The organism is Agrobacterium sp. BT-220-3, from assembly GCF_025910175.1.
GTDB classification, from domain to species: Bacteria; Pseudomonadota; Alphaproteobacteria; order Rhizobiales; family Rhizobiaceae; genus Agrobacterium; species Agrobacterium oryzihabitans.
The window spans coordinates 57672-115342 of record NZ_JAPAIX010000012.1 but is presented as its reverse complement, the minus strand read 5'-3'; the positions used below and the strand labels follow the sequence as shown (position 1 = coordinate 115342).

Sequence of the window (57671 nt, the reverse complement as noted above, 5' to 3'; positions counted from 1 at the left end):
TTGCCTTCGGCGGAGAGACCACCACGGATCGCCGGCAGAATGTCATCCACGTCGTATTTGTCGCCAAGCTTTTCGAGCGGCAGCAGCCAGCCCTGCTTGGCCCAGATCGGCACTTCATAGTTGCCGATGGTCATGATGTCGTATTGGCCGCCATTGGTGGCGATATCGGTCGTCACACGCTCGCGCAGGACGTTTTCTTCAAGCGTGACCCATTCGACCTTGATGTCAGGGTTCTTTGCCGTGAAGTCGGAGGTCAGCCCCTGCATGCGGATCATGTCCCCGTTGTTCACGGTGGCGATGGTCAGCGTTTCAGCGGAAGCAAGGGTCGAAAAGGCGAGGGCCGAGCATGCGCCCAGCAAAATGGTCTTCAGTGTCATATCTTCCTCCCAGAAGAAAAATGATGAGCATTCGCTTTGCTCTGGGGCATTTACTCACCCGGAGACAAAAAAAGTCAAGCGACATCCTGTGCTGCGACGCACATGGAAAAATCAAGCCATTGATTTTATGTGATTAATTTTTGCTCAATGCGTGAGCAAAAATTCACTTGTCGCTTCGTCGGTAATGAGACCGTTCAACAGACCGCCTCTCAGTGCCGCCAGAATCGAGGCATTCTTGCGTGCGCCCTGCGCCATGCCGATGACCGTGCAGGTCTCCCGCGACGGGATGGGAACGGAAGCGACGCGCTCATTGACGGAATGCTCGAGAATGCGGCCATTGGCATCATACATCCAGCCGCAGATCTCACCGACGGCACCGCTTGCCATCAAGGCCTTCATTTCATCGACACCGAGAAAACCATCAACGCAGAGCGGCGCGTTTTCACCGAGTTCGCCGACACCGACGAAGGTGACGTTAGCAGCAGCGCCGAGCGCCAGCGTGGAGCGCACCATGGATTGGTCGTGCAACAGTTCCCGCTCTTCCGCCGAAGAGCAGAGAACCGGCAGCGGCATAGGGAAATGCCGCGCCTTGATGGCGTCGGCCATGCTGAAGATGACGTTATAATAGGCGGCCGATCCATCCGGCCCGATATTGCCCGTCAGTGAGACGATGCGGTGCTGCGGGCACTCCATTGGCGGCAACTGGTCCACTGCGGCTTTCAGCGTACGGCCGGTGCCGATGGCGAGCACGATGGGATCGGCGTTTTTCAGCCAGCGCTCGATCTCCGCTGCCCCGGCCTCGGCAATGCCGACAGTGGAGGAGACGCCGGCCGGATCGCTCGGCACCACCTCGATATATCTAAGGTCGAATTTTTCCTTGAGGCGTTCGGCCTTTTCGAGACAGGCGGCGATGGGATGATCGAGCCGGACCTTGATCAGCCGCTCGGCGACGGCGAGCGACACCAGCCGCTGCGCCGACTGCCGGGAAATGCCCATGGCGGCGGCGATTTCATCCTGCGTGCGGCCGGCGACATAATAAAGCCAGCCGGCACGGGCCGCATCGTCCAGCCGTCCATGTGCGTCGTTTCGTCTGGCCATGCCGCTGCCCTCTAGGAATTATGCTTGCGCATTTGCTGGCATTTTTTTGCGTCGGCTGTCAAACGACGGATGGGCGGAATGACGATACGGCGCGAAAATCGGCGGGTGAGGAACGGTGACTGACGGCTTATACGTCCGTGTCGCTATTTTTCCGTCATTCCGGCCTTGAGCCGGAATCCAGCCACGGCGCGTCTGCGCCGTGAGAAGAGCCTTTTGCGATCAAAGACTTGATCGCGCTGGACCCCGGATCAAGTCCGGGGTGACGGTGCGGGATTCATCGACCCCACCGACCAATCAAGCCGCTTCCTGCACCAGATGCCCCGCCGAAACCTCGCGGTAATGCCGCTGCGGCGGAATATAATCCACCGGCCGGATCGGGCTTTTGATCTCGTCCGTCGCCATGTTGCGCCGGATTTGCCGCCGCGCCGGATCCGGCACCGGAACGGCAGACATGAGCTTCCTCGTATAGGGATGCTGCGGATTGTCGAAAACCGCCGCGCGAGGCCCGATTTCGACGATCTCGCCGAGATACATCACCGCGACACGATGGCTGACGCGCTCCACCACTGCCATATCGTGCGAGATGAACAGGAAGGCGAGGTTGAGACTTTGCTGCAGGTCGAGCAACAGGTTGCAGACCTGCGCCTTGATGGACACATCGAGCGCAGACACTGCTTCATCGGCGACGATGACCTTGGGGTCGAGCATCAGCGAGCGGGCAATGGCGATACGCTGACGCTGGCCGCCGGAAAACTCATGCGGGAAACGCCGCATCATATCCGGGCTCAAGCCCACTTTTTCCATCAGATCCGCGGCCTTTTCACGCGCCTGCGGCTTCGTTCCCAGCCGGTGCTCGATGAACGGCTCCATGATCGCCGTACCAATGCTCATGCGCGGATCGAGCGAGGCGAAGGGGTCCTGGAAAATCATCTGCACGCTGCGGCGCATGGTGCGCAGCGTCGTCTTGTCGAGCTTCAGCACCTCGTAGCCATCGAGCGTCACATTGCCCGAGGTAGGCTCGATCAGCCGGGTGATCGACCGCCCCGTCGTGGATTTGCCACAACCGGATTCGCCGACCAGCGACAGCGTCTCGCCCTCGGCCAGATCGAAGGAGACCTTTTCCACCGCATGCACGGCGCCGGATTTGCGGCCGAAAAGGCCGGAACGGATATCGAAACGCGTGGTCAGGTCCTTCACGGAGAGAATGGGCGTGCGCGAACCGGAGACAGTGTCCTTCACATCCATCACCGGCATGCTCTCGCCGGTCTTGATATCGATGATCGGGAAACGGGCGGGCAGCACACGCTCTTTCATTGAACCGAGCTTCGGCACCGCCGACAGCAGGGCGCGCGTATAGGGATGGTTCCCGCGATGGAAGATATCGTCAGTGGTGCCGGTTTCCACCACATCGCCGCGGAACATGACGATGGTGCGATCGGACACTTCCGCCACCACGCCCATATCATGGGTGATGAACAGGACCGACATGCCCTCCTCTTCCTGCAATTGCTTGATAAGGTCGAGGATCTGGCCCTGAATGGTCACGTCGAGCGCCGTCGTCGGCTCGTCGGCGATCAGGAGCTTCGGTCTGGAGGCCAGCGCCATGGCAATCATCACGCGCTGGCGCATGCCGCCGGAAAACTGGTGCGGATAATCGTCGAAACGGTTCTTCGCATTGGGAATGCGGACCTTTTCCAGGAGGCGGATGACCTCTGCCTTCGCAGCGGATGAGGAAATATCCTGATGTACCGTCAGCGCCTCGGCGATCTGCTTGCCGATCGGGAAGATCGGGTTGAGGCTGGTCATCGGCTCCTGGAAGATCATCGAAATGTCCTTGCCGCGAACCTTGCGCATCTCCTCTTCCGGAAGAGCAAGCAGATTGCGCCCGCCAAGCATGACCTTGCCCTCGATGCGGCTGGTTTTCTTATCCAGAAGCCGCATGATCGACAGCGACGTCACGCTTTTGCCAGAGCCGCTTTCCCCGACGATCGCCACCGTCTCACGCGGCGCGATCTCGAAACTCATATTGCGGACCACGGATTTCCAGCCGCCATCGACGCGGAAGGATGTGGTCAGATTTTCAACCGAAAGAACCGGGCTTACCGAACCGCCGGTCTGTTCCATGGACGTTGCCGCCAAAAGCATGCCGATCTCCTGAAAAGCGAAAGGCGGCCATGAAGGCCGCCGGATGTCTTACGCAGCAAGCGCGGTTTCGGCCATCGAGACCCAGTAGCTGATGCCATAGGGCAAGGCGTCGTCGTTGAAGTCATAGGCAGCATTGTGAAGTCCGGCGGTATCGCCGTTGCCGATGAAGATGAAGGCGCCGGGGCGCGATTCCAGCATGTAGGAGAAATCCTCCGCGCCCATATGCGGGTTGGGATTGGTGTTGACGGCATTTGCACCGGCAACGCCCACCGCCACGCCGGTCGCGAATTCGGTCTCGTCATTATGGTTGAAAGTGACGGGATAACCGCGATCATATTTCACCTCGGCGGTCGCGCCATGCGCCATGGCGGTGGCGGTCGCCACTTCCTTCAGGCGCTTTTCGGCGAAATCACGGGTTTCCGGCAGCAGGGTGCGTACCGTGCCCGTCAGCGTCACCGAACCGGGAATGACATTGCCCGCGGTGCCGCCATGGGTGGTGGCGACGGTGACGACCAGCGATTTCAACGGGTCCGTCTCACGCGAGACGATGGATTGCAGGGCGATGATGATATAGGCCGAGGTCAGCACCGGATCGATGGAAAGATGCGGCGCGGCCGCATGGCTGCCCTTGCCGGTAATCGTGATCTCGAACGCATCCGCCGCCGCCATGGTCGAGCCCTTGCGGATGGCGAAATTGCCGACGGGAATGCCCGGCTCATTATGCATGCCATAGACCTGAGAAATGCCGAATTTCTCCATCATTCCGTCGTTCAGCATGGCAAGAGCCCCTGCCCCGCCTTCTTCGGCCGGCTGGAAGATGACCGCGACGGACCCTTTGAAATTGCGGGTCTCGGCGAGATATTGCGCTGCACCCAGAAGCATCGCCGTGTGCCCGTCATGGCCGCAGGAATGGGCTTTGCCCGGCACCTTGGAAGCCCATGGTTTGCCGCTGGTTTCAAGGATTGGCAAAGCGTCCATGTCGGAGCGGAAACCGATGGTCGGGCCGTCCCCGTGCCGCCCCTTGATGATGCCCACCACGCCGGTCTTGCCAATGCCGGTTTCGACGATGTCGCAGCCGAAGGCTTTGAGTTTCTCGGCCACGAATTTCGATGTTTCGAAGACATCGTAAAGCAGCTCCGGCGTCTCGTGCAGATGGCGCCTCCAGCCGGCAACTTCTTCCTGCATCTCGGCCACACGGTTCAATATCGGCATTCCCATTTTTCCTTTTTTTGTTCCCCGCCGGGTTGTCGGGAGCCATATTGCGTTTGGAATTTCTGCTTTTGCAAGTATGAATTTTGCTCCATGAGCGAAAAATAGGCCCAAAGTCGAATGGCACAAATTTTGTTCATCAATAAAAGTTTGGGGCTTGCTTTTCAAAAAAACTGACAATAGCATCATTGGGAATGGAGGATTATTCCTCAGCAAAGTCAAATACTTAGAACAAAAGACCTTGCTTATGGCGACAGGAAAAGCGTCAAACATTCAAATAGATAAAATCCAAAAAGGGGAAAACCACAATGAAGAAGCGCAGCGTTCTCTTTGCCAGCACGGTGGCGGCCATGGCTCTCGCAGGCTCTGCCGCCCATGCCGAGCGTGGCAGTGACGGCGAACTGAAAATCCTGTTCTGGCAGGCTGTATCGACACTCAATCCCTATCTTTCCGGTGGCACCAAGGAAATCTACAGCTCGTCCATGGTAATCGAGCCGCTGGCGCGCTACGACGAAAAGGGCGAGCTGGTGCCGATGCTGGTGAGCGAAATCCCGACGGTCGACAATGGCGGCGTCGCGAAGGATCTGCTCAGCATGACGTGGAAGTTGAAGCGCGACGTCAAATGGTCCGACGGCACGCCGCTTACCGCCGACGACGTCATCTTCACCTGGAAATATTGCACCGCACCGGATGGCGGCTGCGCGCAGGCGGCGCAATATGAAGGCGTGAAAAACGTCGAGGCCATCGACGCCCATACCGTCAAGGTCAGCTTCGCCGAACCGAAGCCCTACCCCTATTCCGCATTTGTCGGCGCGCAATCGCCGGTCATCCAGAAGAAGCAGTTTGAAAAATGCATCGGCGCTGCCGCACCCGGCTGCACATCCGCCAATTTCGGCCCCATCGGCACCGGCCCCTTCGTGGTCAAGGATTTCAAGCCGAACGACGTCATCAGCTACGTCGCCAACCCCAATTATCGTGATCCGGCCAAGCCGGCTTTCGCCACGGTGACCCTGAAGGGCGGCGGTGACGCGGCTTCCGCTGCGCGCGCCGTGCTGGAAACCGGTGAATTCGACTACGCCTGGAACATGCAGGTGGAGCCGGAAATTCTGGCTACCATGGTGGCCGCCGGCAAGGGCAAGCTGGAAACCGCCTTCGGCACGCAGGTCGAACGTATCAATCTCAACTGGTACAACGCCGATCCGTCGCTCGGCGACAAGCGCTCCACCAAGGAGGGCGGTCCTCATCCGGCCCTTTCAGACCCGGCCGTGCGCCGCGCACTCTCGCTCGCCATCGATCGCGATATCATCGATGAGACAGGTTATGGCGAGGCGGGCAAGCCGACCTGCAACATCGTGCCGGCCCCGGAGGCTGTCGCTTCGACGAAAAACGACAGCTGGTGCCTGAAGCAGGATGTGGAAGGTGCAAACAAGCTGCTTGATGATGCAGGCTGGGTGAAGGGCGCCGATGGCATCCGTGCCAAGAACGGCGTGAAACTGTCGTTCCTCTACCAGACCTCCACCAACTCCGTTCGCCAGGCGGCGCAGGAACTGGTGAAGGACATGTGGTCGCAGATTGGCGTCGCCTCCGAGCTGCGCAATGTCAGCGCCTCCGTCTTCTTCGGCGGCGACCCGGCAAGCCCGGATACCTTCCAGAAATTTTATGCCGACGTTGAAATGTACACCAACAATTTCGACGGCACCGACCCGGAAAAATATCTGGCTGAATGGCTGTGCGACAAGATCCCCGCCCCCGCAAACGGCTGGCAGGGCCAGAATATTCCGCGTTATTGCAACCCGGAATTCGACAAGCTGGTGGGCGTCCTCTCCAAGACGACAGATTTCGCCAAGCGTGGGGAAATCGCCAAGCAGCTGAACGACATGCTGACGGAAGAAGGCGCGCATATTCCGCTGATCCACCGTGGTAACGTTTCTTCGCATTCGCTGACGCTGGAAGGCGTTCGCATGAATGCCTGGGATTCGGAACTCTGGAACGTCGCGGACTGGTCCCGCAAGAAGTAACACGCAGATGCGCCGGCCTCTTCGAACGTGGAGGCCGGCCTTGCCCCTGGACCATGATCTGAAGACACATTTGCAGCGCCTTGGCGAAGAGGCTCCCGGTTTTCGCCATACCGCGCTCAAGGGTCTGGAGACTTCCCGATGTTTACATTTACGCTCCGGCGGCTTGCCTTTGCCGTACCGACGTTGCTCGTCATCAGCTTCGTCATCTTCGCCCTGCTCGATCTTGCGCCGAACGATCCGACCGGCGACCTGCCGCTCACCATTCCGCCCGAAGTGCGCGAGCAGATCCGCGCCTCGCTTGGCCTCGACCAGCCTTTCTTCATCCGTTACCTGATGTGGCTGCAGCAATTCTTCATCAACGAGCCGCTGAACCTTATTGAAAAACTCACCGGCTGGCAGATCGGCGATGGCAATCGCATGCGTGTGCTGTCCTGGGCAACGCGCAGCCCGGTGGTTGATCTCGTCATCCAGCGCATGCCGCAAACGCTCTGGGTGGTCGGCCTCGCCTATCTTTTCGGCGCGCTTCTGGCGATCCCGATCGGCGTCATTTCCGCCTACAAGCAATATTCGATCTTCGACCAGATCGGCACCTTCGTCTCGATGGTCGGTTATTCGGTTCCCACCTTCTTCACCGGCGTGCTGCTGGTCGTCATCTTCAGCTCGTATCTGCAATGGTTCCCTTCCGTCTATGACACCAACTTGCAGGTGACGGACTGGGGAAGCTTCGTGGCGCAGATCAAGCAGATGTTCCTGCCGGTTCTGGTGCTGACGCTCTACAATGTCTCGCAGATCAGCCGCTTCGTGCGCGCCTCGATGCTGGACAATCTGCATCAGGACTATGTGCGCACCGCACGTGCAAAGGGCGTGAAGGAAAAATCCGTTCTGCTCGTTCACGTGCTGCGCAACAGCCTCATCCCGGTCGTCACCGTCATCGCACTCGGCGTGCCGACGATCTTTTCAGGCGCCATCATTACCGAGCAGATCTTCCGCGTGAACGGGCTTGGCCAGTTGCTGATCACTGCCGTTCAGGGCGCGGATATTCCGCTGGTGCAGACACTGACCTTCATTTTCGCGGTGCTTATCGTGCTCTTCAACCTGATTGCCGACGTTCTGTACGGCATTCTCGACCCGAGGATCCGCTATGACTGACGCCACCATCGCAGCGCCGGCCGTCGCCGCCACGCCCGTGCAATCAGCACTTGCCGATATCTGGAAACAGTTTCGCGCCCACAAGGGCGGCGTGGCGGGCCTGTTCGTTTTCATCTTCATTCTGCTTGCGGTCTTTGTCGGCCCCTATATCCACACCGTCGCGCCAAACGCCATCAATGTGAGGGAGCGCAACCAGTGGCCGTCGCTGGCGCATCCCTTCGGCACCGACAATCTGGGCAAGGACATGCTGGCGCAGGTTCTGGCCGGCGGGCGCATCTCGCTTGCCGTCGGCATCACCGCCATGCTGCTGGCGCTGTTTCTCGGCACGCTGGTGGGGGTACTGTCTGGTTATTTCCGAAGGCTTGACGGGCCGCTGATGCGGCTCACTGACCTGTTCCTCGCCCTGCCGCTGCTGCCGCTGCTGCTCGTCATCCTGATGCTGTTTCGCGATACGCTGCGCGCGGCCTTCGGGCCGGAAACCGGCATCTTCATCCTCATCGTCTTCGTGATTGGGATAACCAGCTGGATGCATACGGCCCGTATCGTGCGCGGCGATGTGCTGACGATCAAAAGCCAGGAATTTATCATGGCGGCGAAATCGAGCGGCATGCGCGAATACCGCATCATCCTCAGGCATATATTGCCGAATGTGCTGAGTTCGATCATGGTCTCGGCCACGCTCGGCATTGCATCAGCCATCATCACGGAATCGGCGCTGTCCTTCCTCGGCCTCGGATTTCCGTCGGACTTTCCGACCTGGGGACGGCTGCTGTTCGACGGCGCCAACTTCCTGCAGCTGACGCCTTCGCGCGTCCTGTGGCCGGGACTGGCAATCTCACTGACGGTTCTGAGCGTCAACTATATCGGCGATGCCGTGCGCGATGCGCTGGATCCAAGGGCGCTGAAGAGCTGAGCACGCCCTCCCTCATCTCTGTGCCTGTCACAGAGATCCAGCCAGCCCAAGTCCTTGGGCTGAAAAGACTCCTCCCGTCGCGCAGACGCGCGTCGGCTGGATTCCTGTGACAAGCACAGGAATGAGGTGGCGGGGATGCATCGGCACGTAAAAACCGGCACGCACTGCTAGTGGTAATTCACCTTCTCCGCATCGAGGATGCTGTCGGCGTCCAGCGCGGCAATCGGAACGTCGCTGCGCGCCGGAATATCGCCGGAAAGCTGCAAGGCCAGATAGCGTCCGCAGCAGACCCGCAAAAAAGAGGTGAAGTTGCCGAGATCGTGCCCGGCATCGATCGATTCATTATAAAGCTTGGCGATGAGCTGCACGCTGTTCATGCCATCGCGGCGTGCAATCTCGTCCAGCGTGGTCCAGAAGAAGTTTTCAAGCCGCACACTCGTGACCATGCCGTCGATCCGCAAAGACCGGGTGTGGCTTTCCCAAAGTGCCGGGTCCGCCTTGATGAAAAGCTTGCACATGGTTTCCTCCCTCACCACGCTCCAAAAGATAGACGGGAAACAGGGCCGGTAAAAGCCCCGTTCCGCGCAGCTTATTTGCCAAGCACCGCCATGAACTGCGAAAGCCATGCCGGATGGGCGGGCCATGCGGGCGCCGTCACCAGCTTGCCGTCGGTCACCGCCGCGTCGATGGCGATATCGGCATAGGTGCCGCCCGCCAGTTCCACCTCGGGGCGGCAGGCCGGATAGGCCGAGCAGGTGCGGCCTTTGAGGACACCCGCAGCCGCCAGCAATTGCGCACCATGGCAGACGGCCGCCACCGGCTTGTCGGCCTCGAAAAAGTGCTTCACGGCGGCCAGCACATCCGCATTGAGCCGCAGATATTCCGGCGCGCGGCCGCCCGGAATGACCAGCGCATCGTAATCCGCAACCTTGATATCGGCAAAGGTGGCGTTGAGCGCGAAATTATGGCCGCGTTTTTCCGAATAGGTCTGGTCGCCCTCGAAATCATGGATGGCCGTTGCGATGGTCTGGCCCGCCTTCTTGCCGGGGCAGACGGCGTGCACCGTGTGACCGACAGCAGCCAAGGTCTGGAACGGTACCATGGTCTCATAATCCTCGGCGAAATCGCCGGTGATCATCAAAATCTTCTTCGGCATGTCTGCTCCTCCCGTTTTTTGAATGCCATGGGCACCGTAGCAGGGCGGGTGGAGATGCGGGTATTATGGCTATACTACACGGCCGATAAAGGCGGGGTCAGCGCGCTCGCGGCGGCTGCGGCCAGCGTCTCACACCGCCGCCCCAATCCTCGAAGACCTTGGAGAGCTTGAGCACGAACAAATCCTCATAACGCGGGCCGACGATCTGCAATCCGATGGGCATTCCGGATTTCGAGAAGCCGCAATTGATCGAGGATGCCGGCTGTTCCGACATGTTCCACGGGACGGTGAAGGCGATATGCTCGAAAGGCCGCTCGGGATCATTGGTGGGCGAGGCCCAGTCAGCCGGATAGGAGACGATGGGATTGACGGGTGAAATCACCGCATCAACCGACTGCATCAACCGCCCGCAACTCCTACGCATTTCCATGGTCTGATTGAAACCGAAAACGGCGCGCGCGCCGGAGACATCAGCGCCCTTTTCCGCCCATTCGTGAATATAGGGAAGGATCGCGGCACGTCGATCCGCGCTCAGCGCCACCATATCGCCCCAGAATTTCGCCCGCCAGAAATCGTCCAGCCCATCAAGCATTTCTCGCGTCAGCACCGGCTCGACGGGGATGACGATGGCGCCCGCCTCTTCGAACAGTTTGGCGGCGGAGAGCACGGCATCGCGCACCTCCTCGTCCAAAGGCAGGCCGCAGCCGGCATCCAGCATCAGACCTATCTTCAGGCCCTTCACATTAATGTCGAGGTCCATCCAGTTGATATCGTTGGGCGGCAGCGCGGTGCCATCACGCCAGTCCGGGCGAGAAAGTGTGGCCATCGCATAGGCGGCATCGACAACCGTGCGGGTCATCGGCCCGGCGCAGCGGCCGGTATAATAGGGATCGACGGGTATGCGGCCCTGGCTGGGCTTGAAGCCGAACAGGCCCGTCCATCCGGCCGGCAGGCGCACCGAGCCGCCAATATCCGTGCCGATATGCAGCGTGCCGTAACCCGCAGCACCGGCAGAGGCCGCACCGGCGCTGGAGCCGCCGGGGTTCTGTGTCGGGTCCCACGGGTTGCGGCTGAGCTTGTGGAAACTGGAAAGGCCTGACGATAACATGCCGTAATCCGGGCAGGTGGTCTTGGCGTAAAGGATCGCGCCGTCCTCGCGGCAGCGGGCGGCAACCGGCGCGTCTTCCAGAGCCGGCACCAGTTCCACCGCTTTGGTGCCGAGCGGAACCGGCTGGCCTTTGGTGGCGATCAGTTCCTTCAGCGAGACCGGAATCCCATCGAGCGCCCCGAGCGTTTCCCCTTTTTGCCAGCGCTCCGTCGAGGCCAGCGCCTGTTTGCGGGCATCCTCGGGATCATAGGCGTAAAGCGCGTTCACCGTGGGCTCGAATGCGTCGATGCGGGCCTCTACCGCCTGCCAATATTCCGATGGCGATAGCTTCTTTTGCCGGTAAAGCGCCAGCATTTCGAGCGTGTTGAGGTCTATGAGATCGGTCATCAGCGTCGTCTCGTCAGAAAAACAGATAATAGGGCGATATCGGCTAGAAGCGATCAGCTGGTATCGCGCGGGTCCAGCAGGTCGCGCAGGCCATCGCCGAGAAGATTGAGGCCGAAGACGGCAAGCGCAATCGCAAGGCCGGGCATGATGGCGAGCCATGGCGCTGTCCCAAGATAGGTCTGCGCATCGGCAAGCATCCGACCCCAGGTGGCGGCAGGCGGCGGCATGCCGAGACCGAGGAAGGAAAGCCCCGCTTCAGTAAGGATGGCAAGACCGAGCTGGATCGTCACCTGCACGATGATCTGGTTGGAAATATTCGGCAGGATATGAAACAGCGTGATCTTGGCGCGGTTCTGGCCGATGCTGGTGGCGGCGGTGACATATTCCCGCGACCATATCTGCAACGCCGCCCCCAGCGTCAGCCGGGCAAAGACCGGCACCATGAAGGTGGCGATGGCGATGATGGCGGTAAAACGACCAGTGCCGATGAAAGCGCCGAGCATCATGGCCGACAGGATCGGCGGCAGGGCGAAAATGATATCGCAGATGCGCATCACCACGGTTTCGGTGAAACCCCGCAGGGCCGCGACCGATACGCCGACGGCGGTGCCTATGAGAGCGCCGATGGCAACGGCGGCGATGGAGGTGGAAAGCGAGTTCCACGCCCCGGCCATCAGCATGGAGAGAACATCCCGGCCGAAATGATCCGTGCCAAGACCGCCATAGGCAAAGGGCGATTTCAGTTTCTGGGCGATCTGCATCTTGGTCGGCGAAACCGGCGTCCAGACCAGCGAGAGCAGCGCAACCGCGACAAGAAAGGTGGTGACGGCGATACCGACAACGAAAGCGGGGCGGCGGCGGATCAGTCGCATCATCGCGCACCTGCCCGCAGTCTCGGATCGATGAAGAGATAGGCGATATCGACCAGAAAATTCATGACGATGACCAGCGCCGAGAAGAACAGCACGACGGACTGCATGACGACGATATCCCGCTGGGTCAGCGCCTGATAGGCAAGGCGCCCGAGGCCCGGCAGATTGAAGACATTTTCCACCAGGACGGCCCCGGCGATGAGAAAGGTGAATTGCAGGCCGATCATGGTGACCACAGGGATCATCGCGTTCGGCACCGCATGCCGCCACAGCGCCACCCGCTCGCTCAGGCCCTTGGCGCGGGCGGTGCGCACAAAATCCTCGTTCATCACCTCCAGCACCGCCGAGCGGCAGACGCGGGTGAGAACACCCGCCTGCGACAGCGCAAGGGCAATGGCCGGAAGCATCAGCGCGATAAGCCCCGCCGAAAAACTCGGCTGCCAGCCGGGAAACCCGCCTGATGGCATCCAGCCGAGCGTCGTGGAAAAGATGATGATGAGCAGCAGCCCGACCCAGAAACCGGGCACGGCAATGCCGACATGGGAAAACAGCCCGGCTGCGAAATCCACCGGCCCGTTGCGGCTTCTCGCCGCCGCAACGCCGAGCGGAATGGCTATGGCCACCGAAAGGCAGACGGCCAGCAGCGCAAGCGGCAGGGTGACGGCAAGCCGCTCGACAATCAACCCCGCCACCGGCACGCCATAGGTATAGGATTGCCCGAGATCGCCATGAAACACGCCAGCGAGCCAGTGGAGATAACGCAATGGCAGCGGCTGATCTAGGCCCATCTGCTTCTGCAGCGCCGCGAGCGTATCGGGGCTCGCCGAGGTTCCAAGCATGATGGCCGCCGGATCGCCCGGCAGCAGGCCCATGACGACATAGATGATGAGGGAAACGGCAAACAGCGTGATGACGAGGCTTAAAAGACGCCGGATGAGGACGGCTAACATCTGGCATTCTTTCCTTGCTTTGTTTTGCAGTCGGATATCGTGGAGAGATTTGTTGTCATCCCCGCACACTCTTCCCTCATCCCCGTGCCTGTCACAGGGATCCAGCCGACGCGCGTCCGCGCGGCGGAGAGACTCCTTTTAGCCCAAGGACTTGGGCTGGCTGGATTCCTGTGACAAGCACAGGAATGAGGTGGATGGGGAAACTGCGCCCGACCCCTCACAACAAACCCTATTCTTCCCAGTGCACATCCGTCAGCACGTTCGAAGGAATGGGCTCGTTTTCCCACAGCCCCTTCACCTTCCTGTCCCACACACCAAGCTTTGGCATGACGAAAAGGTAAAGGGCCGGCACGTCGTCGGCGAGGATTTTCTGGGCCTCGCCATAGAGCTTTTCCTGCTCGGCCACATCCGCCGTCTTTTCGACGTTACCGACGATCTCGTTGAAGGCCGGGTTCTTGTAATTGAAGTAGTAGGGATCGCGCGCGTAGATATCGATATCCATCGGCTCGGCATGGGCAACGATGGTCATGTCGTAGTCAGCGCCCTTCAAGACATCCGCCACCCATTTCGCCGGAAATTCGGTGGTCTCGATGGTCATCGTGACGCCGATTTCGGCAAACATCGCCTGCAGGATCTGCGAGGTGCGCTGGGCATAGGCCATCTGCGGCGCCTTGATGGTGAAGCTGAACCCATCAGGATATCCCGCCTCGGCAAGCAGCGCCTTCGACTTGTCAATATCGAAGGGATGAACGCCTGTCGTGTCAATATAACCGCGATCGTTCGGGGTGTAGTGGCTGCCGATGGCCGTACCATAACCCGACCACGCGCCTTCGATCACCGTGCCGCGATCCACCGCCATCATCAGCGCCTGGCGCACGCGCTTGTCGTCGAAAGGCTTGCGGGCACTGTTCATGCCGGCCACGACCTTGAGTTCCGTATTGCCGACGAAGGTTCCAAGGCGCGCATCGCCGTCGAAGGACGTCATCAGTTCCGGCGCGCCGAATTCCGGGAAGGCATCGATGTCACCGGATTTCAGCGCGGCGGCCTGCGCCTGCGGATCGGAGACGAAACGGAACGTCGCCTTGTCAAGCTTTACCGCCACGGCCTTGTCCCAATAGGCCGCGTTCTTTTCCAATTCCACCTTGTCGCCCTTGGCCCAGCTCGCAAATTTGAACGGGCCTGTCCCGACCGGCGTGGTGCGGTTGTTTTCCGCGCTCTTCGGCGCGACCATGACGGAGGCTGGCCAGCCCAGCCAGTAGATCAGGCTGCCGGCCGGCTGCTTCAGTTTCAGCACCAGCGTCGCGGCATCGGGTGTCTCGATGCTGTCGATGGCGGCGAAGAAGCGTTTCTGCGGATTGACGGAGCTTTCGCCACGCGCCCGATCCAGCGAAAATTTCGCAACGGAGGAGTCGAAGGCCTCGCCGTCATGGAAGGTGACGTCCTGGCGCAGCTTGAATGTGTATGTCTTGCCATCGGGTGAAATTTCCCAGCGTTCCGCCAGCTGCGGCTTGACCTTGCCGTCTCCGTCGATGGTGACCAGACCTTCGAAGACGTTCTGCCAGGTGACCTGGCCGATGGCGACGGGGGCGGCGATGGTCGGATCGAGACCGGCCGGCTCGACGGCCATGCCAAGCGTCAGCGCGGTTTTCGGCGCGGCCTCGGCAACCGTTGCCGAAAGCGGCAGCCAGAGCGCCGTGCCCAATGTGAGGCCCAGCGCGGTACGGCGCGAAAGCGTTGCCGCCTGCGAAAGATAAGTGCGTGGCATCATTGTCCCCTGTCTGGCGGCCGGGGCATTTTTGCCCTCGGAAAGACCGCCCGTTGCAAAAAGAGTGTCATGTTGCAGGCGCACACACAATCTCGATTTTTGTGTGCTCCGTGTAGCTGAAATGGCTACACGGAAATGCGGATGGAAATCAACCTTCCGGGCGGAAAGACCAAACCATCCCGCTTACCCCGCCGTCGCCTCACGCATGAAGCGCTCGATAAAATCGGCAAGCTTGGATGCCGCGAAGGACAATTGCCTGTCGGGCGCAACGCAGAGATCGATCTGGGTGTGAATGCCCTTCTTGCCGGCAAGGGGAACGGCAACCATCTGGCCGCTGCGGATTTCACGCGCCACCGAAAGCGCCGGCAGCAACGTGGCGGCGGCGTGGCCCAGCACCAGCTCCTTCAGCATTTCCAGCGAGCTGGTGATGAAGACGGGATCAAGCTCGACGTCCGCATCCGCAAACAGCGTATCGAAGGCCTGACGTGCGGCAAAACTCTTGTCCGGCAGGGCGAGCGGCAGGCTGGCCAGTTCCTTCAGCGAAACTTCCGCCTGCGCGGCGAGCGCATGGCCGGCGGGAAAGATCGCGTCATAGCTGATGCGGGTGCGCGAGCGCACTTTCACACCGGATACCTTCGGGGCAAACAGGCTGACGACCAGATCCGCCTCCGCCGCGCCCAGCGCCTCCATCGCCTGGCGGGCGCTGGTGATATGCACCTCAAACCGCAGTTTCGGATATTTGAGGCTGAATTGCGCCAGCACCGGCGCCAGAAGGTTGGCCACCGTCGCGCCATTAGCGTAGACCGTGACCCGGCCGCGCTGAAGCCCCTTCAGATCGTCGATCAGCTGGTGCACATGGTCGAGTTCCCGCAACGTCTTGCCGGCGCGGGCGGCAAGCAGTTCCCCCGCAGCCGTCAACTTCACGCCCCGGCTGGAACGCTCAACCAGCGGCGAGCCGAAATAATATTCGAGGTTCTCGATCTGCCGGCTCACCGCCGTCGGTGCGAGATTCAGATTTTCCGCCGCGGCGCGCATGGAATTGGTGCGGACCAGTTCGTCGAAATACATCAATGCGCGCAATTGCATAGTCTGAATACCTTGTTTTGGCCGACACCGTCCGTCATGCCGGGCTTGACCCGGCATCCAGCGCCATCAAGTCTCTGACCGCGCAGACGCGCGGTCGCTGGATTCCGGCTCAAGGCCGGAATGACGGAAGATGTCATTTGGCCCAACTATAGCGGCAGCTCAAACGCGCTTGAAGCCCTCGCTCGCCACCAGCAGCTGCCTCGTATAATCCGCGCTGAATTCGCGGCTTTCCAGCGCCTCCGCCTCCAGCATTTCCACCACCTTGCCGCTTTTCATCACCGCCAGACGATCGCACATATGGCTGATAACGCCGAGGTCGTGGCTGACCATGACGAAGGTGAGATTGCGATCCTTGCGGGCCTGTTCCAGCAGGTTGAGAATTTCCGCCTGAATGGAGGCGTCGAGGGCCGAGGTCGGCTCATCCAGCAGCAGGATTTTCGGCTCGACGATCAGCGCACGCGCAATGGCGATGCGCTGGCGCTGGCCGCCGGAAAGCTGGTGCGAATAGCGGAAACGGAATCCGGTGCCGAGGCCCACCTCGTCCAATGCCCGGGCAATGCGCTGCTCGCGATTATCCAGACCGTGGATGACCAGCGGTTCGAGCAGCAGCGCATCCACCGTCTGGCGGGGGTGCAGGGAACCGTAAGGGTCCTGAAACACCATCTGCACATCGCGGTAGAAGCTCTTGTCGCGGTGCTTGCCCGAATAGGAGCGACCGGCCACCATCAACGAGCCTTCATCGAAATGGTTGAGGCCGGCAATGGCGCGCAGCAGTGTCGATTTGCCGGAACCGGACTCACCGACGATGCCGAAGGATTCACCCTCGTCCACATCGATGCTGACGCTGTCGAGCGCGATATAGCCGTCGAAATCGACCACCATGTCTCTGGTGGAAAGAACCGTGCTCATGCGCGCCACTCCGCCTTGCGTTCCAGAACCGGCAACGGATGCCGGTGGCCGCCGATTTCCGGCAGGCAGTTCAGGAGGCCCTGCGTATAGGGATGCTTCGCCTCCTTCAGATTGGCAGAGGACAGTTCCTCAACGACCTTGCCCGCATACATGACCAGAACGCGGTCGCAGAAGGACGAGACCAGCCGCAGATCGTGGCTGACGAAAATCAGCCCCATGCCGCGATCGCGCACCAGCTTGTCGAGAATGTCGAGCACTTCGAGCTGAACGGTCACATCGAGCGCCGAAGTCGGCTCGTCGGCGATCAGCAGTTCCGGGCCGCAGACCAGCATCATGGCAATCATGACACGCTGGCCCATGCCGCCTGAAACCTCGTGCGGGTAAAGATCAAAGACGCGCTCGGGATCGCGGATCTGCACCGCTTCCAGCATGGCGAGCGTGCGCTGGCGCGCCTCGCTGGAGCCGATATTTTCATGGGTGCGCAGGGTTTCCATGATCTGGCGGCCGATCGGCATGACCGGGTTCAGCGAATATTTCGGGTCCTGCAGGATCATGGCCATGCGCTTGCCGCGCATGAGCCGCCTTTCCTTCGCCGAAGCTTTGAGAAGATCGATATCGCCGAAGCGCAGGGCATCGGCCTCGATGCGCGCACTTTTCGGGGTCAGCCCCATGATGGCGCGGCCGGTCTGCGATTTGCCGGAGCCGGATTCGCCAACAATGCCGAGGCGTTCGCGTCCCAGCGTGAAGGAGACGCCACGCACTGCCTCCACCAGCCCGGTGCGGGTGGGAAAGGAAACGCGCAGGTTCTCGACAGTCAGAAGCGGCGCGCTCATTGGTTCGCCTCCTTGGGGTCCAGCGCATCGCGCAGGCCATCGCCCAGAAGGTTGAAACCGAGGCTGACGATCAGGATCGCGATACCCGGCATGGCGGCAACCCACCATTGATCGAGAATGAACCGCCGACCGGAGGCGATCATCGCGCCCCATTCCGGCAGCGGCGGCTGCGCGCCAAGGCCGAGGAAGCCGAGACCGGCGGCAGTGAGGATGATGCCCGCCATGTCGAGCGTGACACGCACGATGAGCGACGACATGCAAAGCGGCATGACGTGTTTCAGGACGATACGGAAGGGCGAGGCCCCCATGAGTTTCACCGCCGCGATGAAATCGGAATTGCGGAAGGTCATGGTTTCAGCGCGTGCGATGCGCGCATAGGGCGGCCAAGATGTCACGGCGATGGCGAGAACGGCGTTTTCAATGCCCGGCCCAAGTGCGGCCACCAGCGCCAGCGCCAGAACCAGCTTCGGAAAGGCAAGGAAGATATCGGTGATACGCATCAGAACGGCATCCACCCAGCCGCCGGCATAACCCGAGACGGTGCCGACGATGAGCCCGATGGGTGCCGCGATGATGGCCACCAGCAGCACGACAAAGAGGGTCAACCGCGAGCCATGAATGAGACGCGAGAGAATATCACGCCCCTGATCATCCGTGCCGAGCAGGTAACCTTCCGTCCCCGGAGGCAGAAGCCGGGCATTGCGCAGATCACCCTGCACCGGATTGTGCGGTGCCAGCACATTGGCAAACAGCGCAACGAACAGCAGCGCAACGATGATGCCGAGGCCCAGCAGCGCCAGCCGGTTTTCCGAAAAGCGCCGCCAGATGACATAGGCACGGCCAAGGCGCGCCTGCCTGCGCGAGGCCGGCCGGTCGGAGAGCAGCCATTCGCGGCTGTAAGGTTTCAGTGTATCGGTCGAAATCGTCATCGGCTGCGCGTCCTTGGATCGAGCGTCCGGTAAAGCAGATCGGAAAAGAGATTGATGCCGACAAAGATGGCGCCAATCACGATCGTGCCGCCAAGAACTGCATTCATATCCGCATTCTGCAGGGAATTGGTGATGTAGAGGCCGAGCCCCGGCCAGGCGAAGATGGTTTCGGTCAGCACCGAACCTTCGAGCAGACCGGCATAGGACAGCGCAATCACCGTTACCAGCGGCACGGCGGCGTTGCGCAGCGCGTGGAACCAGATGATGCGGGTTTCCGAAAGCCCCTTGGCGCGGGCCGCGACGATATATTCCTGGCTAAGTTCGTTCAGCATGAAGGAACGTGTCATGCGGCTGATATAGGCCAGCGAAAAATAACCGAGCAGAGAGGCTGGCAGGATGATGTGGCGGAACAGGTCCCACAACACGTCCCATTGCCGTTGCCAGATCGCGTCGATCAGGAAAAAGCCCGTGACCGGCGTGAAGGTGAATTCATAGACGATATCCATGCGGCCGGGATAGGCGACCCATTGCAGCCGGGCGTAAAACACCAGCAGCGCCAGAAGGCCGAGCCAGAAGATCGGCACGGAATAACCGATGAGGCCGATGACGCGCACGACCTGGTCGGCAAAACTGCCGCGCTTGACGGCGGCAAGCACACCGAGCGGTATGCCGAAAACGGCGCCGATGATGGTGCCGATCGTGGCAAGTTCGATCGTCGCCGGGAACACCCGCTTGATATCCTCCATCACCGGATTGGTGGTGAGGACGGAGATGCCGAAATCGCCCGAAAGCGCCTGCTTCAGATAAAGAAAGAACTGCTGCCAGAGCGGCAGGTTGAGGCCGAGCTGCTCACGCACCCGCTCGACCACATGGGCAGGCGCGCGGTCGCCGACGATCGCCAATGCGGGATCGATCGGCACCACACGGCCAATGAAAAATGTGACCGCCATCAACCCCAGAAAGGTGGTGATGACGGTGACGGCGAAGCCGAGAACGGCCTTCACACGGGCGTTGGCACGGCGTTTGCCCTGCCTCGCCCGGCTGTTCGTTTCAACGATGCTCAAGAGACCGATCCTTCCGGATCATTCCTTGGAGATCGTATAGACGTAGTTGGTGTCGAAGCTCGGTCCGAGCTTCAGGCCCTTGAGCTTGGCGGAATATCCCGCCACTTCCGTCTGCTGGAAGATGATGACGAAGGGACCCTTCGCCAGAACTTCCTTTTGCAGGTTCTCATAGATGGCGGCGCGCTTGGCGCTGTCCTTCTCCAGCAGAGCCGACTGGGTTTCCTTGGTCAGATCAGGAACGTCCCAGGCATTGCGCCATGCGAGCGTCTTGTTCTTGCCCTCATCGGAATTGTCGTAGTTGATGGTGAAGGTTTCCGCATTCGAGTTCGGATCGAAATAGTCCGAGCCCCACTGGCCAATGTAGATATCATGGGTGCGGGCGCGGTACTTGGTCAGCGTCTGCTTGCCGTCGCCCGGAATGATTTCCAGCTTGATGCCGGCCTGCGCCAGCGTCTGCTGCACGCTTTCGGCAATACCGGTTACCGGCTGCGTATTGCGCACATCCATGGACACGGTGAAGCCGTCCTTCAGGCCGGCCTTGGCCAGAAGTTCCTTCGCCTTGGCGACGTCGAGCTTGTAGGGGTTCTCGTTGAGCGCGCCGAGCTGGCCCTTCGGCAGGAAGGTCTGGTGGACTTCGCCGATGCCCTTGATGATCGTATCACCGATCGCGTCATAATCGACGAGATATTTGAACGCCTCGATGACCTCGGGCTTCTTCAGGTTCTCGTTCTTCTGGTTGAGGCTGAAATAATAGACGGTGCCCTTCGGCGCGGAGGTGACGGCAAGGCCTTCCTTCTCGGAAACCGCTTCCATGTCGCCGGGCTCGAGGTTGCGGGCCACATCGATATCGCCGTTTTCAAGCGCCAGGCGCTGGCCCGAGCTTTCCTTCATGTGACGATAGACGACGCGCTTCAGCTTCGGCTTCTCGCCGTAATAATTCGGGTTGGCCTCGAGGATGACCGCTTCATTCGCCTTCCAACCGAGGATCTTGTAAGGGCCGGAACCGGCATAACCGGTCTTCAGGAATTCATTGCCGAAATCCGTGTCATATTTGTAATCGGCGCTCGGGGTAACGGACTTCGCCTTTTCGGTGATCAGCTTCTTGTCGACCACCGAAGCGACAGTTGCGGTGAGCACGTTCAGCACGAAGCTCGGCGCATAGGGCTTGTCGACCGTCAGTACGAAGGTGTTCGCATCCGCAGCCTTGGCCTTTTCGTTGACATTGTCGCCCTTGAGGCCGAACTGCGTCAGCAGGAATGCCGGCGACTTGTCGAGCTTGACGGCGCGTTCAAACGAGAATGCCACATCGTCAGCCGTGACCGGATTGCCGGAGGCGAATTTCAGACCGGATTTCAGCTTGAACGTATAGGTCAGGCCATCCTCGGAGGTCGTCCAGCTTTCGGCGAGATCGCCGATCACCTTGGAGGTGTCGTTGAGATCGATGGAAACCAGCTTGCTGTAGGTGTTGCCGGTGACTTCAGCTGCGGACAGCTCGAATGCCTCGCCCGGATCGAGCGTGATGATGTCGTCGATGGCGAAACCTTCGACCAGGGTGTCGGCCGGCGTCGCGGCAAAAGCGTGCGGCGCAGACAGCATCATCAGCGACAAAGCGGCGCTGGTGCTGAGGATACGCATGGACTTGTTGAGCGATTTGATCATAGGATCTCCCCTTTTGTTATAAGATTGATTTCGTTCGCTTTTATGTGCTCTCAGGCGGCCTCATGCCAGGCCTGGGATAAGACGCGCAGCCAGTTTTCCCGGCATATTTTAGCAAGTTCTCCGTCACCGTAGCCCGCCGATTTCAGCGCCGCAACCAGATTGTGATTGCCGCTCGCATCCGCAACGCCGACGGGTACCGTCGCACCATCGAAATCCGAACCGAGCGCCACGCAGTCGATACCCATGCGCTCCACCATGTAGTCGATGTGGCGCACCATGTCGGAAAGCGGGGTGTCGGCAATGTCGCGCGCATCCGCCCGCAGCATGGTCACGGCATAGTTGAGGCCGACCAGTCCGCCGCTCTCTTTGATGGCATCCATCTGCCGGTCGGTGAGATTGCGGGCGACGGGGGTGAGCGCATGCGCGTTGGAATGGCTGGCGATCAAAGGCTGGTTCGTGGTCTTCGCCACATCCCAGAAGCCCTTTTCGGTGATATGCGCAAGATCGATGAGAATACCGAGCCGGTTGCATTCCTTCACCAGCGCAAAACCGGCATCGGTGAGGCCGGGCGCGGTATCGGGCGACATCGGATAGGAGAAGGGAACCCCGTGGCCGAAAATATTGTGCCGGCTCCAGACCGGACCAAGCGAGCGCAGACCGGCAGCGTAAAAAACCTCGAGCGCATCGAGATCGGCTCCGATCGCCTCGCAGCCTTCCATGTGCAGCACGGCCGCGAAGATATCCTCGGCAAAGGCCTTGCGGATATCGGCTGTCGAGCGGCATAGCCGCCAGGCCCCGGCGCGATCGAGTCTGAGCGCGATCGCAGCTTTTTCCATGGCGATATCAAGCGAAGGCTGGCGTTCGAGCGGCGCCGCGAGCGGTGTATTATAGTGACCCTGCGCGTCCGGCTCCTGCAGGATGAGATCGCCGGAGGGGATGTAGATGGCGCAGATGCCGCCGCCAAGACCGCCTGCCCGTGCACGCGGACCATCGATGTGGCCTTCGCGTGTGCCATTCCTGAATTCCGCAACCGGATCGGCGCCGGCCTTGCTGTTGCGCCACAACCGAAGCAGCACATCATTATGACCGTCGAACACTGCATGCATTTGAAGAAATTCCAGTAAGCGGCAAAAACAAAGGGGGCGGGCAGACGCCGGAATGACACCGCGCGAAAGCAAACCGGCGCATTTTTTGCCGGCCGCTATAATCTGTCAAAGACGATCTTAGGACGATCTCTCGCGGCTCCGCAAGACGCAAATTAGGCAACGATGAAATTATCACCACTTGCCTTTTGCCGGGAATTGCGCAACGTCAAGCTCGCCAGCCGCCTTCCGCCTTTGTCAGCAGCGGCGTGGCGAAAACACCCCTCACACGCTCCGGCCATTCCGGCCCGAAAGCAGCGATTTTTTGCCGCCAGCGATCCGATTGCAACATGGCTGCGCCGATCACCACCGGCCGGATGCCGGACGAGGCGAGAAGCGAAAGACCTGAAATGATGGAACTGCCGCTCGATATCACATCATCCACCAGCGCCACCCGCCTGCCCTCGATAAGCGGCAACATGCGCGGATCGATATAAAGCCGCTTTTCCTGCTTGGTGGTGATGGAGGACATCGGTACCGACAGTTCCTCCAGATACCAGAATTTGCGCGAAGTGCCGAGCGGCACGTACCGGGAATGGCCGAGATGGCGGGCGACGGCGGCGGCGAGCGTCAGCCCGAGCGTCGGCAGGCCGATGACCACATCGGGCTTGAGGGGGAGAAGCTTCTGGGCAAGATCGGCGGCCAGCGCCTCCAGCACCTCAAAAGAGGCCTGATTGACGATGAGCGAGGCCAGCGCATGCTCACCATCCGCCAGAGGTCGGATCGGCAGGCAGATCTGTCGCCCGTCATCCAGTTCCGCCGGAAAGAAAGCGGAATGCGGACCTGCCGTTTCAAATGTGCGGCGCGCGCGGATATCCTGCCAGAACTCATGCGGAGCAGCAGGGGATAGGGCGGCAGGCGATGCGGATTGCGGCATCGTTCTTTTCCTTTCAGGAGCGGGGTGGCGAAAGGCACTCGCATTGTTCGGCCACGCGAGCCCGGTTCTTCACATCAGGCATTTCAACAACCGCAAGCATGCGGCGGGTTCTTTTCATTGGCTTTTTCAGCTAGAACAAAACAAAGCAACAGGCATTCGGACAAGCTCACCTATGGCGTGGGTTTTTCCCATATTCAAGGACAAGCTGCCCATGAGACTGCTGGACCGCATCGGCGAGGACCTGCCATTCCTGACGGAGCTTCGTCACGACCTCCACGCCCACCCGGAACTGGGCTTTGAAGAGGAGAGAACGAGCGCCATCGTCGCCGACCTTCTCGAAAGGGCGGGACTGAAGGTGCATCGCGGTCTTGGCGGCACCGGCGTGGTCGGCACTTTGCAGGTGGGCAACGGCACTCGCAGCATCGGTCTCCGCGCCGACATGGATGCACTCGCCATGCCGGAAGTTCCAGATCGGCCGTATAAATCGAAGTTCCCCGGCAAGATGCATGCCTGCGGCCATGACGGCCACACCGCCATGCTGCTGGGTGCCGCGCGTTATCTCGCCAGAACCCGCGATTTTTCCGGCACCGTGCATTTCATCTTCCAGCCGGCCGAGGAAGGCCGCGGCGGCGCGAAAAAAATGGTGGAGGACGGGCTTTTCGAGTTGTTCCCCTGCGATGCGGTCTATGGACTGCACAATATGCCGGGGCTGGGCATTGACGAGATGGCCGTGGTGGAAGGCCCGCAGCTCGCCTCGTCCGATAGCTGGCGCGTCACCTTCAGGGGCATCGGCACCCACGGCGCCAAGCCGCATCTCGGCCGCGATCCGGTAACGGCGGCGGGCACCTTCCTCTCTTCGCTGCAAAGCATCGTCGGCCGCGTCGTCGATCCGCTGCAACCTGCCGTGGTCAGCGCCTGCTCGGTGCAGGCGGGTGACCCGAAGGCGCTCAACGTCATTCCCGATCTGGTCGAAATCGGCGGCACGGCGCGCGCCTATGCGCCGGATGTGCGCAGCCAGCTTGAAACGGAAATCGGCAGGCTCGCCAAGGGTACGGCCGCGATGTTCGGCATCGAGGCAAACTATGAATTTATTCGCCGCATTCCACCCGTCATCAACGATGCCGATGCGACGAAACGGGCGCTCCGGGCCGCCAAGACCGTCTTCGGCAACAAGGCCCGCACCGCCTTCCCGCCCTCGACCGCCGGCGACGATTTCGCCTTCTTCGCCGGCGAAGCCCCCGGCTGCTACGTCTGGCTCGGCAACGGCCCGGCGGTGGATGGCGCGCTGCACCACAACACCTCCTATGACTTCAACGACGCGGCAATCGTTCCCGGCGTCGCCTTCTGGGCAACGTTGGTGGAGCAGGAACTGGCGGCAGAATAAGGCGGCAACCCGCATTGCGCATTCCCAAAACTGAAAAGCCGGGCAACACCAATGGTGCTGCCCGGCTTTCTCTCTCAGATGTCCCGGCGGTTCAGCCAATACAGCGCGATCAGAACGATGCAGGCCATGATCGATGAATAGGCGACCACCGGCCATGCCGTATCACCCGGCAGGACGACGACCGCCAGGGTGCCCACTATTCCCACACACAGACTTTGAATGCAGAAGTAGAAGGCGACGGCCGTGCCCGCCATATGCCCGAACTCTTCCAGCGCGCCATTGGCGGTGACCGAGACCGTAAAAACGATACCGACCGCCATGACCCACATCGGCACGATGAATGTCAGGAGTGACGGGACCGCCCCGATTTCACCTGCGGTGAACAGAAGCGCGCCCACCAGCAACAGGGCCATGCCCCTGACGAGGCTGCCCTGCACACCCCATCTGGCGACGAAGAACTTCGCAAAACGGGTGGTAACGATCATAGCGATCGCCACCGTTGCAAAAGCCAGGCTGAACTCCACCTCGGACAGACCTGCCCTGCCGATCATGACGCGCGGAGCGGTGGAGAAGAATACGAAAAACGTCCCCATGGCAGCGCTGAACCCAAGCGTATAGGTCCAGAAGCGGCCACTGCCCAACATGCGCAAGGGCGATGGGCGCGACATCCCTGCCGTCACCGGCCGGGTTTCACTCCAGTTCATCAACGCGGCAACCGTGGCGATGAGAGCGGCCGCCCCGAGAGTGACGAAGATGGCACGCCAGCCGTATCCTTCGGCGATGACCGCCCCGACAATCGGGCCGAAGGCCGGGACAAATGCGAGAATGGAGCTGAACGTTCCGTATATCGTCGTTGCTTCCGGGCGGTCCGCATAGACATCGCGAACGGTGGCGAAAGTGGCAACCAATGCCGCCGCCGCACCCGCCGCCTGCAGGAGCCGGAAAACAATGAAGGCACTCGCAGTCATCACGGCCGCGAGGCTGAACGAGGCCGCGACAAACAGCACGGCGCCGCCGAGCAAAACCGGTCGGCGGCCAATACGGTCCGAGATGGGGCCGAACACGATTTGGCCAAGGCCGAGCATCACCATGTAAACGGTGAGCGTCAGCTGGATGACGACCGGCGTCGTGCCGAGAGCTTCCGGCATGATGGGGACGACCGGCAGGTAAATATCCATGGCCAGCGAGGCGAGAATATCAAAGGGAGCCATGAGCAGCATTGCTGCAAACAGCGATCTCCCCCAAACGGGAGTTTGAATAGACATGAGAATTGATCCGCTCAAATGAGGACATTTGGCGGCGTCTGCCCGATGGAACAGAGATTGCTCGACAGAACGCCGCAACAACGAAATATCGTCGTTGCGGCTTACTTATCTGCTGACTTCGAGGCACCCATGTTCAACATTCCTATAAAGCGACGGGTAAACAGGGGTTGGATTTAGCAATATACCGGCTTTTTGGCAACGCTTGGCCCCCGGCCTACCCCACCGTCGCAATCACCGGGCTCTCCATCACCCTTCCCGTCAACACATCGGCAATACCCATATCCGTCTGGTGCGGGCCAATGTTGCAGGCGAGCGTGGCGCCGAAACAGGCCTTGAAGACCAGATAGGGCGGCTGCCATTCGACGACATCGCCGACGGCGGCGCGCAATGCCTCGAAAGCCTTTGCGACGTCCTCAAGCGGCGCATCGGAAACGAGGCCGGAGAGCGGCAGGGGTAGAAGTGCCGTCACCTTGCCCTCAGAGGCGACAGCCATGCCGCCGCCTGCCGTTATCACCGCATTGGCGGCCAGTGCCATGTCCTCGGCATTGCCGCCGAAGACGGTGAGGTTGTGGCTGTCATGCGAGACGGTGGTGGCGAAGGCGCCGTTCCAGCTTCCCCAGCCGGTGAGGAAGCCGGTTTTTGTGACAGGCTCGGCCTTGCCGTGGCGATGGGTGACGGAAATCATCGTGGTGCCCTCTGGCGGCACAACGAAACCATCCCTCACCTCGGCCTCCACCTCACCCCATTGCGTGAAACGCGGGCGGTCGATGGTGGCGAGGCGGACCTTCGAGCCTTCGGAGGCAACCCGGAAATCATCGGCCTTGCGCTGCGGCAGCTTCATCGAGCCTTCGAGCGTTGTCGCATCGCAGGCCGGAACCTCGACGCGCATACGCCCGCCTTCCGCGACTGCTTTGCCGCCGGCGAGCACATGGCGTGCCGAAAAGCCGCTCAAATCCTCGAAGACGACAATATCGGCACGGCGACCGGCGGCGATGAGGCCGAGATCGGAACGGCCGAGCCGTTGCGCGGCATTGAGAGTGGCGGCGCGTAGCGCCCATTCAGGCCTCAGCCCATAACCGACAAGGCGGCGCACCACATCATCCAGCCCGCCACCCCGCAACAGATCATCCGGGAAAACATCGTCGGTGCAGAGCGTCACCGTCTGCGGCAGATGGCCGAGCGCGTTCAGCGCTTCCACGAATTCCGGCAGCAGATGATCGTGCGAACCACGCAGCTCGATGGTCAGCCCCGCCCGAAGCTTTGCCATCAGGTCTTCAGCCGAGACCAGCTCGTGATCGGAAGAAACGCCCGCTGCCATGAAGGCGTTGAGATCGGCATCCTTCAGGCCGCGCGCATGGCCACAGAGCAGCTTTTCCGAGACCAACCCGGCCTGCACGATGCCGCTCATGCGCGGATCGCGCTCGATGACGCCGCGCATGTTCATGATTTCGGCAACGCCGCCAACCTGCGGCCATGACAGGATATCGGCGAGAATGGCAGCATCGAAATCCGCGCCACTGCATTCCAGCCCCGGTGCTGACGGCACTGAGGACGGCGCAAGCAAAATGGCGCGCAGCGGCAGGTTTTCTATTGCTTTCGCCGCCCAGCGCACCCCTTCCACACCATGCACATTGCCGAATTCATGCGGGTCCCAGACGACGGTGGTGACGCCACGCGCGACGACCGTCGCCGCATAGGCAGCCGGTGTAACCATCGAGCTTTCGATATGCATATGCGTGTCGATCAGGCCCGGCGAGACATAGGCACTGGTCGCATCGATGATTTGCGCAGCGTCGCTGCGGCTTGCCGGTTCGTGAACACTGGCGATCAGCCGGCCGACGATGCCGATATCGGCGGCACGAAGCTCGCCCGTCACCACATCCACCAGCGTTCCGCCGGTAATGAGAACATCAAAAGGCGCATCGCCGCGCGCAGCTGCAACCGCGCGGGTGCGCAGCACATCGTCGTTGAGATCGGTTGGCTCGCGCATCGGGATTTGCGCACTCATAGGGCGGCCTCCCGGCGCAACGCCTCGAGAACCGCAGCCTTTGCGGCTTCGGCATTCACCGTCTCGGCGAAATGCGCGTTGAAACCCGTCACCTTCTCGGCCCGTGCCTCAACCACCGTTCGTCCGCGCGTCAGCGAGGCGTGAAGTTCGACATCGATCCGCGCATGGCGCCATCCAAGAAGCTCGGAGGTGAAAGCGACAGCGGCGACGGGATCATAAAGCGCCATGGCGGGTCTGCCGCGCCTTGTTGCGATGCCGATGAAACCTTCCAGCAGATCGGCAATCAGACCAGCGTTTTTACCACCGGCATAGCGGATCGGCAGCACATCGGCCGACGAGGCGGTAACCTTGCGGCAGGCGTCCAGATCAACCATGCGCAGCGGCAGGCCGTGGGAAAGCACGATGGCCAGCGCTTCCGGATCGGCAAAGGCGTTGAATTCGGCAGATGCCGTATGGTTGCCGCTGGTCACGCCGCCGCCCATCCAGGTGAGGTCGGAAATTCTGGCCGCAAGATCAGGCCGGGCAAGGCAAAGGGCGGCGATGTTGGTGAGCGGGCCGAGCGCGAGGATGCGCTTCTCGCCTGCCCCCTCAAGCCAGCCGCACAGGGCGGCAAAAGCATCGCTTTTCGGCAGAGCCGCCGCATCCGGCAGGCTTTGACCGACAGTCGGAATGCCGTTATCGCCGAGGATAGACTGGGCAGTTTCGAGCGCACCGAGCACCGGCATCTCACGGCCCTGATGGATCGGCATCGACCAGCCGAAGGCGGCAGCGGCACCCGCCGCATTGCGGCAGACCGCCTGAAGTGTCGCGTTGCCGAAGACCAGCGAAATGCCGTCAATGGCAAGGCCTGCCGATTGCACCACCATGATGGCGGCGATATCGTCAAAGCCCATATCGGTATCGATCCATACCCCCATGATCAGCCAAACACCTTCAGGCTTGCCGCCTTTTCGACCGGCAGGTCGAAGGCGAGCGTATCACCGATCGTGTGGACGGTCAGCGCGGCATCGGTTTCCGCCTTTATGGCGCCAAGCGGCGTATCGAGCAGATATTCACGCGTATTTCCGGCAAAGGATGTGCCGCGCACGGTTCCCTGGAAAGGACCTGAACCGAGGGTGACCATGCGCGGCCGCCAGGCCAGTCCAGATGCTGAAGGGACTGGTCCGGTAAGCGGTGTTGTGCCGTTTGCGGTTTTCAGCGCCCCGCCTTCCAGCGCGAAGATATTTTCGAAGCCGACGAAGTCAGCCACGAAGGACGAAACCGGCGCATTGTAGATGTCTTCCGGCGTACCGATCTGCTCGATCTTGCCGCCCTTCATGACGACAATGCGATCAGCGAGCGCCAAGGCCTCGATCTGGTCATGGGTGACGAAGATCATCGTCACGCCGGTTTCCTTCTGCACGCGCTGCAATTCTGTGCGCATTTCGAGCCGGAGGCGCGCATCGAGATTGGAGAGCGGCTCGTCGAGCAGCAGCACCTTCGGCTCCATAACCATGGAGCGCGCCAGCGCCACGCGCTGCTGCTGGCCGCCGGAAAGCTCTGCCGGCTTGCGCGATGCGAAGTTCGACAACCCCACGGACTTCAGACCGGAGGCGACCTTGTCGTCCAGCGCCTTGCCGTTCATGCCCTTGAGCTTCAGGCCGAAGGCGACGTTTTCATAGACCGTCAGATGCGGGAAGAGCGCATAGGACTGGAACACCAGACCCACGGCACGCTTGTTGGCGGCAACGCGGGTGATATCGGCCCCATCGAGATCGATACGTCCGCCCGCCACCGGCATCAGCCCGGCAATGGCGCGCATCGTCGTGGTCTTGCCGCAGCCGGAAGGCCCCAGCAGCGCGAGAAGTTCGCCCTTGCGGATATCGAGATCGAGATCCTTGACGGCAATGCTGTTGCCATAGGCGAGCGAGACTTTTTGGAGCGAAAGATAATTTGCGTCAGACATAACGGGAGAACCCCAGAAAACGTTCGGCCATGAAAACGATGCCGATGGAAAGGAAGGCGAGCAGCGAGGAGAGTGCGGCGACAGACGGATCGAAGACGATTTCCATGTAACCCAGCATGTCGATGGGCAGCGTGCGAACGCCCGGGCCCGACAGGAACAGCGAGACCGGCACCTGGTTGAAGCTCGTCACGAAACCGAGAATGAAGGCAGAGAGAATGCCGCCGCGAATATTCGGCAGCACCACGCGGAAAAACGCGCCGACCCGCGACGAGCCGAGCAGCACCGCCGCCTCCTCGATGTCCGAGCGCAGATTGTTGAGGCTGGCCGATACCACCCGCACCGCATAGGGCAGGATGAGCGCTGTGTGGGCGAGGAACAGGGCAAGCGTGATGCCGATGCCGAAGGGCACGACGAAATAACGCAGCAGCGCCAGACCCACGATGATGCCGGGCACGATGATCGGCGCGGAAACGATGGTGCGCACCGTCTCGGCAAAAGGCAGCTTGTAGCGCGACATGGCGTAGGAGGCGGGAATGCCGAGAATGAGCGCTGCAAAGGTGCCGCCAATGGCGAGGAACATCGACATCGCAAAACTTTCCCGGAAGCTCTCAACCGTAAAGACCTTGGCGATCCATTTCAGCGAAAAGCCCTGCGGCGGGAAGGCAAGCGTATCGCCGGCCGAAAACGAAGCGGCAACGATGATGAGGAACGGCCCGATGAGGAAACCGACGACAAGCAGGAGCGTGAGCGGAATGAAGAGCTGCCGGGTCATTTCTTGTTCCTTGCGGTGGCGATGCGCTTCAGCAGGATATTGGCGGCAAAGCTCATGACGATCAGGATGAAGGCGATGACGCTGGCGGCGACGAAATTGTTGGAAACAGTCACCTGCTGGTAAAGCAGGGTTTCCAGCATCAGCACCTTGGAGCCGCCAAGAATGGCGGGCGTGATATAGGCCGTCAGCGAACCGGTGAAGACCAGCGTGCCGCCGACAACCAGCCCTTCCTTGGTGAGCGGCAGGATGACCTTCCAGAACACCTGCAACCAGTTTGCGCCGAGAACGCGCGCGGCGGCGATGGTATCCTTCGGCATATTCTCCAGCGCGCTGATAAGGGAGATGATCATCAGCGGTAGAAACAATTGCAGGAGACCGATGAAGACGGCCGTTTCGGAAAACAGGATGCGGATCGGCGCGTCACTCAGCCCGACCGCCTGCAGCGCCTGGTTGACGATGCCGGTTCTGCCGAGAATGACGATCCAGGCATAGGTGCGGGCAACCGGCGAAATCATCAGCGGCAGCACGACCAGATTGACCACATGGCCTTTTGCCCCCGGCGAAAGGTTGACGATGGCGAAAGCCGCCGCATAACCCACCACCGCCGAGACGATGGTGACAAGCGCGCCAAGCTTCAGGGTGCGCAGGAAAACCGTTTGGTTCAGCGGATCGGAAAAGAAATCGGCGTAAGCGGACAATGTCCAGCCATCGGCGCTGTGGAAGCCCTCCGACAGAAGCATGAAGACCGGCACAAGAAAGACCGCCGCCGCAAAAATAGCGGCGGGCAAGGCAAGCGCCAGCGCTTCGGCCCGGTTCTGAAACATGGGTTTATTCCCTGAACGGCCACGCGGCCGGTTACGGTTGAAGCCGGCGTGCCGGCTTGCGGTGTGAAAAGGTTGGAAAAGCGGTCAGGGGACGACCAAACCGCTTTTCCTGAAACGGGGCGAGCCCTTGCGGACGCTGAAAATCACCCCGTTCCTGACTGAAACTGTCCCGGCTTATTGCCCGACCTTGGAGTTCCACTCGGACAGCCACTTGTCGCGGTTATCCAGCGTCACGTCGGAAGGGATGAGCTGCAGGCTTTTTGCGGTTTCGTCGCCATAGGTGATGTTGTTCGCCACCTCGTCGGAAACCTTGACTTCCCTGTTGGTCGGGCTGTCCACCAGCTTTTCGGCCAGCGCCTTCTGAACGTCGGTCGAGAGCCAGAAATCCATGAACTGCAGTGCCAGATCTTCGTTCTTCGTGCCCTTCGGCACCACGAGCACATTCATGCCGCCGGTCTGGCCTTCCTTGGGCGTTGCCCAGGCGAGCGGCAGGTCAAGCTTGGTGAAAGGCGCCCAGGAGAAGCGGCCGATCGGGGCGGCCCAGATTTCTTCCTGCTGCATCAACTGCACCAGCTGCGAGGACTTGACGTAGAAAGTGACGATATCATCCTTCTTTTCGCCCACGGCCTCGATGGCGCCGGAAAGATCCGGCGTATCCTTGCCGATAGCCTTGCCGAGCATGTAAAGTGCCGGCGGGCCCTGATTGGTGGTGACGTTCGGGAAGGCGACGTGGTCGACGATACCGTCCTTGAGGAGATCGGCCCAGCTATCGACCTTCATCTTGTCGGTGCGGTAAACGATTGAGGTGGCGTAGAAATTGACGCCGACGCTCATGCCGTCGCCATTCGGGTCCTTGGCGATGTCATAGAGCTTGCCGATATTCGGCACCTTGGAAGCGTCGATCTTCTGGATCAGGTCCTTGCGGGTGGCGGAAAGCGCATCCGCCATGGAAACGATGGCGAGATCGACCACCGGATTGGCCTTGTTGGCCTCCATCTTGGCCAGACGCTCGACACTGTTGCCGGTTTCGACAACCAGCTTGCAGCCGCATTGCTTTTCGAACGGCGTATAGACCAGTTCCTTGAATTCGTCCTGCGCGAAGGCATAGACCGAGATCGTCAGCGTCTTGTCCTGCGCCTGCGCGGCACCCATCGTCAGCATCAGGGCGGCGCCCGATGCAAGAATGATTTTTTTCATGGTGTGAGTTCTCCTGCTGTCGTGTTTTTGGCTTCAATCGCATCATGCTTTTTTCTGCCGGTGGAGCCGCGCATGATCAGCGCCATCGGTATGTTCGATATTTCGGCCTTCACCTCGGCGGCGATGCCGTTTTCTAAACCGGCTTCGCCATCGATTGCGCGCAGCAGCGCCTCGACCGCCAGATCGGCGATGCGGCCCATATCCATGCGCATCGTCGTCAGCGGCGGCGTCACGACGGCCGAAAAAATCAGATCGTCGAAGCCCGTTACACTGGCCTCTTCCGGCACCTCGATACCCTCGCGCTGCAATTCGGTAAGCGCGCGCAGCGCATGCAGGTCCGATACGCAGGCGAAGGCGGTAAAACCATCCGCAACCCGGTCGGCGAGGCCAAGACGGCAACCCGCGCCATCAGCCTTTTCAATGGCATCTATCCATAGCGTCTGCGTGGTGCAGGCCTTGCCGAGCCCATCGCGAATGCCGCCAAGGCGGTCGTTCTGCACGTTGGAATCGCGGTTCTTGCCCACCAGCACCACCCTGTCGTGGCCAAGCCCCGCCAGATATTCGCCGACCTGCCTGCCACCATCCCAATGGTCGGCGGCAACCGTGTTTCCGGGTGTCGATGGACTGTCGATTACCGCCACCGGACAGTCGACATCGGCGATGCGCGTGCCCCGGCGGGGAACGACCACCATGCCATCCACCCCGCGCTCGATCAGCCGGTTGATCGCGTCCGTCTGCATGGCGATCTCACCGCGCGAGTCGGCGATCAGCACACCGTAACCGGCATTGACGGCCGCCTTTTCGATGGCCTGTGCGATCTGCGGGAAAAGAGGATTGGCAATATCGGGCAGAACCAGCCCCAGAACGCCACTTTTGCCGGTGCGAAGCGCCCTGCCCGCCGAACTCGGCACATAACCAAGCTCGGTTGCGGTCTTGCGGATGCGCTCCACCAGCTCCGGCGAAACCCGACCCTTGCCCGACAGCGCATTGGACACGGTTGCAACCGACACGCCGAGTGCCGCTGCTATCGCGCTCAGATTGGTGGCAGGCCGTGAAGACGCCATAATGGTCCGAAAGGGCTGATTAAACGTTTAATCACGATAGTCGAGCAAAACCGCCCTGTCGAGTCCGGACCGGGGCAAAACCGGGCGAAAACCGAGGCATAAAGTCTAAATGCCCGAAAAAAGTGCTATTATTTTTTTAGAGTTGTGGATTGCTGGCGGCACGATAGGCCTCTACCTGCCGCACCAGCCAGTCGCGAAACAGCACGACCGGAACGTGGTTGGCGCGCGAAAGCGGCGCCACGGCATAATAGGAGCTGGGGCTTTTGGCCTGATGATCGAAGGCTTTCACCAGCTGCCGCGATTTCAGCTCATTATCGATCAGGAAAAGCGGCATCAGCGCCACGCCCAGTCCGGCGATGCAGGCCTGCGCCACGCTGGAAAACTGCTCGAAGCGCATGCCCTGCGGCAGGGCAAGCGACAGGCCGAGGCTTTCGAACCAGTGGCTCCATGCGCCCGGCCGCGAAGCCATGTGCAGAAGCGGAAGCGCTGCAATATGTTCACCCTTTTCGATGGGATGCGCCTTCAGAAACTCGGGACTGCACACCGGGGCGACCATTTCATGCATCAGAAAGGTGCTTTCCGCCCCCGGCCAGTCCGCCTGACCGATATGGATCGCCATATCCAGCTGCTCGCGCTCGAAGTCGAATTGCCCGATGCGGGTGGCGAAATTGATGGTGATTTCCGGATGGCTGGAAACGAAATCGGGAATGCGCGGCAGAAGCCAGCGGGTGCCGAATGTCGGCAGCATGGCAAGGTTCAGCGTATTGCCATGCGTTTTGGTCATGATCTGGAGGGACGCGGAGCGTATCTCGCCAAGGGCTGCGGCAATCGATTTCGCGTAGGCGCGGCCCTCGGTCGTCAGCACCACCCCGCGTGCGCCGCGCTCGAACAGGCGCACGCCAAGCTGTTCTTCCAGTGACATAACCTGCCGGCTGATCGCCCCCTGCGTTAATGCAAGCTCGTCCGCTGCGGCGGAAAAGCTGCCGAGCCGGGCAACGGAATCGAAGGCGGCGAGCGCACTGGTGGAGGGCAGAAGTTTGCGGCTGAGAGACGTCATGAGCCATTACTATATGTAATGCAAAAATGAGTAAACATGGCTTGTGCCGGCTGGCTCGAATACCAATAATCCGGCCAGCAAATCCGGAGGCATCACGTGAGCGAACACGCAGCATTCAATTGGCAGGACCCTTTTCTGCTCGAAGACCAACTGACCGACGACGAGCGGATGATCCGCGACGCCGCCGCCGCCTTCGGCAAATCGGAACTTCTGCCGCGTGTCTCCGAGGCCTATCTTTCCGAGACCACCGAGCCTGAACTGTTCCGCCTGATGGGCCGCACCGGCCTGCTCGGCGTCACCCTGCCGGAAGAATATGGCGCAGCCAATGCAAGTTACGTGGCCTATGGTCTCGTCGCCCGCGAAGTGGAACGGATCGACAGCGGCTACCGCTCGATGATGAGCGTGCAGTCCTCGCTCGTCATCCACCCGATCTTCGCCTATGGCTCGGACGAGCAGAAGAAGAAATATCTGCCCGGCCTCGTCTCCGGTGAACTGATCGGCTGTTTCGGCCTGACCGAGCCGGATGCCGGTTCCGACCCCGGCGGCATGAAGACCCGCGCTGAAAAGATCGCGGGCGGATATCGCCTGCGCGGCTCGAAGATGTGGATTTCCAACGCGCCAATCGCCGACGTCTTCGTCGTCTGGGCGAAATCGGAAGCCCATGACAACCAGATCCGCGGTTTCGTGCTGGAAAAGGGCATGAAGGGACTTTCGGCCCCCAAGATCGGCGGCAAGCTGTCGCTGCGCGCCTCGATTACGGGCGAGATCGTTCTGGACGGCGTGGAAGTGGGCGAAGACGCGCTGCTGCCCAATGTCTCCGGCCTGAAAGGCCCGTTCGGCTGCCTCAACCGCGCCCGTTACGGCATTTCCTGGGGGGTCATGGGTGCGGCGGAAGATTGCTGGTTCCGCGCCCGGCAATATGGTCTCGACCGCAAGCAGTTCGGCAAGCCGCTGGCCGGCATGCAGCTTTACCAAAAGAAGCTCGCCGACATGCAGACCGAGATCGCTCTCGGTCTCCAGGCATCGCTACGCGTCGGCCGGCTGATGGACGAGCATAAAATGGCGCCGGAAATGATCTCCATCATCAAGCGCAACAATTGCGGCAAGGCGCTGGACATCGCCCGCCAGGCCCGTGACATGCACGGCGGCAACGGCATCCAGATCGAATATCACGTCATGCGCCACGCCCAGAACCTCGAAACGGTCAACACCTATGAGGGCACGCACGACGTCCACGCGCTGATCCTCGGCCGGGCGCAGACGGGCATTCAGGCGTTTTTCTGAGGCTTTCTCGGCGTCGCGGAGTTAGGTTTTACAGTGGCCTGAAACCTCTCCTTCGTCATGCTCGGGCCTGTCCCGAGCATCTGCAACCGATTGATCTAACGCTACGTGGTTGGATCCTCGGGACAAGCCCGAGGATGACGGCGCGTGTGGAGGATTCTGCATCAAAAAAGGCCTTCGAAGATCACTTCGAAGGCCTTTTTGCTTTTCAACTCAGGTGACGGCTCAGAACGTGCCGCGAACACCGATGCCGAACATGCGCGGTTCGGTCATGCTGGCCTCAATGCCGCCAATGCCGCGGTTTTCCTTCATGAGCGTCGGTGCGCGCTCGTCGAAGACGTTCTTGACGTAGGCGTAGAACTCAAGCTCCTCCTGGAACTTGTAGCTCGCCCGCACATCCGCAATCGTATAGGGGTCGATCGCATAAACGGCCTTGTTATCCGTGTCGGAATAATAACCGTCGAGATGACGGACCTGGCCCGAGACGGTGAACTTGTCCGTCACATCCCAGCTTGCGCCGATGGTGAAGCTGTAACCCGGCGATTTGGCGAATTCCTTGCCGACATAGGCAGCGTTGCTGGAAATCTCGTCGATTTTCGTCTTCAGCAGACCGGCACTGGCCTTCAGTGTCAGATTGTCGAGAACCTGATAATCCACGCCGATTTCCAGACCATAGGCATGGGCTTCCTCGGCATTGACGGTGTAGGATTCGCTGATGCCCGTGGAAACAACGACCGGAACGTTAAACTGGGCATTGTTCATGTCCATGTAGAACAGGTTGCCATTCAACGTCAGCGTATCGTCCAGCAGGTTGGCACGCGTGAACAGCTCGTAGTTCCAGATGGTTTCCTTGTCGAAGGTCCGCCATTTGCTGGTCGTCAGGTCGAATGCGACACCGCCGGGATTGTAACCGCGGCTGATCAGGCCGCCGACTGTCCAGTCGTCATTGATGGCGTAGGCGAGCGAGGCCTTTGGCAGGATTTCCGAGAAGGTTTCGTCATAATTGACCGAGCTTCTGGAGGTCGCGCTCAATGTGCGATAACCGCTGCGCTGAATCTGGTCCTGCTGGTAGCGCAGGCCGCCCGTCAGGGTCCATTGGTCGGTCAGGCGATAGCTCAACTCGCTGAAAAGACCGAGATTGTCCTTGGTATCGTCAAATCTGGACGTCCCGCGCAGATAAAGGACTTCGTCAGCCTGTGAGTGGGCGTAATAAATACCCGCAACGCCGCTCAGCACATCTTCCTGATCGCCGAAGGTCACGCGCGTTTCGTGGGAGGTGTTCTTGAGATCGACATCCGCATCGCCGTTATTGGCAATGCCAACCCGGCGCTTGGCGATGGAAGAGGAAAACTGCGTCTGGTTGAACAGTTTCACGCCGTTTTCGAAATCATAATTGACGTCCAGAATCCCTGTATTGGTATACTGGCTGAAGCTCGGCATCGTCGTGGTAATGTGGTTGAGATCCTCGAAGGGGCGCGACGCCGCCTCCTGGCTTGGCCGGTTCGAGGCGTTGTAGGAATAGGTCAGCTTGGTCGAAAGGCCGGGAATTTCAGCCGGTTCCCACAGAAGCTTGAAGCGCCCATTGAACTCCTTGAAGTTCTGGTCCGTGCCGTCATGGGCAAAAGCCGAGCTGATGTAATCGATGAAGGTGTCGCGGCCGGAGTAGTCGATGGCCATACGAGCCGCCAGCTCATCTTCGATCAGAGGACCGGAAAGTGCGAATGAACCCCGCTTCTGGTGATAGTTGCCGATTTCAGCCTGATAGGATGCCTCCGGCGTAAAGGTCGGGTCCTTTGTATTGACGAGGATCGCACCGGCAATGGCGTTGGCGCCCTGCGAGGTGGTCTGCGGGCCGCGGAAGACCTCGATGCTGTCGACATCCCAGATGGAGGAGGCGCCATAGATGAATTCATTGTAGCCGAGATAGTGGCCGTCGACATTGATCGTAGCGCGCGGCACCGTGCCGGTGAAGAAGGCGATAGAGCCCGTGTTCGGTCCCTGCGTATCCTGTCCGCGAATGATGGGGGCGCTGACATTGTCAGTATAGACGATGTTCGGAATATCCTTGATCGCTTCCGATACGGTCGGGTCGCCGGTCTTTTCCTTTTTGATTTTTTCACTGGAAATGACCGAGACGGATGACGCCGTGTTCTTCATGTCGCGCGCGACTTTTTCACCGGTCACCACAATCGGCTTGAGAACGGTCGTTCCCGAGGCCTCAGCCTGCTGATCCTGACCGAAAACCGGCGTCACAAACAAAGCCGCCAGCGTCAACACGCTGACCCCGCTCATCAAACGGCCGCTAGAACGAAACCCCATCACACACCCCTAAATAAACATGAGTATTAAAGTCATATTCAAGTAACGGAAGCGTTATACGTTTCGCAATAGAGAATGCGTTCTGTATTGCGGACACACAGGGTTCCGCAACGGCATGTGCCATATTTACAACAAAGTTTATCGAGTTTCCTTTGTCGCCTCCTTCCGCACCGCAAGGGGAAGACGTTGAAACGGCTCAGAAATCGATTCCGATTTCCGCTCCGATGCGCTAGGCATGGTCACGCGACAAGGGGGAACGGGCTTGAACGCCATGGATGACGAGCTGGGCAATCTGCCGGAAAACGAGGGAGAGAAGCGCTCTGCACTCATTCAGTCGGTGTCGATTGCTGCGCGTTTTCTCGATCTTCTGGCAAAATCGGACAGGGCGCTTGCACTCGGCGAACTCGCCAAACGCGCCGGCACCGGCCGCTCCACCGCCCATCGTTACCTGCAAAGCCTCGTGCGGGAAGGACTGGTGGCACAGGACCCTGCAACCGGCAGCTACGACCTCGGCCCAACCGCACTCGCGATAGGCATCAGTGCGCTCAGGCGAATCAATCCGGTCGAGACCGCCGGTCGCCAGATGAAAACGCTTGCCTCGCAGATCGGCGCCAGTTGCGGCGTGGCGATCTGGACCGATCGCGGCCCGACCGTGGTGCAGTGGCACAGGAGCGCCAGCTTCTCCATCAGCACCGTAGCGCTAGGGGATGTTCTGCCGCTAGATAACAGCGCCTGCGGGCTGGTTTTCCAGGCTTATCTGCCGGCTGACAGGATAGCGGCGGTGCGCAAGTTGCAGCCGGCCGCCTTTCGCGGCTCCCGCCCGGACGCCAAAGTCCTGCACACCATTCGCGAAACGGGCGGCGCGGAACTCAACGAACACCTGTTTTCCGCCCTGACCGGCAAGGCCGGCCCGGTTTTCGACGCGCAGGGCGAAATCTGTTGCGTCGTCACCACCGTGTCTTTCCTCGCGACCGCCGAGACCGAGGGGCATTTTCCGCAGCTTCTCAAAGCGGCCAGAAAGGCAACGGCAGAATCCGGCGGATCGTAAACCTACCCGGCCAGATGTTCCGCGAAGGTGCGGCCGGAATAGGCCGTGCGGAAAAGCCCGGCATCACCAAGCCTCGGAAGCAGCCGCTCCAGCACCAGCCGCATCGACGCAACGGAACCGCCTGGCACCGCGACAAAGCCGTCGATAGCACCGGCCTTTGCCCATTCGCGGATATTTTCGAAAGCATCATCAACCGTGCCGATGATCTGCCAGTGGCCAGATCCCATCACCTCCGGACGCCGCAACAACTCCGCAACGCTCAGCGTCTCCCGTTCGATCAGCCGCAGCAGCAGGCTGGCATGGGTGCGGCTTCTGGGTGTCTCGGGCGGTAGCTGCAAATCCGATGCGGTGACGATCCGCGTGAGCGGCCAGTCGGAGAGATCAAGGCCCGTCAAATTATGAATGGAGGCAAAGATGCGGGCGCGATTGGCCCGTGCATGGGTCTCGGCAAAGAGTTCCTGCGCCTCGTTTTTCGTGTCTGCGAGATAGAGGCTGAGACCCGGCATCAGCTTCACCACATCCGGTGAGCGACCATGCCGCTCCGCTCTTTGTTGCAAATCCGCCCGCAACTCGATTGCCGCCTGCATATCCGGCGTCGAGGCAAAGACCGCGTCCGCAACGGAAGCCGCAAAATCGCGCCCCTCGGGAGAAGCACCCGCCTGCACCAGCGGAATGCGGCTGGCATGGGCCGGCAGGTTGAGCGGGCCTTTGACGCTGAAGTGCCTGCCCGCATGGGCGACCGGCTGCACCAGCGATGAATCGGCAAAACGCCCGCTCTCCTTGTCCAGCTTCAGCGCCTCGTTCGGAAAGCTTGCCCAGAGCTGCTGCACCACCTGCGTGAACTCGGCGGCCCGCTCATAACGCTCCTGCGGCGACGGCATTTCCGTCAGGCCGAAATTTTCGTGACCGTCCAGCGCCGTGACTATGTTCCAGCCCGCCCGGCCGTTGCTCAGCCAGTTAAGCGATTGCAGCTGGCGAGCAACCACATAGGGCGGCAGAAATGTCGTCGAAACGGTGGATAACAGGCCGACATGGCTGGTCTCCCGTGCGATGGCCGCCAGAAGCATGGTCGGGTCCATGCTCGCAAATCCACCGCCGGTCTCCAGCCCCTCGGTGCGCAGAAAAAGCGTATCGGGCCGGAACACGAAGTCCACATGCGCAGCCTCGGCACGCTTTGCAAGGTCTACAAAATAATCGCTGGAGAAAACCCCGTCTATATCGCTGTCTTGACGCCGCCATGCCTCGCCGCTGAGCCAGGTTGGCGCCAGCGACATGCCGATGTGGAGCTTGCGCGCGACTGACATGAAACACCTCAACTGAAAAAATCCTTCCGAAATCCCCGATGTGAATCGGCAAATTTCGATTTGTGGAGAATTTTACTATAGTTTAGTGTCGCTTCAAGACCACCCTGTCGCACTTGCCGGTATGGAACGCGATTTCCGCAAGTTCGATGTGTGAATTCAAAAGCTTAGATAAGCCGTGCGTCGTCTCGACGCACGGCCCTATGAATAACAGGAGTTGTAATCCGGTGCTTGATGCCACGGACCTTCATGCGAGTTACGGACACGTCCCCGTATTGCAGGGCCTGTCTGCCCGCTTTCAAAACGGCCGCGTCACAGCGCTGGTCGGACCCAACGGTTGTGGCAAGTCCACGCTGTTGAAGACCATCATGGGGTTCGTGCCTTTGTCATCCGGCAGGATAAGCCTTGATGACCGCCTGATCGGCGAGATCGGACGCCGCGAACTCGCCCGCCGCATCGCCTATCTGCCGCAGGAATGCCATTGCCCTGACTATATGACGCTTGGCGAATTGATCGAGCTTGCGGGTTATGCGCGTTACGGGCTTGGCGGCGGCCCATCCGAGCGCGACCGGGCGCTTTTCGCCGAGGCGCTGAAGACCGTCGGGCTGGAAGACAAGGCGAGAGCGCAGGTCAACACGCTCTCCGGCGGCCAGCGCCAGCGCGCCTTCATCGCCATGGTGCTGGCGCAGGACACGGAGGTGATCCTGATGGATGAGCCAGTCAACCACCTCGACATGAAATATCAATATGCCGTACTCGGCCTCGTGCGCGAGCTGACGGACAGGCACGGCAAGACGGTCATCGTCGTGTTGCACGATCTCAATCTCGCCTCCACCTTCGCCGATGACGTCATCATGCTGAAGGCCGGGCGGGTTCTCGCCTCCGGGCCGGTGGCGAATACGGTCACATCAGCCAATGTTGCTGATGTCTTCGATCTCGAGGCCGACATATTCTCCCGGCAGGGGCGGCTCATCTGCGTACCCCGCCTCGAGCGGCAGGAACAGGCCATTCCGGCATGACGTCGAAAATAACGCTGATCTTCGCTGCGGCCCTGCTGCTGGTCATTATTCTCGTCATCAACCTCGTGCTGATGGCTGCCGACATGCCACTTGCCGAAATCGCGACAACGCTCCTGCGTGGGGAGGCCGAAACCTATGAACAGTCGGTCCTCCTCTATCAGCAGATCCCGCGTTCCCTAATTGCGATCTATGTCGGCGCCACCACGGCCGTCAGCGGCTGCGTGCTGCAGGGACTTGCCCGCAATCCTCTCGCCTCGCCCTCCACCCTGGGCTTGAATGCCGGTGCGACACTGTTTGTGGTTGCCGGCGCGCTGGTGTTCGATCTCTCTCCGGAGGTGCAGGGGCTTGCGGCGTTGGCAGGCGCAGGTTTCGGCTTTGGCGCCTGCTTTCTCGTCGCCCGGCTGGCCGGGCGGGCAAACGATCCGCGCGGCCTGTCGCTCATCCTTTCCGGTGCGCTTGTCTCCATGCTGCTGATCGGCATCACCAACGCCCTCCTTCTGTCAAACCCCACACGCCGCGCCGAATTCCTGAGCTGGGTTGGCGGCAACATCAACCATGTCTATGCCGGACGCCTCAGCGATTTCTGGTGGATTGGCGCCATTGCGCTGGTAATGCTCTGGTCAGTCGCCCGTCCGCTGACGCTCGTTCTGCTGGGTGCGGAAAAAGCCGCCTCCGCCGGCGTCAACGTCACACGCGTTTCCCGCATCGCACTGTTCGCCACCATGCTGGCCTCCGGGTCAGCCGTGGCGATCTGTGGCCCGATCGGCTTCGTCGGTCTCATCGTTCCGCATATGGTCCGGCCGTTGGTCGGGGTGGACTTCAGGCTCGCTTTGCCGGCTTCCGCCCTTGTCGGTGCAAGTCTCTGCATATTGGCCGACCTTGGCGCGCAGACCCTGTTCAGGCCCTATGTGGTCAATACCGGGCTGTTCATGGACCTGCTCGGCGGCCTCGTCTTCATCGTCATCGTCAAGCGCTTTTATCTTTCGCCTTCGGCAAGGGGGCTGTCATGAAAAGGCAATTCGCCACCGACGGTAAAGCGGTCCTGCGGCTGCCGAGCGGTCTGCAGATCGGCATCGGCAACCTGAAGGCCAGCCTTGCACTGATCCTGCTGGCACTGGCGCTGGCCGCCATCTCCGTTAGCCTCGGAAATACACAGACCGGTCTCATTGACCTCCTACGCGGCCTTGCCGGCGGGTACTTGAGCGACGATCAGGCCTATGCGCTGTGGACGGTGCGGCTGCCGCGCATCCTGCTTGGTTTCATGGCCGGCTGGAGCGTTGCGCTGGCAGGCGCCATGCTGCAATCGGTTGCCCGCAATCCGCTCGCCGATCCCGGCCTGTTTGGTCTGAGCCAGGGATCGATGACCACCATCATGCTGCTTCTGGTGCTGGTGCCGGCGGCACCCAAGACCATGGTGGCGCTTGCGGCCGTCGGCGGCGGTCTTGCGGTGGCCTTCCTCTTGATCGCGCTTGTCGGGCGCGAACGTTCCAGCGGGCTCGCTATCCTGCTGATGGGCATCGCGATCGAATCCGCCCTCTCCTCCGTCTCCTCAGTGCTTCTGCTCTACACGCCGACGGAAACTTCGCTTTCGCTTGCCGACTGGATGGCAGGTTCGCTGTTTCAGGCGAGCTGGCCGATCATCCTCGTTTTCGCGCCCCTCTTCGCGGCCAGCCTTGCCGGCATTTTTCTCATCGGCCGGGCGCTTGCGGTTTTCGATCTCGGTAACGAGATGGCCATGGCGCTCGGCGAAACCGTCAAACGCTCGCGCCCGCTCGTCATCGTCTTCGCGGTTATCCTCAGTTCCGCTTCCGTCACCGCAGTCGGCCCCTTGACCTTTCTCGGCGTCATTGCCCCGCATCTCGCCACCTTCGTTTCACCCGCCGTCGGCCGCGCCAGGCTTTTCCTGTCGGGGCTGACCGGCGGCATTCTGGTCGTGACTGCCGATACGCTCTCGCGTGGACTGGTGGCCGATACGCCGATGCCGATCGGCCTTGCGCTGACGCTGATCGGCGTTCCGCTTTTCATCCTCACGCTGCGCCTGCAGGCGCTGCGCCGAACCAACAGCCACTGAATATATTGAACAAAGGGAATGCCATGCGATTTGCCATCCTCGTTGCAGCACTTCTGACCGCCGGAAGCAGCCTTGCGGCTGAGCGAACCGTCACCGATGCCGCCGGCCGCACAGTCTCCGTTCCGGAACAGCCGCAGCGCATCGTCGTCATGCACGAGCCTCTTTTGGGCGTGCCCTTGATGGATCTCGGCGCCAACGTCGTCGGCGCCTATGGCCGCAACAGCGACGGCAAATTCGCCACCGCCGTCGATTTCATCGACACCGTTCTCGGTGAAGGCCGTACGAAACCGAAAGGTTTTGGCGCAGTCGGCCAGATCGATCTCGAAAAGCTGAGGGCGCTGCAACCCGATCTGATTGTCGCAACGGAAATGGATAGCGGCAAGGCCGAGCAACTTTCCACCGTCGCGCCCGTCTATCTGCAAAAGGTAAGCACCGGCCACACCTATGGCTTCAGCGTGGAGGAAGATCTTTCGCGTCTGGTGGGCAGAGGCGACGCTTTTGCGGAGCGGCGGAAGACCTATGACGCGAAACTTGCCTCCGTCAAAAAAGCACTCGGCGACAACGCAAAAGGCCAGACCTATCTCGCAATTCTGCTGACCGACCAGATCAACGCGGTCGGCGACATGTCCGGCGCGGTGCAGGCGCTGGAGGATCTGGGTTACACGCGCCTGAAGATCGACAACGCCGCATCGTCGGGCGGGCTGGGTTCGACCCTGACAATGCCGCTCAGTGCCGAGGCTTTCGGCAAGCTCAACCCGGATCTGCTGGTCGTGATGAACAGCTATAACAGCCCCGCCCGTGGTGAAGCCGGAACGCGCGCCGCACTTGAAAAGATCATTCCCGGCTGGGAGCGCTTCGTCAAACCGGCACGCGAGGGCAGGATTGTTTTCCTCGATTCCACCCGGGTGACGACGCCATCGATCCCCAGCGCCCTGCACACGCTGGACGCGGTGGAGAGCTGGGCAGGCCGCCGCTAACCTCCCCTGCCGCACGCACAATTCCGGCGCAAACCATGCGCCGGATATAAACTTGAGTTTTTGGAGAAACTTATATTGCGAGCGCCGGAACCGCCTGTTATGGTTCGCGCATCTTGACGCAACGACGTCGGATCTCCCGCCGGAAACTCCGGTGCGCGATTGTCCGGCATGCCGATCCGGGACAGCGAAACTGTCGACCCCCCATCGGCGATATCCCAGGGAACTTAGCAACATGAGCACTGCACAAAGCATTGAAACCGGCGTTCCGGATCGTACCCCCAAACGCCATCGCTACGCCGTCAAGCTGCGCTGCCTTGACGTGGCCCGCGTGGAAAAACTCAGCCGCTCCATGGTGCGCATCGTATTGACCGGGCCTGAACTGGAGGGCTTTGAGAGCCTTGGTTTTGACGACCACGTCAAGATGTTCTTCCCGCTTCCCGGTGAAACCGAGCCCAACCTGCCGGTGATCGGCCCGAACGGCCTTGAATTTCCCGAAGGTGCACCCCGCCCGCTGGCGCGCGATTACACGCCGCGCAGCTTCGATGCCGAAAAGGGTGAACTCACCATCGATTTCGCCACGCATCATGACGGTCCCGCCAGCAACTGGGCGAAATCCGCCAAGGTGGGTGACAAGGCGTGGATCGCAGGTCCGCGCGGCTCGTTCACCGTTCCCTTTACCTTCGACTGGCATCTGCTTGTCGCCGACGATACCGGCCTTCCCGCGCTGGCGCGGCGACTGGAAGAAATGCCTGAGGGCACCCGCGTCGTGGCCCTGATCGAGGTCGGGACGGAAGCTGACCGCCTGGAACTCGCCACGGAAGCCGACGCTTCGATCATCTGGGTAACGCCGAAGGCCGCAGGCGGCGCCGACGCCCTGACGGATGCGCTGCGCGCACTCGACCTGCCGAAGGGCGATTTCTTCAGCTGGGTCGCCTGCGAATCAAAAACCGCGAAAGACCTGCGCACCCTTCTCGTCGGCGAATTCGGTGCAAATCCCAAATGGACCCGCGCTTCCGGCTACTGGCGGCGCGGCGCAAGCGGCGTTCACGATCATTTCGATGAGTGAGCCGGTAGTCGCGGCGGGGGCGAGGCTGGAGGCGAAAATGATGACGACGGAACTCAAGGCTCATCTCGCCAAGGTTCTCGACGATGAGGTGGGGGATATCGGGCCGAATGCCAACCTGTTCGGCTGCGGGCTTCATTCGCTTGCCCTCATGCGCCTGATCCCGCCGCTTTCGCAACTCGCCGGCACGCGTCTTGACTATGATGATCTCGCCCGCCAGCCGACGCTTGCCGCCTGGCAGGCGCTGATCGAACGGTCGCGCGCGGAACATTGATCCCAACAAAAGACGGGACTTGCCGCAGCGGGCGCGACGCCCCCGGACATGTCCCCAAGCACTTCCAAGGAGAGGACCATGGCAGCAGACAATTCGCGCATGCCTGCGCGTCGCATCGAAGAAACCTTCGATGGTGCGGACGCGTTCCCGCGGGACGGATCGCAGCCAAGCCAATATGAGGAGCGGGTCTGGTTTGCGCAATTTCAGGACCCCGATCAGGTCTTCCGGCACCTTCTCACCTACCGCATCGGCGGCGAGAGCGACCTTCTGCGCCTGACATCGGCGCTAGAGACGGTTTGCGAGGCCTGGCCGCAGCTTCGCGTGCGGTTTTCCTTCGGAGAAGACGGCACCCTTGCCAAGAGCGTCGAAGCGCCATCGGCCTCTCTCGTGCAGCTGTTTCAGGCGCCTTCGACAGACGAGGCGATAGCCCTGCTGCACGACCTTCAGGCAAGCCCCTACGACGCGGAAATCGATCCGCCGTTTCAGGCGATCGTGCTTTTGAGCGAAGGAGAGGTGCTGCTGGCGCTTCTGGTGCATGGCCTGCTTGGCGAAACCCTGTCGCCGCAGATTCTTCTGGAAGCTATTGCCGCCGCCTATGCCGGCGAGGCACCAAAGCCGCTTTTACCGCGCATCGCCGAAACCGGCATCGTCAATCCACTTCCGCTGCCCTGGTTGAAGGGGTCGCCCTCCGGCACGCATGTGATCTCTTTACGGGACGGCGGGGCGAAACCAGCGAGCCATAGCCACGGCGTCGATCTTCCGGCCGCCCTGTTTGACCTCGACGGCTCAGCCACGACCGAAGCGCTTCTGGCACGCGCAGGCGCCCGTTTCGCACATTTTATCGCAATCAAGGGCAACCTTGATACGGTTACCCTGCGCCTGTCGTTGCAATCGGGCGGCGAGACCGGCTTGCCGCTTCTTGCGGATGTGGTCGCCCGCGTGTCGATCCCGCGTGGCCAGTCGCTGCCGGAGGCCGAAAAGGCCGTGCTGGCGGGCCTGCGACGGCAAATCGGAAACAGCAGCAAACACAACGACGAAGCGGCCACCTTCACCTTGCAAGCGCTGGCAACGTCAGCTGAAACCTCATCCGTCGAGCGGCTCCGGTTCGAGCGCCTGCCGCTCCCCTCGCTCCAGTCCGGCCTCGGCCTGACGCTTGCCGCCGGCAGCACGGTTGACGGCCATATCCGTCTGGAGCTGACAGGTGGCAAGGAGACCTCCCCGCATGCGACGGCGTTCCTGCTGGAACGCTTCGTCACCCATCTCGAAGGCGGTGCGGATTTTTCCGATATCACGCATTCGATCCCGTCCGCAGGACTGGCGACGACAGCATCCCTGCCCGCCACCTCTTACTCGAGCGACGACGAGACTGCCGCAACGATCCTTGCCGAATTCCGCGAGGCGCTTGTATCTCCCGACATGGGGCCGGATGACGATTTCTTCGATTTTGGCGGCCATTCACTGATCGCCACCCGCATCATCGGACGCCTCTTAAGCAATCACGGCATCGAGGTCCGTTTCAACGACCTGTTCAGCTATCCCACCGCCGCAGCGCTTGCAAAACAGGCGACCCGCCTCGAAACCGCAGCACCCGCACAGGCGGAGGCGACAGAAACCGGCTCGCTTACCGCGCCACTGTCGCTGGCGCAAATGTCGCTCTGGAAAGCCTATGCCGCCTTCGGTTTCGGCGAGATTTTCAACATTCCTTTCGCGCTCGATTTCCTTAATCCCGTCGATGAGAACGCCTTCGAATGCGCATTCCTCGATATTATCGAGCGTCATCCCGGTCTGCGAACCCATTTTTACGTCGAGGATGGGACAGTTCTGCAGAAGATCGTGCCGATGCACGACCTGCCCGGCTACAAATGGTTCTGGACCAGCGAAGAAAGCGAAGGTGTGGATCGGCACGCGGAGGCTTCCTGGCTGTTCGATCTTGCCCGCGAATTGCCGATGCGGCTGCGTTTCCTGCGCAATCCGCAAACCGGCGGCCAGGTGCTCTCTTTCCTCTTCCACCATATCGTGCTGGACGAATGGTCGGTGAACCTGATGATGGACGAGTTGACCGAGGCCTACAGGGCAAGGGCGGTGGGCAAGGCCCCCGTCTTTGCGAGCAAGCCCGCACCCTTCCATGAATTCGCCAGAAAACAGGTGGCATCGGGCGTCAACGGCGGCCACCTTGCCTACTGGACCGATATGCTGCGGGATGCACCGAAGGGCCTGGTCCTCAACGGACAAAACAGCACGCCGACAGATGCTTCGCATGACGAGGCGCCGGCGGGCGGCTGGATCGAATTCAAGCTGGAAAAACACGTCAGCGATGGACTTTACGCCATCGCCAAGCAGAACAGCGCTTCCCTGTTCAACGTCGTTTATGCCGCCATCGCCGCGTCGCTGCGGCATCTCGGCGGGCTGAACGATCTGGTGGTCGGCACGTCGGCGTCCGGCCGCACCGACAGCGGTTACTTCGATACGATCGGTTATTTCACCACGGTCGTTGCCCATCGTGTGCGTTTCCGCGCGGAGATGACGGTCGGCGAACTGATCTCCTCGGTGAAGAACACGGTCAACGGCTCCCTGGAACACAGCGAAATCCCGATCGATCTCGTCGAAGAGGCGCTCGGCATGACACCGGGCCGCGACCATCTGTTCGAGGTATTCATTCAGATCCACGCCAAGAACAAACTGAACGGCACTCTTACAGGGCCAGACGGCAAACCCGTGGAGTTCCGCCAGATCGATCCCGACAAGCACGAATCCATGCTGGGGCTGCAATTCGAGGTGATGGAAGAAACGATCGGCGGCGAACGCTCCATCCGCGTATTGATGAGCTACCGCTCCGACCGTTACGGCCCTGACGATGTCGACCGGCTGCGCAGCACCACCAGCAGCGTCTTCAGCCGTTTCGCCGAGGCGGGCGCTTCGAGCCGGATGCTGACGACGCTGGCCTGAGTGCGGGCAAGTGAACATAGAAAAACCCGGCTCGCGTGGCGGCGCCGGGTTTGTTTTGTTGGCAATTCCTTTGCGTAGATCTGTTTGACGAAGCCGCAGCATTTGCGCCCCGTCACCCCGGACTAGATCCGGGGTCCAGTGCGATCAAGTCATTGATCGCGAAAGACTCTTCTCGCCGCGCAGACACGCGGCGGCTGGATACCGGGTCAAGCCCGGTATGACGGGGAGAGATTTCCGTCCCCTTTTGTGCAGGGCACACGGCTTCTTAAACCGCCAGACGGAACGTCGCGGAAACCTCTTCTGCCGCAAGGGCCAGTGCCTCGCCACGCAGCATGGCATCGAGAAACAGCGGCAGCTCCTCGCGATAGCGCGCGAAATCGTCCGCTTCCGTCAGCGCCGAGTCCGCGTCGATATGCAGGTTCAGGTCGCTGCCGTCATCCTCGCCACGGAAGGTCAGGTTGAACCCGTCGCCCGGACCATTGGCGAGAATGTGCCTGATAACGGCAAGCCCGGCAAAGACCGGTGCGCTGAAGGGCAGGACATTAATGAGCGGTGAGAAGAAGAACCGACTGCCCTTGGATATGTCGCGGTCGGCGGCGATCTGTTCGATGCGGTAGCGGCCATGCAGGCGCTGCCTGCGCAGATTGGCGGCATTGCGCGCAAGGAAGCCGCCAAGGGTCTCCTGCGGTTCTATCGTCAGATGGAAAGGCAGAATATTGACGAGCATGGCGGGCATATGCGCGCCGACGCTGCCCCAGCGGCTCATGAAGGGCAGCCACAAAGTCAGCACATCGCGATTCGGGCGCGGCAGGACGCGGTGAAGATAAAGGCCTGAAAGCAGCACCAGCAGGTCCGGCCAGCCGATCTCCAGTGCGCCGGATATCTGTTGCAGCCTTGTGCTGAAACCTTCCGGCAATCCCGCATCGGCATGTAGGCCACCGCCGCCGTAATCCTCGCAATCCTTGTCCAGCACCGGCAAATCCACCGGCGGCGCGAGATAGGCCGTCCAGAAATCGCGATCCTTTTCGAAACGGCGGCTTTGCCGGTAGGCGTCCTCTTCGGCAAGAAAACTGGGGAAAGGATGGAAATCCGGACCCGCTTCGCCCTTGCCGCAATAGTGCCCGTAAAGTTGCCCGCAGCGCTGCTCCACCAGCGTCAGGCCATAACCGTCGACGACGATATGATGGGCGCGGATGTACCAGAGGTAACGATCATCAGTGATGCGATAAAGCACCTGTGCGGAGAGCCTGTCGGTTCGAAGATCAAGCCTTGCCTCGACATCCGCGTTCATGCGCCGCAACGCTTCTTCGAAGGGGGTGGAATGGGCGCGTAGATCCACAAGCTCCACCACCGGAGCGTGGAGCGGATCGCAGCATTGCTGCGGCGTCTCGCCATCCTCACCAAGGCGAAAACGGATCGACAGCACTTCCGATTCGCGCACGGTGCGTTTGATCGCCTCAAGCAGGGCGCCTTCGTTCACGGCACCGGAAAGCTCAATATAATGGGCGACGGTGGAGACCGGCTCGTCGGGATGGAAGGAAAATTCCTCCCAGAAATCGAGTTGCGGCTGGGTCAGGGGAAGCCAGCCGCCGGCAGGATCGATATGCGCCATCTGTTTTTCCTTGGATTATTCCTGTGATTTCTGGCCGTGAGGCCTCATGCCGCCGAGGCGGGTAAAAGCGAACTGACCTGTTTGGCGTTGCGGCACCGCAAAAGCTGTTGCGGCGAAAGCTCGACGCCGAAGGCGCTGCGGATTTCGGCCGAGACGGCCTTCAGATGCGAAGGCAAGAGGCCAAGCGCCAGTAAATCGCTACTGGTGTCGACATTCGCCGGGTTTTTGCCCAGCACGCCAAGATAGATATCCAGCACCCGGCGATCACCCTGATCGGCGACTTGGATTGTCGCAGCCGCAGGTGCCTTCGCCGGTTCCGCTGCCGTCAGCAATTCGCGGGCGCGGCGGCGATCCGGCTTGCCATTGGCCGATAGCGGCAGATCGGTGACATTGAGAAAGCGGCCGGGCACATGCGATTCCGGCAGATGCCTGCGGGCGAAATTGCGCAGATCGGCGGCGGAAAGCTCAAGGCCGGGCATCGGAACATAAAGCACGCCGATGGCGGCTTCCCCCTTTTGCTCGGCGCCGTAGTCCACCACCAGGACCCGCTGGATGGAGGGGTGGCGGATAAGTTCGTTTTCCACATCCGGCAGCGAGACCCGCACTCCGCGCACCTTGACGTAACCGTTCACCCGGCTTGCGAACATGATCTTGCCATCCGGCCGGTAGCGGCCCCGGTCTCCGGTGCGGAAAGCCCGCAATGCATTTCCGTCCGTATCGCTGACCGTCACGAAATCCGTCTGGGTAATGGCACCATCCTCCAGATAACCGATTGCCACATTCACACCCACTGTGTGGATGCGGCCGACGACACCCGCCGGGCAATGGCCGCCCTGATCGTTGAGGATGAAATAGCGATTGCCGGGCAAGGGATGCCCATAGGGTATCGCCGTGGTATCGGCTGGCACGATCTCGTGCCAGATGCTCCATATGGTCGTTTCCGTCGGCCCGCCCAGCGATATCAGTCGAAGTTCAGGTTTCAGCCGGCACATCTCCTCGATGACGGAAGGCTTGATGTAGTCACCGCCCTGCGCGACGAGCCGGAGCGAATCGAGCTGATCGCCACGGCGGCAGGACAGGAGCATTTCAAGGATGGCCGGCACCGAGCACCACAGCGTCACGCCATGTTCGGCCACCAGTTCGTTCCAGCGAACCGCATCCTTTTCCTCGCCGGGTTCCGGCAGCACCAGCGTCGCACCGGCGGCAAGTGCGCCGAATACATCGAAGACCGACATATCGTGATGCAAAGGCGTAACGGAGATGAAGACGTCGTTTTCCGTCACCGCCCATTCCGAAAGCGTGCTGCCGATGACATTGGCCGTGGCCCTGTTAGAGAGCACGACGCATTTCGGTTTGCCTGTCGTGCCGGAGGTGTAGAGGTAATAAGCGGGCGCTTCGCTTGCCGAATGTGCCGCCAGTTCCGCCGCGTCAACGGGCACACCGGACGTGGCTGGCGTTGCCAGAAGCTCCTCGGGATCGATAGCGTCGAAGCCTTGCGGAACGCTACGGGCAACGATGATGGCCGGGCGGCAATTGGTCAGCAGGTAGCGCAGGCGGTCTTCCGGCGAGCCCGCATCGATCGGCACCCAGATGGCGCCTGTCAGGGCGGCGGCCAGCGTGACGGCCGTGTGCTCGGGACTACGCGGCAGGCACACCGCCACGACATCGCCGCGGCCAACGCCCCGGGCCTTCAGGCCCGCCATCGCCCTGGCCACCATCTGACCGAGTTCGCCATAGGAGATTCGCCGTTTGCCATTGATGAGCGCCGTGCGCGATCGGTCGCCTTCGAAAAGATGAGAGGCGATCCGTTCCAGGAATGGTGGGCAGACGAAGTTCCGCTCGTCGCCGTTTAGCCGGTAGTGGGACAGGTCGACGATCTCACGGGAATTCATCGAGAACGTCCCGCTGGCGGTGATCGCGGCAATCGCACGCTCTATGGCACCGAAAATATCCGCCACCATTGCGGCATCGATCGCCTGCTCCGCATAATCGATATCGAGGACGAGATCGCCAGCCGGATTTTGCGAAAAACGGAAATCCAGCGCCACCTGCGGTGTCTGGGTCAACCCGTCCGTCCAACGCAGCGCTGAGTTTTGCGAAAGCGTGGGCCAGGATAAGCCGTTGGTGATGACGACAGGCAAAGCGAGTCCACCGGGATTGGCGTTGAGAAGGATGCGATTGAGATCGATTCCCGAAAAAGCCAGATGGTTGAGGCCCTCCAGCACATCCGTTTGCAACGCTGCGGCCCGCTCCGCAAAATCGCCCTTGGCCGCATCCCATTTGACCGCGATGAAGCTCGAGCGATTGGCAAAGGCGCCTTCCACCTGCGGGGCGACGGGAATGCCGACGACGAGAGCGCCTTCGTTCAGCCAAAGCGACAGTACATCGAGGATCACCGCCGTCAGCGCCGAATTCTTGAACAGCCGCTCTCTCGCGCCGATCCGTGAAAAGGCGGTAAAGCGTTGTTTTTCTACGGTCAGGCTCTGGCGGCTGTAACGCGAAACGGCAATGGTTTCGAGCGGGGCTTTCCAGGGGAGTTGCGAGGGCACTTCGGCGCCCTCAAGCTTTTCAGCCCAATAGGCCGCATCCTCGGCACGGGCCGCCGCGATATCTTGCTGCGCGGCGGTGGTTGCGACGGTTGATGCGGGCGGCACGACATCATCGAAGAGTTCCGCCGCAAGGCTGGCTATTCCCCGCCCGTCGAGAATGAGGGCGTCGAAACGCAGGAAAACCGCCACGCTATCCCCCGCCGCAACCTCCGGCAGACGAAACACCGTGACCTGCCAGGGAGAGGCGGCAAGATCGAAATGGGCATGCGAGAAATCCCGCCGCACTGTGTCCATCCGCGCTTCGGCTTCGGCAGAGGACAGGTTCGAAAGATCAACAATATCAAGGTTGATTTCCGGTTCTGCGGAGACAACCTGCACCAGACGCCGCTCATCGATGCGGGTGCGCAGGCTTTCATGCCGCCCGACCATTGCGGTGAGGCGCGAGCGAAGCAATGCCGGATCGATATTGCCGCGATACTCGCGGAACTCCTGCATCGCCACGCCGCTCAGCGGCAGGTGGGTGCCGCGACCGAGCAGATAGGCCTTTTGCAAGGCTGAGAGTGGCCGCTCCATGGGTTTTCCTTTTGTCTGCGCGGTCGCTTCCGGCGCTTGCAAGCCGAATCGCTCCACGGTTTCGGAAACGAGATCGGGGCTGGCGGCCAGACGGCGAAGAAGGGCGGCATAGGTGTCGAACAGGGCTCGCAGCCAGCTTTCCGGCAGCGCATCAAGGCGCACATCCCAGTTGATCAAAAGCCCGCCATCGAGCGCTGCCACCTGCGCATCCAGCGCAACTCCCGGCCCTTGCGAGACGGTGTGGATCATCGGGCCGAACACCCGCCCGATACGCTCTGAAAACAGTTCGCCGCCCGGAAGATCGACCCCGGCGGTAAAGATCACCGGTGAGGTCTGCAAGCCGCCGCGCAGGCGGGAAAGATCACGCATGACGCTGACACCGGGATAGGACTGGTGCGCCAATAGCCCGTTCATATCCCCGAACAGCCGCGCAAGCAGCCTTTCGAGGCTTTCCGCAGGCCGGATATCGACGCCGAGAACCAGCACATTGGAGAATTCGCCGACGATACCGTCGACCCCTTCCACCAAAGGCGCCCGCCAGAAGCCCGGCACCGAAAGCCGAAATTTTTCCGTAGCCGTCGCCTGCGAGAGCGACAGGGCAAAAACACCGAGCAGGAGGGTGGACGTGGTCACGCAGCAGCGCCGCGCCAGCTGTTCCAGACTGCTGCGTTCAGCCGGTGAAAGCGTCGCGGCAAGGCGATCGGTATGAACGGCGCGTGACGCGTCATCGGGAAAGAACGGCAATGGCGGGGCGTCTGGAATATCGGCGATCTGTTGCCGCCGCCACAGCCGGTCGCGTTCGCGCTGGGCCCTAAGTTCCGGATCGGAGAGAAGACGTTCTGCCCAGCTGAAAAAAGACGGCGTCGACTCAGCCGAAAGCTCGCCTTCATCTGCACCGCCTTCATAAAACCGGGCGAGGTCCTCCATCACGATTCGCACGCTGGCCGGATCGATCGCCAGCATATCGGTATCCACATGCAGCCGGGCGCGGCCCTCGGGCAGCAGGCTGAGCGAAACCGCAGCCGGCGGGGCGACGCGCAGATCGGCCCGGCGATGGCTCCACTCCTCACGTTTGGCGGTAAGACGATGCGCAAGCGCCTCCGCATTGAGCGCCGTCATATCCTCCACATCGAGGCGGAGCGGCCGGCCGACAGGGTCCACCGTCTGGTGCCCTTCCGCATCGATCCTGAGGCTGAGCATGGGGTGACGCCGGCACAGTTTCTCGACCGCGACAGCCAGTCTTTCCGCCTCCAGCCCTTGGCCCTCGAACTCGAGATAAAGATGCGGCGTAACTTTTCCGAGTATCCCGTCCGCCTCTCGGCCAACCCAGTAGGCAACCTGCATGGGGGTTAAATTTAGCATGTGAATTTGCACCGATTGACAAAACATGATTATCATAATCAAGTATAAGCCATCGTCAACCACTCGCACAGGAGGCATCCCATGAAAACGGGAGCACTCAGGACGAATGACGTCGAATCCGACGAAATTACTGATTTTGATAGAGAATTTCTATTTACTTCCGGCACCGGACAATTGCGGGCCAAAGGTATTCGCGAAAAGATAACGCTTCCCGCCCGGGGCGGTGAAGATGTTGCAAGCCCTTTGCAGCAGGCAATAAAGGGCGCTTTCGAGCGGGCACGCAGGGCGGGACAGGACAATCCCATCGCCATTGGCGCAATCCCTTTCGACGTCAGCGAACCCTCATGCCTTTATATTCCGGACAACTATGAGTGGAGTTCGAAGGATACCGCTCCGGTCTCGACTGATTCGGCCATGCCGGCGCTTGTCGGCCAGAACAGCCTGCCCGACGAGAGCGGTTTCAAGCGCGCCGTCGAGCATGCCGTCGTCAATTTCCGCCATTCCGATGTCCGCAAGGCGGTGCTTTCGGTGATGCGCGAATTGACCTTCGCCTCCGAGGTCAATGTCGAAAGATTGCTGGCCAGCCTCGCCAAACAGAACCGCGAGGGTTACCAATTCCGCATTCCGCTGCCCGATGGCGGCGATCTGATCGGCGTGAGCCCCGAACTCCTCATCCGCAAGCAGGGTGAAAAAGTCATCTCGAACCCGCTCGCGGGCTCGGCAAAACGCATGACCGACCCGGTGGCGGACAAGGCCAATGCCGACCGTCTTGCGGCGTCGGAAAAGGACCATTACGAGCATAGCCTGGTGATCGAGGATATCCGTTCGCTGCTTACGCCCTGCTGCGCGGAAATCGACGTTCCGGAAAAGCCCTCCCTCATCAACACCGCCGCTCTGTGGCATCTTTCGACGCGTATCGAGGGTCGTCTTGCCGATCCTCAGACCAACGCGCTGCAACTGGCGTGCCTGCTGCATCCGACACCGGCCGTTTGCGGTTTCCCCACCGAACGCGCCCATCGCCTCATCCGCTTCGTCGAGCCCTTCGAGCGCGGGCTGTTCACCGGCATGGTCGGCTGGACGGATGCCGAGGGTAACGGCGAATGGGTGGTGACAATCCGTTGCGGCACCGTGCAGCGGGAAACCGTGCGGCTCTTTGCGGGCGCCGGCATCGTTGAGGCCTCGGAGCCCGAATCCGAATGGGCCGAGGTGCAGACCAAGCTCAAGACCATGCTGAACGCCTGCGGTCTTTCTGCCTAATTTTCCCAGGGACAAACCATGACAATCGAATTTGAACGCTGGCCCGACGATCTGGCGCGCCGATACCGCGACCGCGGCTACTGGATCGACAGACCGCTCAGCGACATCCTCACCCAGCAGGTGGAACGCAGGCCGGATGCGACCGCGCTGATCTGCGGCGAACGCCGCTTCACCTATGCCGATCTCGACCGGCAATCCTCCAATCTCGCCGGGCATCTGGCCGCGGCGGGCATCAGCAGGGGCGACACCGCGCTGGTGCAATTGCCCAATATCGCCGAGTTCTATCTCGTCTTTTTCGCTTTGATGAAAATCGGTGCCGCACCCGTCAACGCGCTTTTCAGCCATCGCAAGCTGGAAATGACCTCCTATGCCGAGCAGATCGCGCCGAAGCTGGTGATAGGCTCGCGTTCCCACGAGCTTTTTGCCACTGACACGTTTCTGGATGCGCTGAAACTTGTCTCTCCGCAGCTTGCGTTGACGCTGCTGCTCGGCGACATGGAGCCGCAGCGCAGCCTTGAACAATGGCTTGCGTCGCCTGCCGAAAATGCGCCGCCCTACGGCCCTTCGGCACCCGACGAGGTGGCATTGTTCCAGCTTTCCGGCGGCAGCACGGGTACGCCAAAACTGATCCCCCGCACACATAACGACTATGGCTATAGTGCCCGGGCCAGCGCGGAAATCTGCGAACTCTCTCCCCAGACCCGTTTCCTCTGCGCCATTCCGGTGGCGCATAATTACCCGATGAGTTCGCCCGGCGCGCTCGGCGTGTTCCATGCCGGGGGTGCGGTCGTCATGGCGGCCAATCCGGAGCCGCTTGCCTGCTTCGACCTCATCGAAAAACATGGCATCGATATCGT

General features: G+C 60.9%; 46 protein-coding genes (2 of these 46 cut by a window edge). 15 read left to right on the top strand and 31 right to left on the bottom strand.

The window, feature by feature from the left end:
* The 4 genes from OK142_RS21995 to OK142_RS21980 all read right to left on the bottom strand — a co-directional run.
* Positions 1-377: the start of an ABC transporter substrate-binding protein gene (locus tag OK142_RS21995; RefSeq protein WP_003499050.1), read on the bottom strand. The gene continues 937 nt to the left of window position 1, outside the view; 377 of the gene's 1314 nt are visible here — the first part of the coding sequence; it begins with the start codon at positions 375-377; its stop codon lies off the left edge, out of view.
* A gap of 144 nt (positions 378-521) precedes the next feature.
* Positions 522-1475 carry a sugar-binding transcriptional regulator gene (locus OK142_RS21990; RefSeq protein ID WP_498685167.1) on the bottom strand — a complete coding sequence of 318 codons (954 nt, stop codon included), beginning with the start codon at positions 1473-1475 and terminating at the stop codon, positions 522-524.
* A gap of 294 nt (positions 1476-1769) precedes the next feature.
* Complete coding sequence (locus OK142_RS21985) at positions 1770-3620, bottom strand: ABC transporter ATP-binding protein (protein WP_498685166.1); 1851 nt, start codon at positions 3618-3620, stop codon at positions 1770-1772.
* Between the two features lie 48 nt (positions 3621-3668).
* On the bottom strand, positions 3669-4832 hold the full coding sequence (locus OK142_RS21980; protein WP_082184907.1) for a M20 aminoacylase family protein: 1164 nt from the start codon (positions 4830-4832) through the stop codon (positions 3669-3671).
* Positions 4833-5137: 305 nt separating this feature from the next.
* Here OK142_RS21980 and OK142_RS21975 point away from each other — a divergent pair, with 305 nt between their 5' ends.
* The 3 genes from OK142_RS21975 (at position 5138) to OK142_RS21965 (ending at position 8909) form a co-directional block, all read left to right on the top strand.
* Positions 5138-6847, top strand: coding sequence for a peptide ABC transporter substrate-binding protein (locus tag OK142_RS21975; protein WP_498685162.1), 1710 nt, complete (start codon positions 5138-5140; stop codon positions 6845-6847).
* 138 nt (positions 6848-6985) lie between these two features.
* Entirely contained in the window at positions 6986-7996 is a 1011-nt protein-coding gene (locus OK142_RS21970) for an ABC transporter permease (protein WP_082184909.1), read from the top strand.
* Positions 7989-8909 carry an ABC transporter permease gene (locus OK142_RS21965; RefSeq protein ID WP_082184910.1) on the top strand — a complete coding sequence of 307 codons (921 nt, stop codon included), beginning with the start codon at positions 7989-7991 and terminating at the stop codon, positions 8907-8909. The genes OK142_RS21970 and OK142_RS21965 overlap by 8 nt, the downstream gene beginning before the upstream one ends.
* 167 nt (positions 8910-9076) lie before the next feature.
* On the opposite strand, the gene OK142_RS21960 is transcribed toward OK142_RS21965, so the two are convergent.
* From OK142_RS21960 to OK142_RS21895, 14 genes are all read right to left on the bottom strand, one after another.
* Entirely contained in the window at positions 9077-9427 is a 351-nt protein-coding gene (locus OK142_RS21960) for a ribbon-helix-helix domain-containing protein (protein ID WP_035243147.1), read from the bottom strand.
* Positions 9428-9498: 71 nt separating this feature from the next.
* Positions 9499-10065, bottom strand: a complete 567-nt coding sequence (locus OK142_RS21955) for a DJ-1/PfpI family protein (RefSeq protein ID WP_216332002.1) — start codon at positions 10063-10065, stop codon at positions 9499-9501.
* A gap of 97 nt (positions 10066-10162) precedes the next feature.
* Positions 10163-11560, bottom strand: coding sequence for an amidase (locus tag OK142_RS21950; protein WP_498685159.1), 1398 nt, complete (start codon positions 11558-11560; stop codon positions 10163-10165).
* A gap of 53 nt (positions 11561-11613) precedes the next feature.
* Positions 11614-12435: an ABC transporter permease gene (locus OK142_RS21945; protein WP_164056850.1), complete on the bottom strand. Its 822-nt coding sequence runs from the start codon at positions 12433-12435 to the stop codon at positions 11614-11616.
* Positions 12432-13382, bottom strand: a complete 951-nt coding sequence (locus tag OK142_RS21940) for an ABC transporter permease (RefSeq protein ID WP_498685157.1) — start codon at positions 13380-13382, stop codon at positions 12432-12434. The genes OK142_RS21945 and OK142_RS21940 overlap by 4 nt, the downstream gene beginning before the upstream one ends.
* Positions 13383-13611: 229 nt before the next feature.
* Positions 13612-15147 (bottom strand): ABC transporter substrate-binding protein, encoded by a 1536-nt coding sequence (locus tag OK142_RS21935; protein WP_498685170.1) that lies wholly within the window; start codon positions 15145-15147, stop codon positions 13612-13614.
* A 183-nt stretch (positions 15148-15330) separates the two neighbouring features.
* Positions 15331-16233: a LysR family transcriptional regulator gene (locus OK142_RS21930; protein WP_498685156.1), complete on the bottom strand. Its 903-nt coding sequence runs from the start codon at positions 16231-16233 to the stop codon at positions 15331-15333.
* Between the two features lie 159 nt (positions 16234-16392).
* Positions 16393-17142, bottom strand: coding sequence for an ABC transporter ATP-binding protein (locus OK142_RS21925; protein WP_216331996.1), 750 nt, complete (start codon positions 17140-17142; stop codon positions 16393-16395).
* Positions 17139-17975 carry an ABC transporter ATP-binding protein gene (locus OK142_RS21920; RefSeq protein ID WP_137039607.1) on the bottom strand — a complete coding sequence of 279 codons (837 nt, stop codon included), beginning with the start codon at positions 17973-17975 and terminating at the stop codon, positions 17139-17141. Before OK142_RS21920 ends, OK142_RS21925 begins: the two co-directional genes overlap by 4 nt.
* The gene (locus OK142_RS21915; RefSeq protein ID WP_003499027.1) at positions 17972-18904 is read right to left on the bottom strand and encodes an ABC transporter permease; all 933 of its coding nucleotides are present in this window, start codon (positions 18902-18904) and stop codon (positions 17972-17974) included. Before OK142_RS21915 ends, OK142_RS21920 begins: the two co-directional genes overlap by 4 nt.
* A complete protein-coding gene (locus OK142_RS21910; RefSeq protein ID WP_137039606.1) occupies positions 18901-19968 on the bottom strand; it encodes an ABC transporter permease in 1068 nt (355 codons plus the stop codon). Before OK142_RS21910 ends, OK142_RS21915 begins: the two co-directional genes overlap by 4 nt.
* A gap of 18 nt (positions 19969-19986) precedes the next feature.
* Complete coding sequence (locus tag OK142_RS21905) at positions 19987-21627, bottom strand: ABC transporter substrate-binding protein (protein ID WP_498685154.1); 1641 nt, start codon at positions 21625-21627, stop codon at positions 19987-19989.
* Between the two features lie 50 nt (positions 21628-21677).
* Positions 21678-22733 carry a dipeptidase gene (locus tag OK142_RS21900; RefSeq protein WP_082184916.1) on the bottom strand — a complete coding sequence of 352 codons (1056 nt, stop codon included), beginning with the start codon at positions 22731-22733 and terminating at the stop codon, positions 21678-21680.
* Positions 22734-22938: 205 nt separating this feature from the next.
* Positions 22939-23646: a phosphoribosyltransferase gene (locus tag OK142_RS21895; RefSeq protein WP_498685153.1), complete on the bottom strand. Its 708-nt coding sequence runs from the start codon at positions 23644-23646 to the stop codon at positions 22939-22941.
* A gap of 211 nt (positions 23647-23857) precedes the next feature.
* On the opposite strand from OK142_RS21895, the gene OK142_RS21890 reads away from it, so the two are divergent.
* Entirely contained in the window at positions 23858-25030 is a 1173-nt protein-coding gene (locus OK142_RS21890) for a M20 aminoacylase family protein (RefSeq protein ID WP_498685152.1), read from the top strand.
* Between the two features lie 74 nt (positions 25031-25104).
* Here the strand turns inward: OK142_RS21890 and cml are convergent, their stop codons facing one another.
* The 9 genes from cml to OK142_RS21845 form a co-directional block, all read right to left on the bottom strand.
* A complete protein-coding gene (gene cml, locus OK142_RS21885; RefSeq protein WP_498685151.1) occupies positions 25105-26295 on the bottom strand; it encodes a CmlA/FloR family chloramphenicol efflux MFS transporter in 1191 nt (396 codons plus the stop codon).
* A 214-nt stretch (positions 26296-26509) separates the two neighbouring features.
* A complete protein-coding gene (locus tag OK142_RS21880; RefSeq protein WP_498685150.1) occupies positions 26510-28303 on the bottom strand; it encodes an adenine deaminase in 1794 nt (597 codons plus the stop codon).
* Positions 28300-29220, bottom strand: coding sequence for a nucleoside hydrolase (locus tag OK142_RS21875; RefSeq protein ID WP_498685149.1), 921 nt, complete (start codon positions 29218-29220; stop codon positions 28300-28302). The genes OK142_RS21880 and OK142_RS21875 overlap by 4 nt, the downstream gene beginning before the upstream one ends.
* A gap of 2 nt (positions 29221-29222) precedes the next feature.
* The gene (locus tag OK142_RS21870; RefSeq protein ID WP_003499011.1) at positions 29223-30248 is read right to left on the bottom strand and encodes an ABC transporter ATP-binding protein; all 1026 of its coding nucleotides are present in this window, start codon (positions 30246-30248) and stop codon (positions 29223-29225) included.
* A complete protein-coding gene (locus OK142_RS21865; RefSeq protein ID WP_065655279.1) occupies positions 30241-31020 on the bottom strand; it encodes an ABC transporter permease in 780 nt (259 codons plus the stop codon). Before OK142_RS21865 ends, OK142_RS21870 begins: the two co-directional genes overlap by 8 nt.
* Positions 31017-31844: an ABC transporter permease gene (locus tag OK142_RS21860; protein WP_003499007.1), complete on the bottom strand. Its 828-nt coding sequence runs from the start codon at positions 31842-31844 to the stop codon at positions 31017-31019. Before OK142_RS21860 ends, OK142_RS21865 begins: the two co-directional genes overlap by 4 nt.
* A 174-nt stretch (positions 31845-32018) precedes the next feature.
* The gene (locus tag OK142_RS21855) at positions 32019-33041 is read right to left on the bottom strand and encodes an ABC transporter substrate-binding protein (RefSeq protein ID WP_498685148.1); all 1023 of its coding nucleotides are present in this window, start codon (positions 33039-33041) and stop codon (positions 32019-32021) included.
* Positions 33038-34105 (bottom strand): LacI family DNA-binding transcriptional regulator, encoded by a 1068-nt coding sequence (locus OK142_RS21850; protein ID WP_498685147.1) that lies wholly within the window; start codon positions 34103-34105, stop codon positions 33038-33040. The genes OK142_RS21855 and OK142_RS21850 overlap by 4 nt, the downstream gene beginning before the upstream one ends.
* Before the next feature lie 136 nt (positions 34106-34241).
* Complete coding sequence (locus OK142_RS21845; RefSeq protein ID WP_498685146.1) at positions 34242-35162, bottom strand: LysR family transcriptional regulator; 921 nt, start codon at positions 35160-35162, stop codon at positions 34242-34244.
* 96 nt (positions 35163-35258) lie between these two features.
* On the opposite strand from OK142_RS21845, the gene OK142_RS21840 reads away from it, so the two are divergent.
* The gene (locus OK142_RS21840) at positions 35259-36446 is read left to right on the top strand and encodes an acyl-CoA dehydrogenase (RefSeq protein ID WP_498685144.1); all 1188 of its coding nucleotides are present in this window, start codon (positions 35259-35261) and stop codon (positions 36444-36446) included.
* A gap of 222 nt (positions 36447-36668) precedes the next feature.
* On the opposite strand, the gene OK142_RS21835 is transcribed toward OK142_RS21840, so the two are convergent.
* Positions 36669-38762 (bottom strand): TonB-dependent receptor, encoded by a 2094-nt coding sequence (locus tag OK142_RS21835; RefSeq protein ID WP_498685142.1) that lies wholly within the window; start codon positions 38760-38762, stop codon positions 36669-36671.
* Between the two features lie 271 nt (positions 38763-39033).
* Here OK142_RS21835 and OK142_RS21830 point away from each other — a divergent pair, with 271 nt between their 5' ends.
* Positions 39034-39810 (top strand): IclR family transcriptional regulator, encoded by a 777-nt coding sequence (locus OK142_RS21830; protein WP_498685169.1) that lies wholly within the window; start codon positions 39034-39036, stop codon positions 39808-39810.
* A 2-nt stretch (positions 39811-39812) separates the two neighbouring features.
* On the opposite strand, the gene OK142_RS21825 is transcribed toward OK142_RS21830, so the two are convergent.
* A complete protein-coding gene (locus OK142_RS21825; protein ID WP_498685141.1) occupies positions 39813-41114 on the bottom strand; it encodes an NtaA/DmoA family FMN-dependent monooxygenase in 1302 nt (433 codons plus the stop codon).
* A gap of 200 nt (positions 41115-41314) precedes the next feature.
* On the opposite strand from OK142_RS21825, the gene OK142_RS21820 reads away from it, so the two are divergent.
* From OK142_RS21820 to OK142_RS21790, 7 genes are all read left to right on the top strand, one after another.
* The gene (locus OK142_RS21820) at positions 41315-42130 is read left to right on the top strand and encodes an ABC transporter ATP-binding protein (RefSeq protein ID WP_137039597.1); all 816 of its coding nucleotides are present in this window, start codon (positions 41315-41317) and stop codon (positions 42128-42130) included.
* Complete coding sequence (locus tag OK142_RS21815) at positions 42127-43140, top strand: FecCD family ABC transporter permease (RefSeq protein ID WP_498685140.1); 1014 nt, start codon at positions 42127-42129, stop codon at positions 43138-43140. Before OK142_RS21820 ends, OK142_RS21815 begins: the two co-directional genes overlap by 4 nt.
* Complete coding sequence (locus OK142_RS21810) at positions 43137-44201, top strand: FecCD family ABC transporter permease (protein ID WP_498685139.1); 1065 nt, start codon at positions 43137-43139, stop codon at positions 44199-44201. Before OK142_RS21815 ends, OK142_RS21810 begins: the two co-directional genes overlap by 4 nt.
* A gap of 23 nt (positions 44202-44224) precedes the next feature.
* Positions 44225-45178: an ABC transporter substrate-binding protein gene (locus OK142_RS21805; protein WP_498685138.1), complete on the top strand. Its 954-nt coding sequence runs from the start codon at positions 44225-44227 to the stop codon at positions 45176-45178.
* Between the two features lie 232 nt (positions 45179-45410).
* Positions 45411-46244, top strand: a complete 834-nt coding sequence (locus OK142_RS21800; RefSeq protein WP_498685137.1) for a siderophore-interacting protein — start codon at positions 45411-45413, stop codon at positions 46242-46244.
* Positions 46237-46515 (top strand): phosphopantetheine-binding protein, encoded by a 279-nt coding sequence (locus OK142_RS21795; protein ID WP_498685136.1) that lies wholly within the window; start codon positions 46237-46239, stop codon positions 46513-46515. Before OK142_RS21800 ends, OK142_RS21795 begins: the two co-directional genes overlap by 8 nt.
* Before the next feature lie 78 nt (positions 46516-46593).
* A complete protein-coding gene (locus OK142_RS21790; RefSeq protein ID WP_498685135.1) occupies positions 46594-49461 on the top strand; it encodes a condensation domain-containing protein in 2868 nt (955 codons plus the stop codon).
* A 265-nt stretch (positions 49462-49726) separates the two neighbouring features.
* Here OK142_RS21790 and OK142_RS21785 read toward each other — a convergent pair whose 3' ends face one another.
* On the bottom strand, positions 49727-51073 hold the full coding sequence (locus OK142_RS21785; protein WP_498685133.1) for a condensation domain-containing protein: 1347 nt from the start codon (positions 51071-51073) through the stop codon (positions 49727-49729).
* A gap of 44 nt (positions 51074-51117) precedes the next feature.
* Complete coding sequence (locus tag OK142_RS21780) at positions 51118-55557, bottom strand: amino acid adenylation domain-containing protein (protein WP_498685132.1); 4440 nt, start codon at positions 55555-55557, stop codon at positions 51118-51120.
* Between the two features lie 81 nt (positions 55558-55638).
* On the opposite strand from OK142_RS21780, the gene OK142_RS21775 reads away from it, so the two are divergent.
* Both OK142_RS21775 and OK142_RS21770 read left to right on the top strand, forming a co-directional pair.
* On the top strand, positions 55639-56814 hold the full coding sequence (locus tag OK142_RS21775) for an isochorismate synthase (protein WP_498685131.1): 1176 nt from the start codon (positions 55639-55641) through the stop codon (positions 56812-56814).
* Between the two features lie 18 nt (positions 56815-56832).
* Positions 56833-57671, top strand: the 5' portion of a protein-coding gene (locus tag OK142_RS21770; protein ID WP_498685130.1) for a (2,3-dihydroxybenzoyl)adenylate synthase. The gene runs 787 nt beyond the window's last position; the window shows 839 of its 1626 coding nt (coding positions 1-839); its start codon is at positions 56833-56835; the stop codon falls past the right edge of the window.

Excerpts from the sequence above, each read along its gene's own strand:
- OK142_RS21895 (WP_498685153.1), bottom strand. The coding sequence starts at position 23,646 with ATGCCGCAATCCGCATCGCCTGCCGCCCTATCCCCTGCTGCTCCGCAT.
- OK142_RS21990 (WP_498685167.1), bottom strand. The coding sequence starts at position 1,475 with ATGGCCAGACGAAACGACGCACATGGACGGCTGGACGATGCGGCCCGT.
- OK142_RS21820 (WP_137039597.1), top strand. The coding sequence starts at position 41,315 with ATGAATAACAGGAGTTGTAATCCGGTGCTTGATGCCACGGACCTTCAT.
- OK142_RS21845 (WP_498685146.1), bottom strand. The coding sequence starts at position 35,162 with ATGACGTCTCTCAGCCGCAAACTTCTGCCCTCCACCAGTGCGCTCGCC.
- OK142_RS21805 (WP_498685138.1), top strand. The coding sequence starts at position 44,225 with ATGCGATTTGCCATCCTCGTTGCAGCACTTCTGACCGCCGGAAGCAGC.
- OK142_RS21855 (WP_498685148.1), bottom strand. The coding sequence starts at position 33,041 with ATGAAAAAAATCATTCTTGCATCGGGCGCCGCCCTGATGCTGACGATG.
- OK142_RS21975 (WP_498685162.1), top strand. The coding sequence starts at position 5,138 with ATGAAGAAGCGCAGCGTTCTCTTTGCCAGCACGGTGGCGGCCATGGCT.
- OK142_RS21830 (WP_498685169.1), top strand. The coding sequence starts at position 39,034 with ATGGATGACGAGCTGGGCAATCTGCCGGAAAACGAGGGAGAGAAGCGC.
- OK142_RS21780 (WP_498685132.1), bottom strand. The coding sequence starts at position 55,557 with ATGCTAAATTTAACCCCCATGCAGGTTGCCTACTGGGTTGGCCGAGAG.
- OK142_RS21935 (WP_498685170.1), bottom strand. The coding sequence starts at position 15,147 with ATGCCACGCACTTATCTTTCGCAGGCGGCAACGCTTTCGCGCCGTACC.
- OK142_RS21890 (WP_498685152.1), top strand. The coding sequence starts at position 23,858 with ATGAGACTGCTGGACCGCATCGGCGAGGACCTGCCATTCCTGACGGAG.
- OK142_RS21940 (WP_498685157.1), bottom strand. The coding sequence starts at position 13,382 with ATGTTAGCCGTCCTCATCCGGCGTCTTTTAAGCCTCGTCATCACGCTG.
- OK142_RS21915 (WP_003499027.1), bottom strand. The coding sequence starts at position 18,904 with ATGACGATTTCGACCGATACACTGAAACCTTACAGCCGCGAATGGCTG.
- OK142_RS21795 (WP_498685136.1), top strand. The coding sequence starts at position 46,237 with ATGAGTGAGCCGGTAGTCGCGGCGGGGGCGAGGCTGGAGGCGAAAATG.
- OK142_RS21790 (WP_498685135.1), top strand. The coding sequence starts at position 46,594 with ATGGCAGCAGACAATTCGCGCATGCCTGCGCGTCGCATCGAAGAAACC.
- OK142_RS21900 (WP_082184916.1), bottom strand. The coding sequence starts at position 22,733 with ATGCATGCAGTGTTCGACGGTCATAATGATGTGCTGCTTCGGTTGTGG.
- OK142_RS21810 (WP_498685139.1), top strand. The coding sequence starts at position 43,137 with ATGAAAAGGCAATTCGCCACCGACGGTAAAGCGGTCCTGCGGCTGCCG.
- OK142_RS21815 (WP_498685140.1), top strand. The coding sequence starts at position 42,127 with ATGACGTCGAAAATAACGCTGATCTTCGCTGCGGCCCTGCTGCTGGTC.
- OK142_RS21930 (WP_498685156.1), bottom strand. The coding sequence starts at position 16,233 with ATGCAATTGCGCGCATTGATGTATTTCGACGAACTGGTCCGCACCAAT.
- OK142_RS21980 (WP_082184907.1), bottom strand. The coding sequence starts at position 4,832 with ATGCCGATATTGAACCGTGTGGCCGAGATGCAGGAAGAAGTTGCCGGC.
- OK142_RS21955 (WP_216332002.1), bottom strand. The coding sequence starts at position 10,065 with ATGCCGAAGAAGATTTTGATGATCACCGGCGATTTCGCCGAGGATTAT.
- OK142_RS21905 (WP_498685154.1), bottom strand. The coding sequence starts at position 21,627 with ATGATCAAATCGCTCAACAAGTCCATGCGTATCCTCAGCACCAGCGCC.
- OK142_RS21950 (WP_498685159.1), bottom strand. The coding sequence starts at position 11,560 with ATGACCGATCTCATAGACCTCAACACGCTCGAAATGCTGGCGCTTTAC.
- OK142_RS21970 (WP_082184909.1), top strand. The coding sequence starts at position 6,986 with ATGTTTACATTTACGCTCCGGCGGCTTGCCTTTGCCGTACCGACGTTG.
- cml (WP_498685151.1), bottom strand. The coding sequence starts at position 26,295 with ATGTCTATTCAAACTCCCGTTTGGGGGAGATCGCTGTTTGCAGCAATG.
- OK142_RS21860 (WP_003499007.1), bottom strand. The coding sequence starts at position 31,844 with ATGTTTCAGAACCGGGCCGAAGCGCTGGCGCTTGCCTTGCCCGCCGCT.
- OK142_RS21925 (WP_216331996.1), bottom strand. The coding sequence starts at position 17,142 with ATGAGCACGGTTCTTTCCACCAGAGACATGGTGGTCGATTTCGACGGC.
- OK142_RS21985 (WP_498685166.1), bottom strand. The coding sequence starts at position 3,620 with ATGCTTTTGGCGGCAACGTCCATGGAACAGACCGGCGGTTCGGTAAGC.
- OK142_RS21920 (WP_137039607.1), bottom strand. The coding sequence starts at position 17,975 with ATGAGCGCGCCGCTTCTGACTGTCGAGAACCTGCGCGTTTCCTTTCCC.
- OK142_RS21800 (WP_498685137.1), top strand. The coding sequence starts at position 45,411 with ATGAGCACTGCACAAAGCATTGAAACCGGCGTTCCGGATCGTACCCCC.
- OK142_RS21825 (WP_498685141.1), bottom strand. The coding sequence starts at position 41,114 with ATGTCAGTCGCGCGCAAGCTCCACATCGGCATGTCGCTGGCGCCAACC.
- OK142_RS21835 (WP_498685142.1), bottom strand. The coding sequence starts at position 38,762 with ATGGGGTTTCGTTCTAGCGGCCGTTTGATGAGCGGGGTCAGCGTGTTG.
- OK142_RS21880 (WP_498685150.1), bottom strand. The coding sequence starts at position 28,303 with ATGAGTGCGCAAATCCCGATGCGCGAGCCAACCGATCTCAACGACGAT.
- OK142_RS21960 (WP_035243147.1), bottom strand. The coding sequence starts at position 9,427 with ATGTGCAAGCTTTTCATCAAGGCGGACCCGGCACTTTGGGAAAGCCAC.
- OK142_RS21775 (WP_498685131.1), top strand. The coding sequence starts at position 55,639 with ATGAAAACGGGAGCACTCAGGACGAATGACGTCGAATCCGACGAAATT.
- OK142_RS21875 (WP_498685149.1), bottom strand. The coding sequence starts at position 29,220 with ATGGGGGTATGGATCGATACCGATATGGGCTTTGACGATATCGCCGCC.
- OK142_RS21865 (WP_065655279.1), bottom strand. The coding sequence starts at position 31,020 with ATGACCCGGCAGCTCTTCATTCCGCTCACGCTCCTGCTTGTCGTCGGT.
- OK142_RS21785 (WP_498685133.1), bottom strand. The coding sequence starts at position 51,073 with ATGGCGCATATCGATCCTGCCGGCGGCTGGCTTCCCCTGACCCAGCCG.
- OK142_RS21965 (WP_082184910.1), top strand. The coding sequence starts at position 7,989 with ATGACTGACGCCACCATCGCAGCGCCGGCCGTCGCCGCCACGCCCGTG.
- OK142_RS21870 (WP_003499011.1), bottom strand. The coding sequence starts at position 30,248 with ATGTCTGACGCAAATTATCTTTCGCTCCAAAAAGTCTCGCTCGCCTAT.
- OK142_RS21850 (WP_498685147.1), bottom strand. The coding sequence starts at position 34,105 with ATGGCGTCTTCACGGCCTGCCACCAATCTGAGCGCGATAGCAGCGGCA.
- OK142_RS21945 (WP_164056850.1), bottom strand. The coding sequence starts at position 12,435 with ATGATGCGACTGATCCGCCGCCGCCCCGCTTTCGTTGTCGGTATCGCC.